Here is a 56329-nt window from a genome sequence, read left to right as displayed (position 1 = left end):
ACGAGCAGAAGCAGCAGCTGCTGACCGGCATGCTCTCCGGCGAGCAGCTCGGCGCCTACTGCCTGTCCGAGCCGCAGGCCGGGTCCGACGTGGCGTCGATGACGACCCGAGCGACCCGCGAGGGCGACGGCGGCCCCTACACGCTGCGCGGCACGAAGGCCTGGATCTCCCACGCCGGCCACGCCGACTTCTACACCACCTTCGCCCGCACGAGCGACGAGGGCGCCAAGGGCATCTCGTGCTTCGTGGTCCCCTCGGACGCGCCGGGCCTGGCCTTCGCCGAGCCGGAGCGCAAGATGGGCCTGCACTGCGACACCGTGCGGCAGGTCTACCTCGAGGGCGTCCAGGTCGACCAGGCCCGCCGCATCGGTCGGGAGGGGCAGGGCATGTCGATCGCGCTGGCCGCCCTGGACGCCGGCCGTCTCGGCATCGCCGCGTGCGCGACGGGTCTGGCCCAGGCGGCCCTGGACTGCGCGGTGCGGTACGCCAAGGAGCGCGTGCAGTTCGGCAGGACCATCGGCGAGTTCCAGGGCCTGGCCTTCCTGCTCGCCGACATGGAGGCCAAGGTCCAGCAGGCCCGCGCGACCTACCTCATGGCCGCCCGGATGAAGGACGCCGGCCGCGACGTCGGCAAGCAGGCCTCCGTCGCCAAGCTCACCGCCACCGACAACGCCATGCAGGTCACCACCGACGCCGTCCAGGTCCTCGGCGGCGCGGGCTACACCATGGACTTCCCCGCCGAGCGCTACCTGCGCGAGGCCAAGGTCACCCAGATCTTCGAGGGCACCAACCAGATCCAGCGCCTCGTCATCTCCCGCGCCCTGCTGCGCGGATGACCCGTCGCGCGCCGGCCGGCCCCCCACCCGGGGCCGGCCGGCGCGCGCCCAGACCCAACCAGATCGTCAAACTCCCACAAGGACAGGACATCTCGTGAAGATCACCGACAAGACCGTCGCCCTCGTCACCGGGGGCGGATCCGGCCTCGGGGAGGCCACCACCCGCGCCCTGCACGCCGCCGGCGCCGCGGTCGTCATCATCGACCTGGAGGGTTCGGGCGGACCGGCCGTCGCCGAGGAGCTCGGCGACCGGGTGCGCTTCTGCGCCGCGGACGTGCGCGACGAGGACCAGGTGCAGGCCGCGATCGACACCGCCAAGGAGCTCGGTGAGCTGCGCGTCGTGGTCTCCTGCGCGGGGGTCGCCACCCCCGGCCGCGTCGTGGGCCGCGGTGGCCCGCTCGCCCTCCCGACGTTCCAGACCGTCATCGACATCAACCTCGTCGGCACCTTCAACGTCATGCGTCTGGCCGCCGCCGCGATGGTCGACAACGAGCCCGTCGACGGCGACCGGGGCGTCATCATCAGCACCGCGTCGATCGCGGCCTACGACGGCCAGGTCGGTCAGGCGGCGTACGCCGCGTCCAAGGGCGGCATCGTCGGACTGACCCTGTCGGCCGCGCGCGACCTGGCGGACAAGGCGATCCGTGTCATGACGATCGCGCCAGGCACGATGGAGACACCGATGATGGCCGGTATGCCGGAGGAGACCAAGGCCTCTCTCGGCGCCATGGTCCCGCACCCCTCGCGCCTCGGTCGTCCCGAGGAGTTCGCCTCTCTCGCACTGCACGTCGTGGACAACCCGATGCTCAACGGCGAGGTCGTCCGCCTGGACGGCGCCCTGCGGATGCCGCCTCGCTGACCGCCGCCCGCGGTCGGCGTCCCCGTCGTCCCCGCTCCCTGCGGGTGCCGAGGACGGGGACGGTCGCCATACTGGACGCGCACCGGTGGGGGTCTCCTGCAGGAGGCCCCCACCTCGCACCCGCCCCCAGACCGTCGGGCCGCTCACCCGACGAGGAGTCCCATGTCGCCTTCCCCGCTGCGCGGGCCGACGCTGCTGACCGCCGGTGTCGCCACGCTCGCCCTCGTGCCCGTGGTGGCCCTCGCCACCCAGCACCACCCCTCGACGGGCATCCCGCTCGCCGCCCCCATGACGTCACCCGCCCCGGTGACCCCGTCCGGGCCGGTCCCCGCCTCGGTCGTCCCGGCCGCGACCGACCCGGCGGCGGTCCCCGTCCTGCCTGCCGCCGGGGTGCCCGTGACGCCTGCTCCCCCGCTGCGCCCGGTCGCGGCGCGGGTGCCGGCCCGTCGGCCGGCCGCAGCCCCCGGCCCGACCCGGGTCCCGACCGGCGCCACCCGCACGGGAAGGGCCGCGGCCGCTCCCCGGAGGACCACCGCGGCCAGGGCCGTCACGAGGGTCCCGGCCACGCCCCGTGATGCGGCGAGGGCCCGCGTCGAGCCGCAGGTCGTGGCGAAGCCCCACGACAGGCGCAAGGATCCGGCGAAGGACCGCCGCCGCGCCGCCATGGACCCGGCGCCCCTCGCACGCCCCCGCGCCACGCTGCTGCGCTACGGCCAGGGCGGGACCTACGGCTCGCTCGGCTATCCCTACGGCGGGACCTTCTGGACCACTCGCGTGGACACCCTGCCCGCGAGCGCCGTGGACCCTGCCAGCGACCGGATGGCGGCCCGCCTGGCCGACCAGGTCAGCCACGCCGGCGCCCGCGTCTGGTGGCTCAACTCCGCGGACTACAACGCCCGGGTCTACGTCGGCGAGCCCGGCACCCGCCGCGGCCGGATCACCTTCGGCGGTGACTGCGGTGGCCGCGCGATGCCGGCCGGCTGGCACTCCTGGGCGGACGACGTGCCGCTGGATCCCTCGTGGGTCGGCAGCGAAGGCACCGACTCCAGCATCGTCATCGTCGACGTCGCCCGCCGTCGGGCCTACAGCCTGTGGCTGTTCCGCGGGGGCGACCGGCCGACGGCCTGCCACGGCGGCTGGCTGAGCCTGACCGCCGACCGGCCGGCCAACGCCGGCCAGCTGCCCGGCACCTATCCCGACCACGGTGGCGCGACGGCGTCCAGCCTGCCGCACGACGCGGGCTCGATCAGCCGCGAGGACATCGCCTACGCGCGCCGCCACGGCTACTTCCCGCACGCGTTGTTCGTCGGGTTGCCGGTGGCGCGGGCGGGCCGCTGGTCGTGCCCTGCCTCGCGGACCGACGGCTCGGACGGTCACCCCGACGCGATCATGGAGGGCCAGCGGCTGCGGCTGCGCATGTCGGAGCGGGAGATCGCCGCGCTGCCCACCTCGCTGCAGCAGTGGGTGGCCCGCACGGGCGTGCGTCACGGCTTCCTGCCGGGCGACCAGACGGGTGACACCGCGATCCTCTCGACGGTGCAGGACCCTGGGTTCTGGTCGTCCTTCCTGCCCTCCCAGCGCGGCGGGACGCTCGCCGACATCCCCTTCGCCAGCCGGCTGCAGGTGCTGCGGCCGGACACGGACTGCCGCTGATCAGCAGCGGTATGGCGGGGCCTGCGCACCCCGCCGGCGGCCGCCTGGCCACGGCGACGACGGGACCTCTCACGAGCACGGAGAGGTCCCGTCGACATACCCGCCGTGATCTTTACCGCGGGTAGTGCTCCCCGCACGCAGAAGCACGTCCTCTGACGTCGCTTTACAGGCTCGGGTGCGCCTCGGAAGATGTCACCCGTACGGTCGTATCCCCGACCTCATCGCGGCGCGTCTCGCGCCGTCGTCCCACGCCATCCCACCGAGGAGATCTTGATGACTTCCCGCTCCGCGCGTCGCTCCGCCGCGCTCGGCGTCTCTGCCCTGCTGCTGGTCGGCCTGGCCCCCCAGGTCGCCCACGCCGACGACTACACCAGCCCTGGCGGACAGCACGCCACCATCGTCGGTGGGGAGCAGGCCCAGGAGGGCGCCTGGCCCATGCAGGCCAAGGTGCGCATGAAGACCAGCGAGGGCACCTTCGGCTGCGGCGGCACGCTGATCAGCCCCGACATCCTGCTCACTGCCCAGCACTGCCTCGACAAGTCGCCGAGCGCCATGACCGTCACGATCAACGTGGGCAAGGTCGACTGGAAGCAGGGCACCGAGTACAAGATCAAGGACTGGCGCACCGGCGCGGGCCCCAAGAAGGGTGACTGGGCCGTGGCGAGGCTGGACAAGCCGGTCACCGGGGTGACGTCCTTCGCGCAGCTGCCCGCCGACTCCTCCCACGACGCGGCGCAGGAGTTCACCGCGATCGGCTGGGGCAAGCTGTCCGAGACCGGCTCCTCCTCGCAGAACCTCATGCAGGTCGACCTGCCGCTGCACACCGGCAACCAGTGCAGCGCCACCTCCTCCTCGGAGATCTGCGCCTCCGGCAACGGCACCGCCGGCAAGGACACCTGCAACGGCGACTCCGGCGGCCCGCTGTTCGTCAAGGGCACCACCACCCAGGTCGGCATCACCTCCTGGGGCGTCGGATGCGCCCGCGCCACGCAGGCCGGCCACTACACCAAGGTCTCGGCCTTCCGCACCCAGATCCTCGAGGCGATCACCGCCCTCGGCGGGACCCAGCCCGGACCGGCCCCTGCCCCCACCTCGACGCCCGCCCCGGTCCCTACCGAGACCAGCACTCCCGCCCCGGTCCCCACCGAGACCAGCACTCCCGCCCCGGTCCCCACCGAGACCAGCACTCCCGCCCCGGTCCCCACCGAGACGGCCACCACCGCCCCCGCCCCGGTCCCCACCGAGACGGCCACCACCGCCCCCGCCCCGGTCCCCACCGAGACCAGCGCCCCGGCCCCGGCCCCGGGCACCAACGCCGTCAAGAACGGCGACTTCGAGTCCGCCCAGACCGGCTGGAGCGCCACCCCCGGCGTCATCAACACCAACCCCGCCCGCCCCGCCCACTCCGGCTCCGGCAAGCTCTGGCTCGCCGGCACCGGCCACATGAACTGGCAGCGCGCCCAGCAGACCGTCAAGGTCCCCGCCGGCAACCCCAAGCTCACCTACTGGGTCGCCATCGACACCGCCGAGACCAGCTCCTACGCCCGCTTCGACAACGCCCGCGTCCTGATCAACGGCACCACCGTCGCCACCTACACCCCCCAGGACAAGACCAGCGGCTACGTCAGCAAGACCGTCGACCTGACCAAGTACGCCGGCCAGACCGTCACCCTGCGCCTCGAGGCCACCGAGGACTACACCCGCCAGACCTCCTTCGTCTTCGACGACATCACCATCGGCTGACCCACCCCCGCCACCACCTCAGGGCGTCCCAGGCCACCGGCCCGGGACGCCCTGATCGGCGTCGGCCGCGGCGGCGGTCCCAGGACGAGTCGCTGGACCCGCTCGACGACTGGTCATGAACGATGCGCGGGGAGAGAAGTTTCGGGGAAGTCTTTACATATTCGGGATGCGGGCTGAGGATGGTCCCCCATACGGCCCTGTCGGTCGTCCGTCAATCGCGTCATCCCCGAGGAGATCCCATGCCCGCTCACTTCCTGCGCCGTCCGGCCGTCCTCGGCCTCGGCGCCACCGCGCTGATGCTGGCGGGCCTGGCCCCCCAGGTCGCCCACGCCGACGACGACACCAGCCCGGACGGCCAGCACGCCACCATCGTCGGTGGGGACCAGGCCCAGGAGGGTGTCTGGCCGATGGCGGCGAAGGTGCGGATGAAGACGAGCGACGGGACGTACGGCTGCGGCGGCACGCTGATCAGCCCTGACATCCTGCTCACCGCTCAGCACTGCCTGGACTCCACCCCGACGAACATGACCGTCACGATCAACGTGGGCAAGGTCGACTGGAAGCAGGGCACCGAGTACAAGGTGACCGACTGGCGCACCGGCGCGGGCCCCAAGAAGGGTGACTGGGCCGTGGCGAGGCTGGACAAGCCGGTCACCGGGGTCACGAAGTTCGCGCAGCTGCCCGCCGACTCGTCCAAGGACGCCTCCCCCTGGTTCACCGCGATCGGCTGGGGCAAGCTGTCCGAGACCGGCTCCTCCTCGCAGTACCTCATGCAGGTCGACCTGCCGCTGCACACCGGCAGCGGCTGCAGCGCGACCTCCTCCTCGGAGATCTGCGCCTCCGGCAACGGCACCGCCGGCAAGGACACCTGCAACGGCGACTCCGGCGGCCCGCTGTTCGTCAAGGGCACCACCACCCAGGTCGGCATCACCTCCTGGGGCGTCGGATGCGCCCGCGCCAGCGAGCCGGGCCACTACACCAAGGTCTCGGCCTTCCGCACCCAGATCCTGAACGCGATCACCGCCCTCGGCGGGACCCAGCCCGGCTCCGACCCGGCGCCTGCGCCGAGCCCCACGCCGACGCCGACGCCGACGCCGACCAGCTCGCCGACCGGCACCCCCACGGCCACGCCCACCTCGACCCCCCAGCCCGGCGGCAACGCCGTGGTCAACGGCGGCTTCGAGTCCGGACAGACCGGCTGGACCGGCTCCACCGGACCCATCACCGACAACACCGGCCGCAAGGCCCGCACCGGCACCTGGAAGCTGTGGCTCGGCGGCAACGGCAAGACCACCAGCGAGTACGCCCAGCAGACCATCACCGTCCCCACCGGCACCCCCACGCTGACCTACTGGATCGCCATCGACACCGCCGAGACCAGCTCCTACAGCAAGTACGACAAGGCCACCGTCTCCATCGACGGCACCACCGTCGCGTCCTACTCCAACCTGGACAAGACCAACGGCTACGTCACCAAGACCGTCGACCTGACCGCCTACGCCGGCAAGACCGTCACCCTGAAGTTCGCCGCCACCGAGGACTCCGTCAACCAGACCTCCTTCGTCATCGACGACGTCACGGTCCAGTGACCCCGCCCTGACAGCACCCGCGCCAGGGGCGCCCCGGACCCGGCACAGGTCCGGGGCGCCCCGGCATATCACCGCAGGACCGACCCGGAGGGCTTCGGTCGGGGGCGGACGCCTCCTGCCCGGGGCCCCCGCCTAGGCTGGAGGCCTCTGCTGAACCGTTCTGAGGAGAACCTGCCGATGAGTTCCCGCGTCGCCAACGCCGCCCTCCGCTCCAAGATCATGTCCGCGGACGACGCGGCCGCCCTGATCCAGCACGGGGACAACGTCGGGATGAGCGGCTTCACGGGCGCGGGCTACCCCAAGGCCGTCCCGGCCGCCCTGGCCTCCCGGATGAGCGCTGCGCACCAGGCCGGTGACGACTTCAAGGTGGGCGTGTGGACCGGCGCCTCCACCGCGCCCGAGCTGGACGGCGCGCTCGCCGAGGCCGACGGTGTCGAGCTGCGCCTGCCCTACCAGTCCGACCCGATCAGCCGCGCCAAGATCAACGCCGGCACCATGGAGTACATCGACGTCCATCTGTCGCACGTCGCCCAGATGACCTGGGAGGGTTTCCTCGGCACGCTCGACTGCGCGGTCGTCGAGGTCACCGCCGTCAACGAGGACGGCACGCTGCTGCCGTCGGCCTCCGTGGGCAACAACAAGACCTGGATCGACCAGGCCGACAAGGTCATCCTCGAGGTCAACTCCTGGCAGCGCATGGAGCTGCAGGGCATGCACGACATCTACTACGGCACCGCGCTGCCGCCGCACCGCAAGCCGCTGCCCATCGTCGACGCCGCCGACCGCATCGGCGACCCCTTCTTCCGCGTGGACCCGGACAAGGTCATCGCGATCGTCGAGACCGACGCCCCCGACCGCAACACCCCCTTCAAGCCGCTGGACGAGGACTCCAAGGCCATCGCGGCACACCTGATGGACTTCCTGGAGCTGGAGGTCCGGTCCGGTCGTATGCCGAAGGGCCTGCTCCCGCTGCAGTCCGGTGTCGGCAACATCGCCAACGCCGTCCTCGCGGGCCTGTCCGAGTCGCCGTGGAAGGGGCTGAAGGCCTACACCGAGGTGCTGCAGGACGGCATGCTCGACCTGATCGAGAACGGCACCATCGACGTGGCCTCGGCCACCGCGTTCTCCCTGTCGCCGCAGGGCGTGCAGCGGTTCAACGACGACATCGACTTCTTCAACAAGAAGATCATCATGCGGCCGCAGGAGATCTCCAACCACCCGGAGGCCATCCGCCGCCTCGGCGTGATCGCCAGCAACGGCCTGATCGAGGCCGACATCTACGGCAACGTCAACTCCACCCACATCATGGGCTCGCGCATCCAGAACGGCATCGGCGGCTCCGGCGACTTCGCCCGCAACGCCTACCTGTCGACCTTCGTCACCCCCTCGACGGCCAAGGGCGGCGCGCTGTCCTGCATCGTCCCCATGGTCACCCACGTCGACCACACCGAGCACGACGTGCAGGTGCTGATCACCGAGCAGGGTCTGGCCGACCTGCGCGGCTGCTCGCCCCGCAAGCGGGCCCAGCGGATCATCGACAACTGCGCGCACCCGGACTTCAAGCCCATGCTGCAGGACTACGTCGACCGGGCCCAGCGTGGCGCGTGGGGTCTGCAGACCCCACACCTGCTCGGCGAGGCCTTCTCCTGGCACGAGCGGTTCATGAAGACCGGCACGATGCGCCAGGGCTGACGCCCGCCGACACAGGCCGGATCGACCACGGCCCCCGGGGATGTCCTCGGGGGCCGCGGCGTATGCTCGTGGGGTCCTCGCGGGAGCCCGGTGCACCGGGCTGAGAGGAGACCTGCCGCGGGTCTCGACCGCCATACCGGCTCGATCATGCGGGCCAGGGAGCACGGTGATCGCATGTCCCACCCCACCGACGTCGTCGTCCTCGGCGGCGGCGTGATCGGCCTGTCCTGCGCGCTCGAGATCCGGCGACGCGGTGCCTCGGTGCAGCTGTGGGACCCGGCCCCGGGCCAGGGCGCCTCGCACGCGGCAGGCGGCATGCTCGCGCCGGTCAGCGAGGCGTCCTACGACGAGCTGGACCTGCTCGGGCTGCTGCTCGAGTCCCACTCCCGCTGGCCGGGTTTCGCGCAGTGCCTCGCCGAGCTCTCGGGCGTGGACCCGGACCTGCAGACCCAGGGCTCGCTGCACGTGGGGCTGACCCTGGACGACGCCCGGGAGGTATGGCGCACGCAGGCGCTGCTGGAGTCCTACGACCTGCCGGTGACCCGGTTGTCGACGCGCGAGGTGCGCCGGCTGGCACCGGCTCTCGCGCCGGGGGCCCGCACCGCCCTGGTCGTCGAGAGCGATCTGGCGGTGGACAACCGGCGCGTGGTGCTGGGGCTGCTCGCGGCGTGCGAGCGGGCGGGCGTCGGCCTGGTGCGGCGGGCGGGCGAGCCGCTCGTGGCCGACGGCGCGGTCGTGGGCGTCGTCGCCGAGGACGGCACGCCGACCCGGTGCGACACGGTGGTGCTCGCGACGGGGGTGGCGGCGGGCCGGTGCGCGGCGCTGAGCGACCTGCTCCCCCTGCCGGTCCGTCCGGTCAAGGGCCAGATCCTGCGGATGGCGGGAGCCTCGGGCCTGCTCGACCGGACCGTGCGCGGCATGGTCCACGGCGAACACGTCTACCTGATCCCCCGGGGCCACGGCGAGCTGGTGATCGGGGCGACCTCGGAGGAGCTCACCGACACCCAGGTCACCGGCCGCGGGCTGCTGGAGCTGCTCCGCGCCGCGACCACGCTGCTGCCCGAGGTCGGCGAGCTCGCCCTCGTCGACGCGGTCGCCCGCCTGCGGCCGGGCACGCCGGACAACGGGCCGCTGCTCGGCGGGGACGTCCCCGGGCTCGTGGTGGCGGCGGGGCACTACCGGCACGGCGTGCTGCTGGCCCCGGTCACGGCCGACGTGGTCGCCGACCTCGCCCTCGACGGGCGGACCTCGATCACCGCGGCCGAGCCCTTCACCCCCGCCCGCTTCCGCGCCGGGGGCACGGCCGGACCGGCCGCCGAGCCGTCCGCGGCACCCACCGAGCCCTCCGCCGCGGACCCGGGTCGCGGCGGCCCTGGCACCCTTCCCGAGCAGGAGCCACCGATGACAGGAGCCCAGCCATGACCATCACCGTCAACGGCGAGCAGCGCGAGGTCCCCGAGGGCTGCGACGTCGCGGCCCTGGTCACCGAGCTCGCCCTGAGCCCCGACGGGATCGCCGTCGCCGTGGACCAGGCCGTCGTGCCCCGCGCCCGCTGGGCCGGGCGCACCCTCGAGGCGGGCTCCCGCGTCGAGGTCGTCACCGCCATGCAGGGAGGCTGAGCCGCCATGTCCGACACCACCACCCAGGCCACCGAGGGCGACGACGTGCTCGTGGTCGGCGAGCACCGGCTGTCCTCGCGGGTCTTCCTCGGGACGGGCGGGTCGCGCCGGCTCAGCGAGCTCGAGGCCGCCATCCGTGCCGCGCAGCCGAGCCTGGTCACCGTGGCCATGCGTCGCGTCTCGTCGTCCGGCGGGGACGACACCCTGGGGCTGCTGCGGCGGCTGGGCTGCACCCTGCTGCCCAACACCGCCGGCTGCTACACCGCCCGCGAGGCCGTGCTCACCGCCCGGCTCGCCCGCGAGGCCCTGCAGACCGACCTCGTCAAGGTCGAGGTCGTGGCCGACGACCGCACCCTGCTGCCCGACGCCGTCGAGCTCCTCGACGCCTGCGAGCAGCTGGTGGACGACGGGTTCACGGTCCTGCCCTACACCACCGACGACCCCGTGGTGGCCCGGCGCCTCGCCGACCTCGGGTGCGCGGCCGTGATGCCCCTCGGGTCGCCCATCGGCTCCGGCCTCGGCATCCGCAACCCGCACAACATCGAGCTGATCCGGGAGGCGGTCGACGTGCCGGTGGTCCTCGACGCGGGGATCGGGACGGCGTCCGAGGCCGCCCTTGCCATGGAGCTCGGCTGCGACGCGGTGCTCGTGGCCTCGGCCGTGACCCGCGCGGAGCACCCGGCCGCCATGGCCGCGGCGATCCGGCACGCGACCATCGCCGGTCGCCTCGCCTGGTCGGCGGGGCGGATCCCGGTGCGCCGCCACGCGCTCGCCTCCTCTCCGATGGACGGCCGGATCGACTGATGACCGGACCGCCCGGCGCGGCTGGCCCACTCGACGCACCAGGGCAGCCCGGCGGTCCCGCGCCCCGCAGCACCGCCGGGACCGACGGACCCGCGAGCCCCGGCACGTCCGGGCCGACCTGCCCCCGGCTGCTGGTGCTCGCCGACCGCGCCCAGCTGCCACCGGGCCGGACGCTGCGCGACCAGGTCGCCGCCGGCGTGGAAGCCGGGCTGCGCTGGGTGTGCCTGCGCGAGCGGGACCTGCCCGAGGCCGACCGGGCCGCCCTGGCGGCCGACCTCGCCGCGCTGCTGCACCCGGTCGGTGGCCTGCTCGTCATGGCCGCCCCGGCACCCGGGTCGGTCGCCGCCGGGACGGTCGACGGCGTCCACCTGCGCGCGCCCGATCCCGCCCCCGACAGCCACTCGCGCCGGCTCCTGCTGACGGGCCGGTCCTGCCACGACGCGGCCGAGCTGCGCCGGGCGGCGGCGGAGCGGCTGGACTACGTCACGCTCTCCCCGTATGCCGCGACGCGGTCCAAGCCGGGCTACGGTCCCGCCCTGGGGGTCGCCGGGGTGCGGGCGGCCCTCGCGGAGGCGCGGGTGCCCGCCGACGACGCGCCGCGACCCGCGGTCCTCGCCCTGGGCGGGATCTCGCCCGACAACGCCGCCGAGGCGGTCCGCGCCGGTGCGCACGGGGTCGCCGTGATGGGTGAGGTGATGCGGGCGGCGGACCCGGCGGACGTCGTCCGTCGGCTGCTCGCCGCGCTGCCGGGCTGAGCCCGCGCGCCCGCCGGTCCCCGTGCCCGCGGCGCCCGCCGTGGCCAGGTCGATCCGCCCGGTCAAGGCGTCGTCCAGGTCACGGCGCGGTCGGCAGGGCGCCCACCTGGAGCTCGCGCACCGCGGTCGCCACCTGCTCGGCGAACAGCCGCAGGAAGCGCTCCTGGTCGTGACCGGGCGCGTGGAACACCAGGTGGTCGAAGCCCAGGTCGGTGTAGGCCCGCACCTGCTCGACCACCTCCTCCGGGGTGGACGCGACGATCCAGCGACGGGCGACCTGCTCGATCGGCAGCGCGTCGGCGGCGCGCTCCATCTCGGTCGGGTCGTGCAGCGAGTGCTTCTGCTCGGGGGTCAGCGACAGCGGCGCCCAGAAGCGGCAGCTCTCCAGGGCCGCGGCGGGATCGGTGTCGTAGGACAGCTTGATCTCGATCATCCGGTCCAGGTCGGCCGCCGGCCGCCCGACCTTGGCGGCCCCCTCGACGAGCGCGGGGACCAGCTGGTCGGCATACAGCTCCGGGCCCTTGCCGGAGGTGCAGATCAGCCCGTCGCCCGTGCGCCCCGCGTAGCGCGCGACCCGGGGACCGCCCGCGGCGACGTAGACCGGGACGGGCTCGTCGGGGCGGTCGTAGATCGTCGCGTCGGTGGTGCGGTAGTAGGTGCCCTCGAAGGTCACCCGCTCCCCCGACCACAGCCTCCGCATCAGGTCGACGGCCTCGCGCAGCCGGGCGAAGCGCTCCGGGAACGCCGGCCACCCGTCGACGGACCCGACGGCGACCTCGTTGAGCGCCTCGCCGGAGCCGACGCCCATGACGATCCGGCCGGGGGCCAGGCACGCGAGGGTCGCGAAGGACTGGGCCAGCACCGCGGGGTTGTAGCGGAAGGACGGCGTCAGCACGGAGGTGCCCAGGACGATGCGCTCGGTGCGGGCGGCGACGTGGGCGAGCCACGGGATCGACGCGGGCGCGTGACCGCCGGTGTGCCGCCAGGGCTGCACGTGGTCGGCCACGAAAGCGCTGTCCAGGCCGAGCTGCTCGGCGAGCACCGCGAGGTCCGCGAGCTCCCGCGGGGCGAACTGCTCCGCCGAGGCCTTGTACCCGATCCGCAGCGCCATACCGTCTCCTGGTCCTCGTGATCCGTGTCGGCGCGGGACGACGTGCCTGGTCACCGGCCGGAGCGGGAAGCCTGGCGGATCCTGCCCGTGGCCCACCCTAGGCAGGTGGATACCCTCGACGCATGACAGAGCACGTGCAGCCCCGCGACGTCGACCACCACGACCCGCAGGTGCGCACCTGGGTCGCCGGCGCCATCAAGGCCGTGCAGGCCGACGGCAACCGCTCGGCCGACACCCACCTGCTGCCGGTGCGGCTGCCGCCGGAGTGGGGCATCGAGCTCTACCTCAAGGACGAGTCGACGCACCCCTCCGGGTCGCTCAAGCACCGGCTGGCGCGGTCGCTGTTCCTGTACTCCCTGTGCAACGGGTGGGTCGGGCCGCACACCCCGATCATCGAGGCGTCCAGCGGGTCGACGGCGGTGTCCGAGGCGTACTTCGCGCGGCTGCTGGGGCTGGAGTTCATCGCGGTGATGCCCCGGTCGACGAGTCACGCCAAGGTCGCGCTCATCGAGTCCAACGGCGGCCGGTGCGAGTACGTCGACGACCCGGCCGAGCTCTATCCGCGCGCCATCGAGCTCGCGCGACGGCTGGGCGGGCACTACATGGACCAGTTCACCTATGCCGAGCGGGCGACCGACTGGCGCGGCAACAACAACATCGCCGAGTCGATCTTCAGCCAGCTGGCCCTCGAGCCGCACCCGGACCCCACCTGGATCGTCACCGCCGCCGGCACGGGTGGCACCTCGGCGACCATCGGTCGGCACCTGCGGTACGGCGGCCACCTGACCCGGCTGTGCGTCACCGACCCGGAGAACTCCGCGTTCTTCGACGGCTGGTGCGCGTCCGACCCGCTGACCACCACCTGCGTCGGCTCCCGCATCGAGGGCATCGGCCGCCCGCGCGTGGAGCCGAGCTTCGTGCCCACCGTGGTCGACCGGATGATCTCGGTGCCCGACGCGGCCTCGATCGCGGGCATCCACGTGCTCCACGACCGGACCGGGCTGTATGCCGGAGGCTCCACCGGCACCAACCTGTTCGGCGCCCTCAAGCTCGTGTGCGAGATGCGCGGGCGCGGCGAGGAGGGGTCGGTGGTGACGCTGCTGTGCGACGGCGGCGGGCGCTACGCCGACACGTACTACTCCCGGGAGTGGCTGGCCGGCCGCGGGCTCGACGTCGACCGGTGGCGGCCGACCTTCGAGCGGGCGCTCGACGACGGGGTCTGGCGCGAGCCCTGACCTCCCCGACCTGGGCGGACGTGGCACCTACAGTGGTCGGAACCGTTGCCGACCCGGAGGCCGCCATGTCCCGCTGGACCCAGACGCCCTTCGCCGAGAACCCGACCCGCGCCGCCCTGCTGCTCGGCTGCCGAACGCTGCTCGCGCTGGTCCTCATCGCCCACGGGTGGGAGAAGTTCTCGGTGCTCGGGCTGGACGCCGTCACGGCCCAGCTCGCCCGGCTCGGCGTCCCGGCGCCGCCCGTGGCGGCCTTCCTCGCCGCCACCATCGAGCTGGTCGGCGGGGTCTGCATCCTCCTCGGGGCGTTCACCTGGGTGGCGTGCGTCGCCGTGGCGGTGGACATGCTCGGGGCCTACCTGCTCGTCCACCGCGGCCACGGCGTCCTGGTCGGACAGGGTGGTTGGGAGCTGGTGGCCGCGCTCGGGGTGGCCGCGGTGCTGCTGGCGCTGGCCAGCCCGGGCGCCATCTCGGTCGACCACGCGCTCGACGGCCCGGACCCCGGCCGCTCCCGCCGCCGCGGCTGACCCGGCTTCGCCGCCGTGGTCGACGCCGGGCGCGTGCGGCGTGGTTCTCCGGCCGGCGGGAAGCAGACCGCACCGCGCGGCGTTGGCGCCTGCGGACAACCAGGAGGAGACCCCGTGCACCCAGCAGCCGCGTCGCGCCCCCAGGAGGCCGGCGACGCCGGCACCCTCGCGAGCCTGATCAGGATCATCCGCTTCACCCGCGAGCTGCGGCCGTACTACGCCGTGGTGGCGCTGTGCGCCCTGGTGACCGCGGCGGCCGGCATCGCCACGCCCTTCCTCGTGGGGCGGGCGACGGACACCATCGTCGCGGCGGTGCGGGACCACCGGGGCCCCGAGGCCATGCCCACGCTGGTGTGGCTCGCGCTGGGGATCCTCGCCAGCGAGCTCGTCAGCACAGTGGTGTCCAACGTCGGCGGCTACCACGGCGACGTGCTGTCCAACCAGATCCGGGCGATCCTGTCGACGCGCTACCTCGCCAAGCTGCTGCGGCTGCCGCAGAGCTGGTTCGACGAGGAGATGACCGGCACGATCGTCAGCCGGCTCAACCGCTCGATCACCGAGATCAGCCAGTTCGCCAAGTCGCTGTCCAACACCTTCATCACCCTGCTGGTGCAGACCGGCGCGGTGCTGGTGATCAGCGCGATCTACTACTGGCCGCTCGCCCTGCTCCTGGTGGTCGTCTTTCCCACCTATGTCTGGCTCACCGGGCTCACGTCGCGGCGCTGGCAGGCTCACGAGGGCGACAAGAACGCCCACATCGACACCGCGGGCGGGCGCTTCGCGGAGGTCGTCGGCCAGATCCGGGTGGTGCGCTCGTTCACCCGCGAGCGCCACGAGCTGGCGACCTTCACCGACCACTTCGACCACACCCTCGCAGCGACGCGGGCCCAGGCGCGGCACTGGCACGCCATGGACGTGCTGCGGCGGGCGGTGCTCAACGTGACCTTCGCGGTGATGTACCTGCTGATCTTCTGGCAGACCGTCCGGGGGCGCTTCAGCGTCGGCGAGCTGGTGCTGCTCATCCAGCTGATCACCATGGCCCGGATGCCCGTCGAGATGATGAGCTGGGTCATCGACGCCGGGCAGCGGGCGGTGGCGGGGTCGCGGGACTACTTCCGGGTGATGGCGACCGAGGAGGTCCCGGCGCGGGTGCCGGCGCCGGTCGCGCCGCCCGCGCCGGTGGCCCACCCCACGGTCCTGGTGGACCTGCCCGAGGCGCCCGCGGTGATCGAGTTCGACGACGTGCGGTTCGGCTACGGCGACGGGCCGGACGTGCTGCGGGACGTGAGCTTCGACGTGCGCCGCGGCGAGCGGGTGGCGCTGGTCAGCGAGTCCGGGGGCGGCAAGACCACCCTGGTCAACCTGCTCCTCGGGCTCTACCCCCTGCGGGCCGGGCAGATCCGGGTCGACGGGGTGGACATCGCCACGCTCGACCCGGTCGAGCTGCGGCGCAAGGTGTCGATCGTCTTCCAGGACCCCTCGCTGTTCTCGGACACGGTGGGCGAGAACATCCGCTACGGCGCGGAGCACGCGACGGCCGCCGAGGTGGCGCTGGCCGCCGACCGGGCCAACGCGCGCGACTTCGTCGAGCGGCTCGACGGCGGCTACGACGCGCTGATCGGCGAGCGCGGACTCAAGCTGTCCGGCGGTCAGAAGCAGCGCATCGCCGTGGCGCGGGCCATGCTCAAGGACGCGTCGGTGCTGGTGCTCGACGAGGCCACGTCGGCGCTCGACACCCGCTCCGAGCGGCTGGTGCAGGCCGGGCTCGAGGAGCTGATGCGCGGCCGCACCTCGCTGGTGATCGCGCACCGGCTGTCCACCATCGCCGGTGTCGACCGGATCGTGACCATCAAGGACGGCCTCGTGGACGAGATCGGCTCGCCCGCGCAGCTCGCGACCACCGACGGGGTGTATGCCGAGCTGCTGCGGCTGCAGCGCCGCGGCGAGGACTCCTACCTCAACGCCTACGCCGAGCGGTGACCTACCGGCGGTCGTCGGATCCGCCGGGCTTGGTTGCCTAGGCGAGTCCGACGACCGCCGGTAGGTTCAGGCGGCGCGGCCGCGGACGGTGGCCTTGCCCGCCCGCTTCGCGGCATACATGCACTCGTCGGCCTGGTGTAGCAGGTCGAAGGGGTCCACCCGGGCCGTGTCGTCGGTCATGGCGTAGCCGACGCTCGCGGACACCAGGCCCGGGGGGACGACCTCCAGCGCGGAGCGCTCGACGGCGGCGACCAGCGCGCGGCCCAGCTCGGCGACGTCGACCTCGGAGCGCGGCTCCTCCAGGCGGATGACGAACTCGTCGCCGCCCCAGCGGGCGACGGTGGCACCCATCGGTGCGGTGAGGTGGATCGCGCGGGCCACGACGAGGAGCAGCTCGTCGCCTCGGGCATGGCCGTAGGCGTCGTTGACCCCCTTGAAGCCGTCCAGGTCGGCGACGACGACGGCGAGCGGCCCGCCCGCCCCGTCGTCGTGGTCTACCTGCCGCTGCCAGTAGCCATTGCGGTTGAGCAGCCCGGTGAGCGGGTCGTGCTCGGCCTCCCAGGCCATCTGCGCACGCTCTCGGATACGTCCGGCGGCCGCGCGCGCCACGGCGGCGAGCGACCGCAGCGCGCTGGCCTCGTCGTCGGGCAGGTAGACCTCGGCGGGCAGCAGGTCGGCGCGGATCCACCGGTCGTCGGTGCCGGGGTCGGTGCCGTCGCCGGTCCCGCCGATGGCGAACCACGTCGAGCGTCGCGCCCGGCTCGGCGGCTCGGTGGTCAGCTCGCAGACGACGGCGGGGGCCAGGCGGGGCACGGCGCTGTGCAGGATGGCATCGATGCCGTCCGCGTCGTCGCTGCGCGCGAGCTCGGTGAGCGCCTCCACCAGGATCCCGTCGCGGGCGAGGGCGGTACGTCGTTGGGCACGGGTGTGGACGAGGGTGACGAGGAGCAGCATGGGCACGGACAGCCCGAGCAGGGCCACCAGGGGATCCTCGGAGTAGGAGCACACCGCCGCCAGCGCCCCGGTGCCGGCGCCCAGCAGCAGGAGCGGGCCGCCGCGGCGGAGGCGGGTGGGCGTGGGCGCGTCGGCGACGTGGCGCACCGTGAGCTCGGTGAGCGCGAACTCGCTCAACGTGTGCACGGCCCCGACGACGGCTCCGGCGACGAGCAGCCCGCGCGGGTCGAAGCCGGTCCAGACCGGCCCCCACCCCAGGAGCCGGCCCGAGACCACCGCGGCGACGGCCGAGGCCAGCAGCGAGATCCCGACGTTGACCAGGGCGACCGCGACGAAGTGCTTGCGGGCCAGCTCGACGGCCACCGTGACCAGCAGCCAGAGACCCATGCCCGGCACCACGCCGTACGACGTCAGCAGCACGACCAGCACGCCGGAGTCGAGGACGGCGTGCGTGCGCACCCCCGCGGTGCGCAGCGGCAGCGGGTGCGCGACGGCCCACCACACCAGCCCGAAGGCCGCGGCGGCGGCGCGCAGGTCCGTGCCGATGACCGTGGTGAGCCAGGGGCCGAGCAGCCAGGTGCCGACCAGCAGCACGGCCAGCCCCAGCACCCCCAGCCGCCCGGCCCCGCGGGAGGGCGACCAGGACCGTCCGGGGAGGCCGAAGTGCCGTTGGAACCAGGTGGCGGCACGTCCTTGCGTCACGGTGTCTCTCGGATCGGGCGTCGGTCGGACCTTCATCGTGCCACGCGCGCCCCTGACCCGTCCTGGCCGGGCGTGGGCCGTCCGGGGGACCCTGACGGCTCGACGGGCCGGGCACCGCGCCGCAGCGGCCTGGACGGACCCCCGCCGCGAGGGGCACCATCGACGTCCGGATCCCGGCGAAGGAGAACGAGATGGTCGACGTGCCGGCGTTGCTCGCACGCGTGCCCCGCGACCTGCAGGTCGGTGGCGAGTGGCGGCCCGCCGCCGACGGGCGCACCCTGGAGGTCACCAATCCCGCCACCGGTCAGACGCTCGCCCGGGTCGCGGACGCCGGCCCGGTCGACGGGGACGCCGCGCTCGCGGCCGCGGCCGCGGCGCAGGAGTCGTGGGCGGCCACCGCCCCGCGGGCGCGGTCGGAGATCCTCCGCTCGGCCTACGAGCTGCTGATCGAGCGGACCGAGGACCTGGCGACCCTGATGACCCTGGAGATGGGCAAGCCGCTCGTGCAGGCGCGCGGCGAGGTGGCCTACGCCGCGGAGTTCTTCCGGTGGTTCGCGGAGGAGTCGGTGCGGATCCGCGGGTCGTTCACCGTGGCGCCCGCGGGTGGGAGTCGCCTGCTGACGATGCGGCAGCCGGTCGGGCCCTGCCTGCTGATCACGCCCTGGAACTTCCCGCTCGCCATGGGGACCCGCAAGCTCGGCCCGGCCCTGGCAGCCGGCTGCACGACGGTCGTCAAGCCCGCCGCGGAGACCCCGCTCACCATGCACGCGCTCGTCGGGCTGCTCGAGGAGGTCGGGGTGCCGGGAGGCGTGGTCAACCTGGTGACCACCTCGCGGGCGGGCGAGGTCATGGAGCCGCTGATCCGCGACCCGCGGGCGCGCAAGCTCACCTTCACCGGCTCGACGGCGGTGGGGCGCACGCTCGTCGAGCAGTCCGCCCGGCAGCTGCTGCGGGTGTCCATGGAGCTGGGCGGCAACGCGCCGTTCGTCGTCTTCGACGACGCCGACCTGGACGTCGCGGTCGAGAGCTGTCTGGCGGCCAAGATGCGCAACATCGGCGAGGCGTGCACCGCGGCCAACCGGATCTACGCCCACTCCTCGGTGGCCGCGCCGTTCGCGCAGCGACTGGCGCAGCGGATGCGCGCGCTGCGGGTGGGCGACGGGCTGGACGAGGGCGTCGAGGTGGGGCCGCTGATCACGGCGGCCGCCGCCGACCGGGTGCGGGGGCTGATCACCTCGGCCCTGTCCGGCGGCGCGCGGCTGCTCTGCGGCGACGAGCCGGTGCCCGAGGTCGGGCACTTCGTGGCGCCGACGGTGCTGGTGGACGTGCCTCGGGACGCGGCGCTGGTGCGCGAGGAGATCTTCGGGCCGGTGGCGGCGATCCAGTCCTTCGACGACGAGGACGAGGTGATCGGTCTCGCCAACGCCACCGAGCACGGCCTCGCGTCCTACGTCTGCACGCGCGACCTCGCGCGGGCGCTGCGGGTGGCCGAGCGGTTGGACCACGGCATGGTCGGCGTCAACACGGGCGTCGTGTCCGACCCCGCGGCGCCCTTCGGCGGGGTCAAGGCGTCCGGCTTCGGGCGCGAGGGTGGCGCCGAGGGCATCGAGGAGTACGTCGAGACCAAGTACGTCGCCATACCCTCCTGATCCTGTGCCTGCTCGTGCGGATCGCCCGGGACGCACGCCGGGCCGTCCCGGCCGGTGCGTTATCGTCTGGGCGCATGAGTGGAGTCGCCCTCGCGACGGACATCCACGTCGCCACCTCCCCCGAGGAGATTCATGCCGCGCGGGACCTGGTCTTCGCGGTCAACCGCCGTGACCTGGGTTACGGCTACGACCCGGTGTGGCACCGCGACCTGGACCTCGCCTACGAGACCTATGTGACCACCCCCCGTCAGCTGATGCTGGTCGCGGTCGAGGGGGCCGACGTGATCGCGTGCGGCGGTCTGCGGGTGGGGGTCCCGCAGTCGCCGCCCGCGCTGCGGGAGCGTTATCCCGATCCGTCGCGCGTCTGCCAGGTGGTGCGGGTCGCCACCCACTGGCAGGCCCGCCGGCGCGGGCTGGCGCGCCGGATCGTGGAGCGGCTGGTCGACCACGCGCGACAGGACCCCGCCACCGATCACGTCTACCTGCACACCAACGCCCGCCACCCGGGCGCGGTGGAGTTCTGGCAGGCCATGGGGGGCGAGGTGGTGCTCGACGAGCGCGGCAGCTCAGGCGATCCGCGCCTGGCGACGGTCCACCTGCAGATCCCGCTCCGGGGAGCGTGACGGCGTCCCCGACGCCGCGTGGGCGGTGCGCCGGAAGACGAGCACGGAGTTGACCACGTCGTCGTGGGGGTGCAGCTCGACGACCGGGGTCAGGGCGGTCCCGATCGCGGGGATACCCTCCTGGTGCAGGTCGAAGGGGCAGTAGAGCAGGGCTCGCATCCCGGCCGCCGAGCGGACGAGCAGGTGGCTGTCGTCGGCCATCGCCCGGGCGGTGGCCGCCATGATGTCGGCCTTGGCCGGCACGTCGACGCCCACGAGCGCCGCGAGGATCACCGCGTCGCTACCACCGACGGGCAGGTGTCCGTCGGTGGCGTCGCCCAGGTGCGAGGTGATCCGGCGGCCCAGGCCGAGGGCCCGGATCACGTCGTGGCCGTAGGCCAGGCTGTGCGGATCCCGGTCCACCACGGTCACGGTGATCCCGAGCTCCATGGCCAGCACGACCGCCGTCAGCGGGAGCGGGCCGGACCCGATCATCGTCACCGCGCCGACGTGGGCACCGGCGGCGTGCAGGGCGGACAGCTCCAGGCGCGTCAGCCGGCGGTAGTTGTCGAGGTAGGGAAACTCCTCCAGCGTCTCGAAGGGGTCGCTCGCCTCGAGCAGGCGCTGGGCCCAGGCGGTCTCCAGCCGGGTCTCCCCGCGCCCGCACAGCTCACGCAGGTCGTCCACGGCGGCCGGTCCCAGGCCCGCCCGCACCGCGGGGAAGAGTCCCGGTGGCGCGGTGAGGACGATGTCCACCAGCTCGGAGAAGAGGGCGTTGACGGTGGGACTGGGGCGCAGGTCCGTCCGATGCAGGTCATGACGAATCGCGTTGATACGGTTGATGAATCGCTCAGGGCTCATGTCATCGGACCGTACGGAGGACCGCCCCGGCGCTCCCGTCGAGAGGGGCGCTCTGTGACAGAGGTCATGCCTCTTGGGCCGACCGTGCACCAGTCTGTGCTCCTGCTGAGGGTCCGCCCGACGTATGCCGAAAATGCTGCTGCGGCCCTGCGGCAACGACACGCAAGATCACCGGTCACGGCCGCCTGGCACCGACCGCGGCGCGCTTCCTCCCAGCCTGGGCACGCGATGGGTGAACTCTGAGCCCTGGCATGACCCGCCCACTGCGGATCCGCTCTCGCGTCACGAAAGTCGTTGACGTCGTCCACAGCTCGTCGCAAGGGTCCCGAAACCCGTTGGGGTCGTCCACAGTTCAACGAGCCCGCTGGTGGGGCAGCATGGGGGGCGCCCTACGGTGGCCGCATGGTCGTCATACCGATCTCGGATCCCCCCGTCGACTCCGAGCGCCGCGTCGCCCAGGCTCTGCAGGATCGCCCGGGGGCCAAGCCGATCCAGGGCGTGCTGCTCGTCGGACCGCTCAAACCCGCCCACGTCGACCTGCTGGTGCTCACCCCGCACGGCTGCGTCGTGGTGGAGGTCAAGGGAGTTCTCGGCGACACCGGGGGTCTCGTCGAGGCTCCCCTGCAAGGGGACTGGACGGCGGGCGGGGCGTCCATGGACCTGTGTCTGAAGGACGGGGACGTCAACCCCATCGGCCAGGCGGAGGGATATGCCAAGCAGCTGGGCGGGATGCTCCGCGACCACCCGACCACGCCGCTCCCGTCCGCCTTCGTCCCCGCGCTCATCGTCGTGACCCAGCCCGGACGCTCGACGGCCCCCACCCTGCGCCTGCCCCCTCCGGGTTTCCTCGGCTTCGCCGACGACCGGCACCAGGTCACGGTCGTGGCCCATCGTCCGTATGTCGCCGGTGTCGGTGGCGACCGCAGCGCGAACGTCGGGCCCCTGCGCGGCTACTTCCACGGGCTCGGCGGCAACGGGCGCAGCCGGGACTGGGACCTGGAGTCGGTGGCCACCTTCTTCGACATCATCGACCTGCCGGCCGAGAAGCGCCCTGACGAGCAGGCGCTGCGGGCCGAAGGATTCAAGCCGCGCCCCTTCGTCCGGGCCTCGGTGGCAGAGGAACGTCCGAGCCGGACGCGGCCCCTCCCGGTGCAGCCGGTCGAGCCGACGCAGCCGGTGCAGCCGGTCGAGAAGGCGCAGCCGGCGCACCCGGTCGAGACGGCGCAGCCGGCGACCCAACCATTCGCTCCCCTGGCCCCGCACGTCCAGGAGTCGGCCGCATGGCCCTTCCCGCCTGCGGCGTCCCACCCGGATCCGGTCCCGACCTGGGAACCCGCATGGACCTACGCGCCTGTCCCACCGGCTCCCCCGGCCCACGCCGTCCGGGGCTGCCGAGGCTGTCTCGGCATCGGCCTGCTGGGACGGGGGTGCCTGCTCCTGGCCCTCCTCCTGGTGCTCACGGTCATGGTCCTCCCCCTCGGCGCCTGGCTCTGGCAGCACGCGAGCACGCTGGCCGGCAGCTCACTGCACCCGCCCGCATTGGCGCCCGCCGCTCTGACCATGCCCTCGGGCAACATCACCTGCTGGGACACGGGGTCGGGCGTGCGCTGCACCATCGTCGAGCACGACTACCGGGCGCCGGCGCCACCTGCGGCCTGCCGGGCTGCGAATGCCTGGGGTCGGACCGTCGAGCTGACCCACACCCGGGCGGCCGCCCTCACCTGCCCGCCCGCGACCCCGGCTCCGCGCGGAGCGGTGCTGCCGTACGGCCAGTCCCGCGTCCTGGGCACGGCCACCTGCCGGTCCACGACCTCGTACGTCGAGTGCACGGACGGCCCGCACGGGCTGCGCCTGGCGAGGGCGGACTACCGCGTCTGGTGACTCACCGGTCAGCGGATGCCCGGCGCTGAAGCAGATTGAGGGCGCGTAGCTGCCGGAGGGCCTCGAACCCGCAACCACCTGTCTCTGTTCAGAGTCCTTCGGTGGAGTTCGGTCGCATCGCTGAAACGGGACCCGAACTGCACAGACGCGCTACCGCCCCCTCGATCCGCTCAGGCGAGTCACGGTGGCTTCGGCATGAAAAGAGTGACGAAAGAGGTGACGCGGCACCGAGGCCGATGGCGTCTCGTTCCGGCGTGATCCGCCACGTGCTGGTGTTGGTGAGGTTGGCGCGGGCTGTGGCGGATCGCGTCGGGTCGCGGGTCCGGGCGGTGGAGCCCGGCAGGAGGAGGCGACGGCGGCGCTGAGGAGCGCTGCACGCACTGGCGGTCGTTCTTGGCATGGGGCGTCTCGGGCACTGGCTCGGGGCGCCCCTTCGTCATGCCTGGGCCCAGGATGCCTGCGGCGGCCGAGCGCGAGAACGGCCGCCAGGCCGCAGCGCAGCGCCGGCCGCCGCAGGCGGACGGGCCCGCGCGCCGAAGGCACGCCTTGAACCAGTACAGAAACTCCTCACCGGGTCGAGACAGGACACGCGCGGCGGGCGACGCCCCCTCGAGGGATATATCCTCAAAGTGTGGCACCGGTGCCCTGCCTGCCCGCACTTGCCGGTCAGCCACCTTGAGGAAGCGCTACCCATCCCATTGACCCTGCACCGCGTCGAACTCAGGCTGGGGCATCTCGGGGTCGTGGCAGATTTGGGCGAGGGCCTTGCAGAGTCGCCTGCCACCTCACACTGCCGAGGCAGGAGGCGATGCGATCGCCTGTTCCGTCTGTCATGAGGCAGCTCCGGACATCGAGGGGCGGATCCTTAAGGCGCGGCAGTCAGAACGCCCTTCCCCTCCGGGCCGGAAGCGTTGCTGCGTGCGACAACAGAAGTCGTCGCCCCTAGAATTGGAGAATGGCATACCCACGTGTTTCGGAGTACTACGGTCTTAACTCATCGCAGGGCGCTCTCGACTTCGTTGATGTTCGCATCAAGGGGGACACTCCTCTATTCATAGATCCGATCGCTATCGAGCGACTGGATTCGCCATGGACGAACGCCTGCACTTCAACTATTCAAAATTTCTTCCAACGCGTCCTTGACGCTATTTGTAGCGGTGACACTCTTGCCGCAAACAGCCTACTGAGCCACCTCCGGGAGGATAATTCCACAAGGCTTGGCTATTCGGGAACTTCGAGTGGAAGTGGCATGGGGGTCCATCTCGCATCGGAACTTTATGATGCGCTGGCTGGAAGTAGAGCAATTAGCACTGGTCTAATATCCGACCTCGAAGACACTGCTCTCCTGATAGACGACATTCGGGAGGATAGAATTTCGGACCTGGTTACGAACATTATTCGCGAACATCTGATTGAATACACGCAGCGGACTGCTGGCTACTACGGCATTGAGTTACAGCCAGGACTAACGGTGGGGCCGGTGTGGGACTGTGCGCGAGCCCAGTGGACACCCAGCCTTACGGAGCTCCCGGTGCCAAGTCATGGCGGACCGTTGCTGCTGGTCCCGAAGGCCATTGTGGGTAAGCTTTTGGCCTGCGATCCCGGCAAGTATTACCGCCACTACGTGCTCCCATATTTGCAGCAGGTTGAACTGCAGCGCAGATCTCCGCTGGTTCAGGTATTGAAGAGTGGAAAGATGCGGGTTACAAAGAAGGCAGTCGAGGAGAAGTACCTGGGATCCGGGCCGCGAGCAATGAAGTCCCTGAGCGTGCAGGTGACTACGGAGCACCCAGACCTGCTGAGCCATATCAAGAGAGCAGGATTGAGCAAGGCACCAGCTTCCGCCGAGGTCATTGCTGGTGCAACCGAGACCGACCTTCCCGATCTAGACGTCCTGGCAGAAAAGGTCACCGCCCTAGAGCCTGGCAATAGAGACGCCAATCTCTATGAACGAGCCGTGGAGTCACTACTCACCGCCCTCTTTCACCCACACCTGGTCAACCCAATTCGGCAGGAGCAAATTCACGAGGGGCGCAAGAGGATCGATATTTCGTACACCAACGCGTCCAAAGAGGGTTTTTTTGCATGGCTAGGAAACCACTACCCTGCCGCGAACATCGTGGTTGAATGCAAGAATTACACACGCCCTGTCGGAAACCCGGAATATGATCAGATTTCAGGAAGGTTCTCCCCTTCGCGCGGAAAGGTAGGCTTGCTTGTTTATCGGAACTACGAGGAGAAGAGTCAGGTAATACAGAGTTGCCGTGACACGGCGAAGGACGATCGCGGGTGGATCATCCCGCTGGATGATTGTGATTTACTGGAACTTATAGAGGAAGGGAAGGGCGGGTCCGTCGCCGCAGTTGATGGACTGCTGCGGGAGCGCTTCAGACTGCTAAGCGCTTAATTGTCGACATCGTTTGCGACTTGCCTGTTTCCGTGGGTAAGAGGAGGTCTGACTATGCCTCATAGTATTGCCTCCGGGAGGCGCCAGTCATGCCTGTGGCCACTCGCGCAGGGGATGCCTCCGCCCCATGGTGCTGAGAGTATGGAGCGTGACCATCTCGATGCCTTTCGCTCGCACCCTTGCAGCCGCCCTCACATCCGAACTGCATCCCCGGTGGGAGCACCTGCAGGCCGTGGGCCAGAGGGCCGAGGAGTTGTGCGAGCGGGTCGATCTGCCGGAAGTCGTGGCGGTGGCGGCGTGGCTGCATGACATCGGGTATGGGCCGGCGATCGCCCATTCTGGGTTTCATCCGTTGGATGGGGCGCGGTTCTTGCGGGATGAGGGGTGGCCGGCGGAGGTGACTCGGTTGGTGGCCTGGCATACAGGGGCTGGTTTCGAGGCGAACGAGCGTGGTCTGCTGGCGCAGCTTGAGGACGAGTTCGGGCAGCCTGACGCGGCGGACCTAGACGCGCTGACGATGGTGGACTTGGCGACCTCGCCCACGGGTGAGCCGATTCTGGACGTGCGGCGGATCGCCGAGATTCTGTCGCGGTATGACGAGGGTCACCCGGTGCATGAGGCGGTCACGGCATCGCGGCCGTCGTTGCTGGCGTCCTCGCGTCGGGCGAAGGAGAGACTCGGGCTACCGCAGGACTGGCCGGTCTGCTGTTAGCGCGTCCTCGATCCGCTGCCGCATGGACGGGTGCATATCGAGGGCGTGCAGCTCGTCGGGGTGGATCCACTCGACGCGGTCGCTCTCGCTGCTGGTCGCGGCTTCTCCTCCGGTCAGGCGGGCGCGGAAGGCTAGGGAGAACTGCTGGCGCACCTCGCCGTCGTCGTAGGCCATGACGTGCCCGGGACTGGTGTAGGTGCCGGTCAACGTCACTACCTCGACGTCGTAGCCGGTCTCCTCCTTTACCTCGCGGATGACGGTGTCCGTGATGGTCTCGCCGATGTCGTGGCCGCCGCCGGGGAGTGCCCACTTGCCGTTGTCGGTCTTGTGGATGAGCAGCACCCGCCCGGCCTCGTCCTGCACGATGGCGACCACGGACGGTACGACGCTGTTGGCCTGGGGTGCGTTGGGGTCGTCGATGTAGTCGATGCGCGTCATACCCGTTACCGTAGGGGGCGCGGGGCCGGTGAAGCCAGAGGTCAGGCCTCGACGGTGCGGGCCTCATCCCAGGTCTTGTCGTAGCTGGACAGGTAGTGGGAGAACAGGCGGCCTCCGGGCACGCGTTGGATGTGCAGGACTGGCGAGTGGGAGGCGGCGACGCCGTAGGCGTGCGTGTTGACCAGCACTGTCTCATCGAACCGGAACAGGGAGTTGTAGAGGGTCGCGTTGTGCTGGCGGGCCTCGATGCCGGGCACGCGCATAAGTGGCTGCAGGTACTTCCACGTCAGGGCGCATCGGCTGCCGAGTAGGTCTCCGATGCCTTCCTCGTCGCCGCGCAGTGCGACGGCTGGTGAGGTCGGGCCTCCGAAGAGGAGACGGACGCGCACGCCGGCTCGGGCGCGCTCGGCCAGGACGTCGGTGAAGCCGGGGATGCTGTCGTGCAAGAAGCTCGCGGCGAACGCGAGGAGGTCGACGGACTCGCGCGCGCTCGTCGCCAGCGACAGCCACTGGTCTGCCGGCACGGCGCCTCGGTTCGGGAACATGGTCACCAGCTCGGCCTGGGCGGCGCTCATGGCCTGCCGTGTGTTGGCGGTCGACGGCCACAGAAACACGTCGTCCTGCCCGAGCACCTGGGCTGTCTTGAGGCGGTGCGTTCGGTGCGGTGCCCGGCCCTGGGTGATCCACCGCTCAACGGTCTTGGGGTCGACGCCCACCTGGTCGGCCAGCGTCGCGGGGGTGTGCCCGGCCGACAGGATCGCGCCGCGCAGTCGCTCATTCGTGCTCATGAACCCACCTCACGTTTAGGGACGTTTCGATAGTACTCAGGACGTCCCTAAACATCCATCGGTGTGGTGATGACGTCCTGTGCTGACGCGGTCTCCTGGTGTCACCCCGAGGAGCGGGGCCGATCCCAAGGAGTTGAACCATGGCTATTCAGAAGCGTTTCCCCGTGTCGAATCAGGACGTGTTCCCTGCCGGGTGTTGGTTGGTGGCGGAGGTGTCGGCGGTGCTGGACTTCAACGCTCCGTCGCGCGCTGACGGTTCGAAGCCGCAGCAGCTGTGCAAGGACTCGGGGTTGCCCCTGTGGGCGGTGCAGGTGTTGGACGCGGATCCTGAGGCTCCGAAGGCGTCCAAGACGGTGACGGTGAAGGTCGCTGCCCCGCATCAGCCGGTGCCGCCGGTGAACGAGACGCCGTTCCCGTTCACGCCGGTGGAGTTCACCGACCTGACGGCGCTGCCGTGGGTGGACACCAGCGGTTCTCGTCCGCGGATCGCGTGGTCGTTCAAGGCCTCCGGGCTTGTCGCGCCCGGCAAGAGCGCGAAGGCGGCGTGAGCCATGACCGGGAGTCTCGGACGGCGTGAGGGGGTGCCGTCATGATCACCACCACCACGACCACTCGCCCGCTCGGGGCTACCCGGGTCGAGGTCGCGCGAGCTGAGGACCGGGAGCCGACCTGGGGTGTCGCGGGGCTGTTGGTCCTGGGGTGCCTGGACATCGTCACCGGCCTGGCCGTCACGGCGTGGCGGGCGCCCCTGCTCGTCCTCGGCCTCGCATGGGTTTTGGGGGATGCGTGGGCCTGGCACGAGCGCGCGTGGCTCCCGGCCGTCCTGCTCCTGGTCGTCCCCCTCGCCGTCCTCGCGCTGGTGTGGTGGCGCCGTTCGGCCTGGCTGGTCCGGCTGCGGTCGATGATCACTGGTCAGTGGTTCCGGGTGACTGTGTATAGGCCGCGGTGGCAGACCGCGTGCGACGGCGCCGGCCTCACCAAGCGGGTCGGGAACGAGGTCCACGCCCCGGGCCTGGCGCGGCATCGTCGTGTGGGGCACGTCGACCGACTCACGGTGCGCATGGCGCCCGGGCAGACCGTCGCCGACGTGACCAAGGCGTGCCCGGCTCTCGCGTCGACGCTGACCGCGCACTCGGTGACCGCCCACGCCGCGACCCGTCCCGGGTGGGTTGTCCTCGACGTCCTGCGCCGCGACCCCCTCACCGGCGAGCGGACCTCGACCGACCCCGCCCGGCTTGCGTCTTCGGGGCCGGTGGTGCTGGGGGTGGACGAGCACGGCGAAGACTTCACCCTCGACCCCTACTCGACGCCGCACGCCGCGATGCAGGGCGCCACCCGCTCCGGCAAGTCCAGCACCTGCTACACGCTGCTGGGTGCGTTCGCGCACCGCCCGGACGTGGTCGTGACCGGCGTGGACCCGTCCGGCATCCTGCTGGACCCGTTCACCACGGGGCGCGGCGCCGGCTACATCGCGACCGGCACCCGGCCCGAAGACCTCGACCATGCCGGCCGTGTGCTCGCCGACCTGGTCGCGCTCATGGACGACCGGGTCCGCGATCTGCGGGCAGCCCGCGTGGACAAGCTCGACGGCCACTCGCCGGCCGTCCCGGTCGTGTGGGTGGTCCTGGAGGAGTACCCCGGCCTGCTCGCCGCCGCCCGCGCCCTCGACAGCCAACGCGGCGCCAAGCCCGGCGACCGGCTCGCCCCCGCTCTGGAAGCCGCCGTGGGCCGGCTCGTGAAGGAAGGCGCGAAGGTCGGTGTGCTCGTGCTGGTCCTGGCGCAGCGGATGAGCGCCGAGGCGGTGAAGACCGACGACCGCGCCAACCTCGGCCTCCGGGTGACCCTGCGCGTCGACAACGCGGATGCGGTCGGGATGCTCCACGACGGCCTCGACCGCGCCCAGGTCGACACCGTCCGCTCCTTCGCCCCCGGCGTGGCGCTGGCCGAAGCCCCCGGGACGGGACTGCGGCGGGTGCGGATGCACTACACGGCGTACGCCACCTACCGGGCCCGGGTTGCCGCCGGCCTGGCGACCCAGGACGCGCCGGCCCTGGGGGCCGACCTCGTCGGCGAAGTCATCCCCCTCACCACCACCGACCCCGCACCCTCGACGGGAGACGCGGCATGACCACCACCTCGGCCGACTGGACGTCGCGGGCGGCGTGCGCGGGCCGGCTCGACCTCCCGTGGACTCGTGACCTGGCGGACGTGTCCGCGTGGGACGCCGAGTCCATGCGCGCCACCTGTGCGGCGTGCCCGGTCGTTCTGGACTGCGTCGCGGCGGTGGACGACCTGGACGTGACGGGTGGTTGGTGGGCCGGGCGCGACCGCGACCCCCACGCCCACACCGTCCACGCACTCGCGCCCTCCTGGGCCACCACCACTCCTGACGTGCCCGCGCGGGGTACGGCCTGGCAACCTGTCCGCACCCGCCACGGCCGCCTCGTCGCCGAGCAAGGCACCCTGTCTCTCGCGCTGCTGACCGGCGGTGCCGCGTGAGCGTTCTGGACAGCCACAGTGGCGCACCCACCCGCACCCTGGGAGGCGCCGACCCGGCGTCGTTTCCGGGGTTCGGGGAGGGTGCACCGCTGGACCTGCCCAGCCTCACCCCCACCCAGCACGCCGACATCCTCTCCCGCCTTCTCGACGGCACGGCGGACGCCTTCGCCGACGCCCTCGCCTCGGTCGGGAACTGCACCAGCCCCATCCGGTTGACCGGGTCCTCCCAGATCCTCGACGCCGCGACCGGCGAAGTCGTCTCGTCGTACTCCTCCACGTCGGCGCCGCTGGGTGAGGTGCTGATCCCCTGCGGGAACCGCCGCGCCCACATCTGCCCCGCCTGCTCCCGCACCTATGCCCGGGACACCTTCGAACTGATCCGCGCCGGCGTCGCCGGCGGCAAGACCATCCCCGCCACCGTCGCCGCCTCGCCCCTGCTGTTCGTGACCTTCACCGCCCCCTCCTTCGGCTACGTGCACGGCACCCGCCCCGGCGGCGGGAAGTGCCGGCCCCGAAGCAGCGACCGGGTCGAGACCTGCCCCCACGGCGTCCGCCTCGCCTGCAACACCGTGCACGACGACGAAGACCCGAAGGTGGGTGCCCCGCTCTGCGCGGATTGCTACGACTGGACCACCGCGATCGTGTGGCAGTGGCACGCCCCCGAGCTCTGGCGGCGCACCACCATCGCCGTACGCCGCCGCCTCGCCGCCGCCCTCGGCATCGCCCCGTCGCGGCTCAAGGACGTGGCGTCGCTGCAGTTCGCCAAGGTCGCCGAGTACCAAGCACGCGGCGCCGTCCACTTCCACGCCCTCATCCGCCTCGACGGACCCGACGGCCCCGGTAGCCCCGCGCCCATCACCGGCGACGTGCTCGCCGAAGTCGTCCGCGACGCCGCCGCCGGCGTGACCTGCCCCGCACCACCGGCCGCCACCTGGGACACCCCCAAGACGCTCGCGTGGGGGCAGCAGCTCGACGTCAAGACGGTGACCAACGGGCCGAGCCACCTACGCACCTCGGACGAGCTGAGCGCCGAACAGGTCGCCGGGTACCTCGCCAAGTACGCCACCAAAGACGCCACCGACCTCCGCACCCACGGCCACCGACCCCACCTCGCCCGGCTCGCCGAGCACGCCCGCCACCTCGCCCTCCTCGCCGCCATCCGCGACGGCCGCCGGCGACTCGGGAAGACACCCACCGCCGGCGCCCTCGACCCCAAGACCGACCGCGACACCTACGCGCTGCTCGGGAAGTGGGCGCACATGCTCGGATTCCGCGGCCACTTCGCCACCAAGTCCCGCCGCTACAGCGTGACCCTGGGCCGGCTGCGGCGGGCACGCCAGAGATTCCAACGCCTCACCGCCCAGGCGCAGCGCGAAGGCCGTCCCCTCGACACCCGCGACCTCGAACGCCGGCTACTCGCCGACGACGAGGACGAGACCACTCTCGTGGTCGGTTCGTGGACCTACGCCGGCACCGGCTGGCCACGCCCCGGAGACGCCACCCTCGCCACCGCCGCAGCCGCACGCGCCCGCGAGTACGACCAATGGCGCGCCCAGCACCGCACGCACTCCCCCACCCGATGAAAGGAAGCCGTCATGTGCCACCGACTCGACCCGTTGTGGACCCCCAAGCAGCTCGCCGAGTACCTGTGCATCCCTGTCCAGACGCTGTACGACTGGAACTGGAAGGGCGCCGGCCCGACGCCGATCAAGGTCGGCCGGCACCTTCGCTACCGCGAGAGCGACATCATGGCGTGGCTCGACGTGCAGACCGTGGCGGCCTGACGATGCCCCGTCGTGCTCTCGACCCCGGCACCTGGGGCAACATCACCACAACGAAGGAAGTCACCGACTCGGGCACCGTGTGGCGCTGCCGCGCGAAGTTCCGCGGCTTCGACGGGCGTTCACGCGTCATCCAGCGCAAGGCCACGACGCGCAAGGCTGCCCGTCAGGCCCTCGACGACGCTCTCTCGGAGGCCGCCGCCCAGGGTCAGAACGTCCTGACCTCGCAGGACACCTTCGACACCGCGGTCACCGCCTGGCTCGACGACCTGGCCGACCTCGTCGCCATGGGCGAGCGGTCGCCGTCCACCCTCGATCACTACCGACACACCTGGCGCAAGCACGTCTCCCCTGCTCTCGGCGGTCTGCGCCTGGCTCAGGTCACCGTGCCCGTGGTCGACCGGTTCGTGGTCGGGCTGCACGGCTCGGTGGGGCCGGCCACGGCGCGCACCTCCCGCGCCATCGTGTCGGGAGCGATGGGCCGGGCCGTTCGGGAAGGGGCCGTCGCCGCGAACCCGGCGCGAGAGGTGCGGCGCCTCAGCGGACGCCCGAAGAACCCGCCGCGCGCGCTGACCGATGACGAGCGCACCCGCTGGTTCATGGCCCTCGCGAACAACGAGGCCGCGGTCCGGCACGACCTGCCGCAGCTCTCGGCGTTCATGCTCGCCACGGGCGTTCGCATCGGCGAGGCGCTGGCCCTCGTCTGGCACGACGTCGACCTGGCTGCAGGCACGGTGCACGTCACCTCGACGCTGATCCGCGTCAAGGGCCGCGGCCTCGTGCGCAAGACGACCAAGACGCAGTCCGGCAACCGCCCCCTCGTGCTGCCGCTGTGGTGCGTCGCCATGCTGCGGGAGCGAGCCGCGGTCGGGGTCGCTCCGGACGAGCCGGTGTTCGGCACGATCGACGGTGCCTTCCGTGACCCGCGCAACGTCTCGCGCTTCTTCGCGCAGGCACGCAAGGACGCGGGCCTCGAATGGATGACGTCGCACTCGTGGCGCAAGACCACGGCGTCAGTGCTCGACGGGTCCGGCCTGTCTGCTCGCGTCATCGCTGACCAGCTCGGGCACTCGCGCGTCTCGATGACTCAGGACGTCTACCTCGGCCGCCGGATGGCCGACCCGCGCGTGGTCGAGGCGCTCGAACTCGTCGACCCGCGGCTCGCGCTCGGTCACGAAAAGAGTGACGAAAAGAGTGATCCACCGCTTTCAGGAAGGGTGCTGTGATGCATTTCCCCTGGTCACAGAGCTGGAGAAGGGACTCGAACCCTCAACCACCTGTTTACAAGACAGGTGCGCTACCGATTGCGCCACTCCAGCGGGTGACGGGGCGCCGTGCGGGCGGGCCGCCGTCATACGTGCCGTTGATCCTAGCCGCCGCCCGCTGCCCGGCACGAACGCGCGGCCTGCCGGGCGGCGCCGCGCGAGATGCCACCCGTAGCCGCGACAGGCCGTGGGAATGGCGCCACGTGCCCCGAGTGGCGCGACGAGGGGGGCGTGGCCGGGCGAGTGGGGGCATGGCGCGACGGGAGGGGACAGGGCGCGGAGGCTCCGCGGCGCCGCAGGTGGGCCGCGGGAAGGGACATGGCGCGAGGGCCGGGCTCCCTGCGGGAGTCCGGCCCTCGGTGGGCTGCTGGGTCAGGCGCCGGGGCGCCCGGGATCAGCGGCGGACGTAGACGCGCACGTAGTAGCGCTTGCCCGAGCGGGTGTAGCGCTTCTTGAGGATGTAGCGCTTCTTGTGGATGCGGTGGTGGCGCTTCTTGACGACGCGCTTCTTCTTGACGACCCGCTTGTGGGACTTCTTGACGACCTTGCGGGCCTTGGAGCGCGAGGCGGCCGCGCCGGCGCGGCGCGAGCAGACGGGCCAGGCGCCGGGGCCCTGGACGGCCATGACCTTCTCGGCGATGGCGATCTGCTGGGCGCGGGAGGCGCGGTTGGCGGTGGGGGCGTAGGCGCCGCCACCGAAGGCCAGCCACGTGGACCGGGTGAACTGCAGCCCGCCGTAGAAGCCGTTGCCGGTGTTGATGGACCAGTTGCCGCCGGACTCGCACGCGGCGATCGCGTCCCAGTTGGTGGCCGCGGAGGCGGAGGGGGCGGACGCGACGGCGCCGCCGACGGTCAGGGCGGCCGCGGTCAGACCGACGGTCGCGATGTTCTTGGGGGACCGCTTGGAGACCGCGCGGTGCTTCGGGGTGAAACGCATGAAGTTTCCTCTCCTGACGACGCCTGTGAAGTGAGCTGTCGGGTTCGGGCGGTCAGGTGCCCGGCCGCGGTTGCGGCTTCACCCCGAGACCGTGCCGGAGCGCGGTCGAAGTGGTTCCTCCATCGTCGTCCTGGCGCCCGGTCACGGTGACCGGCGAGATGCCCCCGGACGACGCTCGGCGTGGGGACATGCGCATGTGAAAGTTCCTGGTCTATGTAGTTGTCCCCCACCTGGACCGGGACGGCTGGGCCGACCGGTCCGGGTGGGGTTCCGTGCCGTTTGGGGGTCGGCGCGGCAGTGCGCGACCACACTAGGGGCCGTTATCGAGGCGAGACAAACGTCCGGGCGCGGGCGCGTCCGGGCGACGGGTGCAGGCTGTGACAGACACACCCGCACGACTCGCCATTCGTCCCCATCTAGCCGGTAAGTCCGGCTACGTTGTGTAGTTTTTGTGGCCTCGGTCACATCCGGCGACGAGCGGATGCCAGAGCGCGTCGCGGACGGAGCCGGGACGTCGTCGGGGGTCGACCCGCAGGCCGACCCCCGACGAGGCGCATCGCGTCACCGAGCTGCGGTGTGCCGCAGGCCCCGGCATCGCCGGGTGCCTCGGCTCACCGGCTCAGCGTGCGGAGAACAGCAGCGCCCAGGTGCGCGGGCCGGGGTAGCCGTCCGCGTCCGAGCCGGTCCAGCCCAGCGCGCGCTGGAAGTCCGCCACGGCGGCGCGGTCGGCCTCGGTGAAGACCGGGCCGGGCCCCACCTTGTAGTGGCTGCCGAAGCCGCGCTTCACGAGCTGCTTGCCCAGGAGGGTGACGGCCGGGTCACGGTGACCGAGCACGAAGGCGCCGCGGCCCGGGAACGCCAGGGCCGAGGCCGTGGCCCGACGGGCCGGAGCGGCCGGGCGGGTGGCCTCGGCAGCGCGGACCTTCGTGGCACCCTTGGTGGCCTCGTGGGAGCGGGTGACGCGCGGGGTGTGCTCGACGGCGCGACGCCCGGTCGAGCGCGAGGAGCGCGGGCTGTCCGCGGTGCCGGCGGAGGCGCCGCCGTTGCCGCGGGTCAGGCCGGCCTTGCGGGAGCACACGGGCCAGGCGCCCGGGCCCTGGCCGGCGAGGACGCGCTTGGCGACCGCGATCTGCTCGGCCTTGGAGGCGTTCTGGGCCGAGCCGGTGCCGCCGTACGCACGCCAGGTGCTGGCGGTGAACTGCAGGCCGCCGGAGAAGCCGTTGCCGGTGTTGATGTTCCAGTTGCCGCCGGACTCGCACGCGGCGACGCGGTCCCAGACGTCCCCGCCCGCGGCCTGGGCCGAGGTGGAGGTGGCGACCCCGCCGACGGCGAGGGTGGCGGTGGCCAGGCCGGTGGCCAGCCAACGGGTGGGCATGGTGGTGCTGAGCATGGAGCGTCCTTTCCTGACATCGCCTGTGAAGTGAGCTGTCGGGTTCGGGCCTGTCAGGTGCCCGGCCGCTGGGCGGCTTCACCCCGAGGCCGTGCGCGTCGGCACGGCCGGTGGTGGGTCCTCCACCAGCACCCTGCGGCCCGGACCAGGGTGGTCACGGCGTCTGGCGACCGCGGGTGCTACTCGGCGAACGGTCGCGCCAGGTCTAGCTGTTGGGACAGAGGTGCTGTCCCCCGAGACGAGGCGGGTGCCTCGCGAGGGCGGCCGGACCAGCGGGTCCTACCGACCGGTACGACGATAAGCACGGGCTCCGGCCCCACCTCAAACCCGAGACCGCCGCCGAGCACGGATCTCCGCCTGCCTGGGGCAACCCCGCCCCCCGACCCTGAGAGTCGTCTGCCGTGCCTGTGATCCGCCTGATTCCCGGCAGGTCCGCCCATCCGGGACAACCCGCAGGCCCACCCGGAGCCCTCGTCAGAGCTGCCAGGGCACCGGCCCGTCGACCGTCGGGTCGCTCGGCAGCGGCCACCACGTCGGCACCCCGTGGCGCAGCGCCGTCCAGATCGTCAGCGCAACCGCCAGCGCCACCAGCACGCCGGTCACCAGGTCCCCGGCGCGCCGGGCCGGCGTCAGCGTGCGCATCACGGCACGCGACCCTCGCCGCAGCCCCAGCCCCCGCGGCCCCCACCAGGCGGTCCAGCTGCCCGCGAGCGCTCCCACCGCGAGCGGGACGGCCCCGGTCGGCACCGTGTCACCGACGCCCCCGACGTGGAGCACCAGGGTCGCGGCGAACGCCGTGGCGGCCACGACCAGCAGCCCCAGCAGCCCGGTCACGAGCGTGGTGAGCGTCGCCGCGACCAGGTCGAAGGGGCCGCGCGCCACCGCCACCGCGAGGTCCGTGCCGCGAGCGCCGCCCGCCTCGTGCCGGCGCAGCACCGTGGCGGTGACCGAACGGTCCACGGTGCGGGCGAGCACGGACCAGGTGAGGGCGACGGCGAGGGCGACGAGGGGCCAGGCGGCGGCGAGGGCCGCGAGGGTGGCCACGAGCGCGGCGAGCTGGGAGGTGCGGGCCGGGGAGAGCGGACGTTCCTCGACCTCGTGCTGCTCGGGGTCGGGACGGGCGGCAGGGGGGTTCGCCGAGCCGGCGGCCGGGCGGGTGGGCTCGGCCGGGCGACCGGCCCCGGGGGTGTATGCCGCGGGGAAGGCCGGCTGCACCGCCGTCGACCCCGTCACCGAGGTCGGCGGGGTGGCCCCGGCCCCCGGTGCCGTCGTCTGCGAGGGGGACGACGCGGGCGCGGGAGTCGACCGGTCCGGCGTGGCCGTGGGCGACGGGACGCGCTCGGTCGGCGGGCCCACCGGGAGGGTGGGGCCGGCCACGGAGACGGTGGCCGCGGCGCCGTCGCCGGCATACCTGCTCCCGAGGTGCTGGGGCAGCAGCTCGGTCCGTCCGGACGTGCCGATCCCCAGCAGCGGGGTGTCGCCGCGCACGACCTGCTCCAGCGACGCCACGACGGTGCGGGCCGCGGGGCGCACGGCGGGGTCCGGTGCGAGGGCCGCCGCGAGCAGGGGCTGCAGGCGCACGTCCACGCTGCTCAGGTCGTGCCGCCCGTGCCGCACCCGGTCGAGGACCGCGTCGACCCGCCCGGACCCGAAGGGTGAGCGCCCCGTCGCCGCGAAGGCCAGCGTCGCCGCCCACCCCCACCAGTCGGTGGACTCGCTCACCGGCGCCCCGGCGAGGATCTCCGGTGCCAGGTAGCCGGGCGTCCCCATCACCAGCCCGGTCGAGGTGAGCCGCACGTCGTCGGCGACGTGGGCGATCCCGAAGTCGATGACCACCGGGTCCCCGTCCACGACGAGGACGTTGCCGGGCTTGAGGTCGCGGTGGATCACCCCCGCCGCGTGGATCGCCTCCAGCGCCTCCACCAGGGCGCCTGCGAAGCTCACCAGCTCGTCGCCCCGCAGCGGCCCGCGCTCCTCGACGTAGTCGTCGAGCGGGGGTCCGGGGACGTACTTCGTGACGACGTAGGGGCGTTCGCCGTCGGGGTCGGCGTCCAGCACCGGCGCCACCCGCGGATGCCGCACCCGCTCCAGGGTGGCGACCTCGCGCGCCAGCCGCGCCCGCGCCCGCGGGTCGGCGGCGACGTGGTCGCGCAGCACCTTGATCGCGACCGCCCGCCCCACCCGGTCCAGCCCGAGGTGCACGACCCCCATGCCGCCCTCCCCCAGCGTGCCCACGACGCGATAGGGCCCGATGGTGTCGTCGTCGCGCGGCGGTCCCTCGGGCTGCGTGCTCGACTCGCTCATGGTGACCACGGTAGGGGCCGGGCCTGGGCACGGGGAGAGGCCACGCCCCGCGGGACGGCCGAGGTGTCGACGGCAGCGTGGGTCGCGCAGCCGGCGGGGTGTCGGCGAGGGTGTCGGTCGCGGCCTGCACGGCGACCGCCCCCACGCGGCCAGGATCACCCAAGGCCCACCGCCCCCGGCCCGGCATACCGGCCGTGCCTAGGATGAACCGGACGCCACCACGGACGCCCGAGCTCACAGGAGAGGCCTCACATGGCTGACAGCACCCCGCGTTTCGACTTCGTCATCGCCGCCAACCGGCTGCCCGTGGACCGGGTGGTGGACGCGGACGGCAACGTCGAGTGGCACCGCTCCCCCGGCGGGCTCGTGACCGCGATGGAGTCGGTCATGTCCGAGCGCCACGGCGTGTGGGTCGGCTGGGCCGGTGAGGCCGGCGAGGCCCCGGAGCCCTTCGACGAGGGCGGGATGCGGCTGCACCCGGTGCCCCTGTCCGAGGAGGAGGTCGCCGGCTACTACGAGGGGTTCAGCAACGACACCCTGTGGCCCATCTACCACGACGTCATCGTCCCGGCGCAGTTCCACCGCAAGTGGTGGCAGCTCTACCGCGAGGTCAACGAGCGCTTCGCGCAGACCCTCGCCGACGTCGCCGCCGAGGGCGCGACGGTCTGGGTCCACGACTACCAGCTGCAGCTCGTGCCGGCCCTGCTGCGCCAGCTGCGCCCCGACGTGCGGATCGGCTGGTTCGACCACATCCCCTTCCCGCCCGTCGAGCTCTTCGGCCAGCTGCCCTGGCGGGCGGCGATCCTCGAGGGGCTGCTCGGCGCCGACTTCCTCGGCTTCCAGCGGCCCGGTGACGCCGAGAACTTCCTGCGCGCCTGCCGGCGTCATCTCGGCATGACGGTCAAGGGCGACGTGGTCCACGTCGGGAAGGCCACCGGCGGGCACGACGTCCGCGCCGCGTCGGTGCCGATCTCCGTGGACTTCACGTCGATGGACGAGCTCGCGCGCCGACCCGAGGTCCGCCGCCGGGCCAAGGAGATCCGCGCGTCCCTGGGCGACCCGAGCGTCCTGCTGCTCGGCATCGACCGCCTCGACTACACCAAGGGCATCCGGCACCGGCTCAAGGCCTACGAGGAGCTGCTGCGCGACGGCCACCTCGACGGGTCGGACACCACCTTCGTCCAGATCGCGACCCCCTCGCGCGAGCGGATCGACGCCTACATCGACCTGCGCGAGCACGTCGAGGGCGCGGTCGGGCGGATCAACGGCGAGTACTCCGACATCGGCTCCCCCGCGATGGAGTACCTCCACCAGTCCCACCCGCGCGAGGAGCTCGCCGCGCTCTACCTCGCCGCCGACATCATGCTCGTCACCCCGCTGCGCGACGGGATGAACCTCGTCGCCAAGGAGTACGTCTCCTGCCGCCACGACAGCGGCGGCGCCCTGGTGCTGTCCGAGTTCACCGGCGCCGCCGAGGAGCTCAAGGAGGCCTACCTCGTCAACCCGCACGACACGGTCGGCCTGAAGCGCACCATCATGGACGCCATCGGCGCCAGCCCCGCCGAGCGCTCCCGCCGGATGAAGGCGCTGCGCCGCCGGGTCCGCCGCAACGACGTGCAGCACTGGGCCGCCAGCTTCCTCGAGCAGCTCGAGGCCGCTCCGGGCCGCCCTGCGCGCGCCACCCGACCGGCGACCCTGGAGCGCGAGGAGCGGGAGGGCCGCGTCGACGCCCTCGAGCACCAGCGTCAGCTGGACGCCCAGGAGGACGAGGCCATCGCGAGCGACGAGGAGGCGTGATGCACGCCGACCTGCGGGCTGCCGTCGACGCCCTCGCCGCCACCGAGAACCTCCTCGTGGCGACGGACTTCGACGGGGTCCTCGCGCCCCTCGTCGACGACCCGACGACCTCCCGGCCCCTGCCGGGGACCGTCGAGGCGCTGCGCGCGCTGAGCCGTATGCCGGGCACCGCCGTCGCCGCCGTCTCCGGACGCGACCTCGGCACCCTCGGCCACCTCAGCGGCCTGGGCACCGTCGACGAGGACGAGCGCATCGTGCTCGTCGGCTCGCACGGCGCCCAGGTCTCCGACCCCGAGGTGGGCGGCGGGCACGTGCTGTCCGAGCCCCAGGCCGCCGCCCTGGCCGCCCTGGACGAGGCGCTCACCGCCATCGTCGAGGCCCACCCCGGCACCCGCGTCGAGCGCAAGCCCGCCGCCGTGGTGCTGCACACCCGGGGCGTGGACCAGCCGGTCGCCGACGCGGCCACCGCCGCCACCGTGGCCATGGCCGCCGGGCACTCCAAGGCCCACCTCATGCCGGGCAAGGCCGTGGTCGAGCTGTCCGTCGTGGACGCCGACAAGGGCTCGGCCCTCCGGGATCTCGCGCGCTGGTGCGGGGCGACCGCGGTCTACTACGCCGGCGACGACGTGACCGACGAGCGCGCCTTCACCGCCATGGCGACCGACGGGCGCGCGGACGACCTGACGCTCAAGGTCGGCCCCGGAGACACCGCCGCGCGGCACCGCGTGGACTCCCCCGAGGACGCCGCCGAGGTGCTGCTCGCCCTGGCCGAGGCACGTTCTCGGCATACCCGCGCCTGATCCGACCCGCGGCCCGGTGCGGCCCGCACCTTCCCGACATCTGTTGCATACTCGACGCAGCGACAACGACGTCGACCTGGCCGGGCCGCTCGGCGGCCGGCTCACCCGCCGGCCCTGGTCCCCGGCACGCCCGACCCACGGGCCGGCGTCACCGCCGCAGCGCCCCGTCCGGGGCGCGCTCCCTTTACGACGGATCGTCCGGCACGTTCCTGCCGGTGAAGGAAAGGCAACCCCATGGCAACAGTGCGTTTCGACGACGCGACGCGGCTCTACCCCGGCAACGACAAGCCTTCGGTGGACCGGCTCAACATCGACATCGAGGACGGGGAGTTCCTCGTGCTCGTCGGTCCCTCCGGCTGCGGCAAGTCCACCTCCCTGCGCATGCTCGCCGGCCTCGAGGAGGTCAACGGCGGCAAGATCTGGATCGGCGACCGCGACGTCACCCACCTGTCCCCCAAGGACCGTGACGTGGCCATGGTCTTCCAGAACTACGCGCTCTATCCCCACATGACGGTCGCCGACAACATGGGCTTCGCGCTCAAGATCGCCGGCGTCGACAAGGGCGAGATCCGTCGCCGCGTCGAGGAGGCCGCGGCGATCCTGGACCTCGAGGAGTACCTCGAGCGCAAGCCCAAGGCCCTCTCCGGCGGTCAGCGCCAACGAGTCGCCATGGGCCGCGCGATCGTCCGCAGCCCGCAGGTCTTCCTGATGGACGAACCGCTGTCCAACCTCGACGCCAAGCTGCGGGTGCAGACCCGCACCCAGATCGCCTCGCTGCAGCGCCGGCTGGGCGTCACCACGGTCTACGTCACCCACGACCAGGTCGAGGCCATGACCATGGGCGACCGGGTCGCGGTCCTCAAGGACGGCGTCCTGCAGCAGTGCGACTCCCCGCGCCGGATGTACGACCACCCCGACAACGTCTTCGTCGCCGGCTTCATCGGCTCCCCCGCGATGAACATCATGGAGGTCCCGGTCACCGACGGCGGGGTGCGCATCGGCGACCACGTCACCCCGGTCCCCCGCGACGCGCTGCACGAGGCCGGCCGCAAGGTCATCATGGGCGTCCGCCCCGAGGACCTCGAGCTCGCCCCCGACGGCCAGGGCCTGCCGGTCACCATCGACGTGGTCGAGGAGCTCGGCGCCGACGCCTACGTCTACGGCAGCACCGACGGCGCCCACGGCTCCGGCCAGATCATCGCCCGCGTCGACGGCCGTCGCCCCCCGACGAAGGGTGAGAAGGTCGCCTTCAAGCCCAAGGCCGCGCACGTCCACGTGTTCGACGCCGAGACCGGTCTGCGGCTCAACGACTGACCCGCAGCCCCGCACGGGAGCGCCCGCCGCTGCCCGCCCACCAGGGCGGCACGGCGGGCGCTCCCGTCGTCATACCCCGCTCTGCTCGCGGCCGTCTGGGACGATGGGCCGATGGCGCTCGAGATCACCGCAGCCCGTCCCGACCCGGCCCTGCTCGACCTGCCCTGGACCACCCCCCTGGAAGAGTGGCCCGAGTCGATCCTGGCCGCCCTCCCCCGCGGGATCTCCCGCCACACGGTGCGGTTCGTGCGCGTGCCCGCCGGGGTGGTCGCCATCAAGGAGATCAAGGACGACATCGCCTGGCGCGAGTACCACATGCTTCGCGCCCTCAACCGGCTGCAGATCCCCGCCGTCCGGCCGTATGGCGTCGTCGGCGGCCGGGTCGCCGCGGACGGCACCCCTCTGGACGCCTGCCTACTCACCCACCACCTGCAGTTCTCGCTCCCCTTCCGGGCGCTGTTCAGCCAGTCGCTGCGCCCGGACACCGCCACCCGCCTCATCGACGCGCTCGCGGTCCTGCTCGTGCGGCTGCACCTGCAAGGCTTCTGGTGGGGCGACGTGTCCTTGTCCAACGCGCTGTTCCGCCGGGACGCGGGCGCCTTCGCGGCCTACCTCGTGGACGCCGAGACCGGCGAGCTGCGCGACGAGCTCAGCAACGGCCAGCGCGAGCACGACCTGGACATCGCCCGGATCAACATCGCCGGCGAGCTGATGGACCTGGAGGCGGGCGGCGTCCTGCCCGAGGGCAACGACCCGGTCGAGGTGTCCGACCAGATCATGCAGCGCTACCGCGCGCTCTGGCAGGAGCTGACCGCGGCGGAGACCTTCACCGTGGGCGAGCGCTGGCGGGTCGACGAGCGGATCCGGCGGCTCAACGAGATCGGTTTCGACGTCGACGAGCTCGCGATCTCCACCGACATCGACGGCACGACCCTGCGGATCCAGCCCAAGGTCGTCGACGCCGGCCATCACTCCCGCCGGCTGCTGCGCCTGACCGGCCTGGACGTGGAGGAGAACCAGGCCCGCCGCCTGCTCAACGACCTGGACGCCTATCGCGCCGCCACCGACGTGCAGGGCGAGGACGAGGCGATCACGGCGACGCGCTGGCTCAACGACATCTACCTGCCCGTGACGCGCGCCATCCCCGACGACCTGCGCGGCAAGCTGGAGCCCGCCGAGATGTTCCACGAGATCCTCGAGCACCGGTGGTACCTCAGCGAGCACAACGGTCACGACGTGCCGATCGGCCAGGCGATGGCGGACTACATCATGCGGATCCTGCCGACCAAGCCGCGCGAGGAGACCGTCGTCGGCGTGGACACCGTCGAGATGCCGGTCGTCGCCTGGGCGGACTGAACCCGGCGCCGACCGGACCGCGCCGCGCAGACCTACCGGGGGCGGTCGGGTCCGCCGCCTCTGGTCGCCCAGGCGGATCCGACCGCCGCCGGTCGTCGGACCCGCCTGCGACGACGAAGCCCGGCAGAGCCGACTACCGGCGGTAGGTCAGGAGCGGCGGCCGGTGCCCCGCTGGCGCGCGATCTCGTAGAGCGTCACGCCCGTCGCGATGCCGGCGTTGAGCGACTCGTTGCCGCTCGCCATCGGGATCGACACGATCTGGTCGCACTGCTCCCCGACGAGCCGCGACAGGCCCTTGCCCTCGGAGCCGACCACGACCACGAGGGGCTGGTCTGCCAGGTCCAGGTCGGGCAGCTCGACGTCGCCGTCCATGTCCAGCCCGATCACGAAGTACCCGTCCTTGCGGAACTCCTGCAGCGTGCGGGTGAGGTTGGTGGCCTGGGCGACAGGGACGCGAGAGGCCGCGCCGGCGCTGGTCTTCCACGCCGCGGCGGTCATGCCTGCGCTGCGCCGCTCGGGCACAACGACCCCGTGCCCGCCGAAGGCGCCGACCGAGCGGATGATCGCCCCGAGGTTGCGCGGGTCGGTGATGCCGTCGAGCGCCACGACGAGCGGGATGCCCGGCGTCTGCGGGTCGACCAGCTCGCCGGGATGGGCATAGTCGTAGGGCGGCACCTGCAGCGCCAGGCCCTGGTGGACGGCGCCGTCGGTCAGCCGGTCGAGCTCCCCGCGCGGGGTCTCGAGCAGGGCGATCCCGCGCTCGGTCGCGATCTTGAGCGCCTCGCGGACCCGGTCGTCGGAGTCGATCCGGTTGGCGACGTACAGCGTCGTGGCGGGTATGTCGGCGCGCAGCGCCTCGAGCACGGAGTTGCGGCCCGCGACCATCTCGGTGGACTGGCGGGCCCGACGCCGGTCCCCGCCCGGGCGCGAACCCGCGACCCGACCGCCGCCCGCGCCACCGGGGACCCGACCGTCGGCGGCCTTGGCGGCGCGCTTCGCGGCCTTGTGGGCCTTGTGGTAGGGCCGGTCCTCGGCCTTGGGCGTGGGGCCCTTGCCCTCGAGGCCGCGCCGCCGCTGACCGCCGCTGCCGACGACCGATCCCTTGCGGGACGATCCCTTGCGGGTGGCGCCTCGGCGCTGGGAGTTGCCGGGCATCTGTCAGTCCTCGCTGCCGGGGGTGGGGTGGGCCAGGCTCCAGCGAGCACCGGACGGGGAGTCCTCGACGGTGATGCCCGCCGCGGCCAGGTCGTCCCGGATGGCGTCGGCCGTGGCGAAGTCGCGCTCCTTGCGCGCCGCCGCGCGCCGCTCCAGCTGTGCCTGCACGAGCGCGTCCAGCGCCTCGCGAGCGGGGTCGCCGTCGCCGCCCGTGCTCCCCCAGCGGGGGTCGAGCGGGTTGACGCCGAGCACGTCGGTCATGGCGATGACCTGACCGGCCAGGGTGCGGGCGAGCCTTCGGCCGCCGTCGTCGAGGGCGGTGTTGCCGGCCCGCACGGTGTCGTGGATCACGGCGAGGGCGCCGGAGACGCCCAGGTCGTCGTCCATCGCCGTACGGAAGGCCTCGGGGAAGTCGACACCCGGCACCGTCTCCGGCCCGCCGTGCTCTACGGCGCGCCGCAGGAAGCCCTCGATCCGGTCGACCGCCGCCTCGGCCTCGCGCAGCGAGCCCTCGTGGAACTCGATGGTCGAGCGGTAGTGCGCCGACCCGAGGTAGTAGCGCAGCGCGAGCGGCCTGCTGTGGCGGGCGATCTCGGTGACGACCAGGGAGTTGCCGAGGGACTTGGACATCTTCTCGCCCTGCACGGTCACCCAGGCGTTGTGCATCCAGTAGCGCGCGAAGCCGAGCCCGGCGGCGCGGGACTGGGCCTGCTCGTTCTCGTGGTGCGGGAAGCGCAGGTCGACGCCGCCGCCGTGGATGTCGAAGGTGTCGCCGAGGTACTTGCGGACCATCGCCGAGCACTCCAGGTGCCAGCCGGGGCGCCCGGGGCCGTACGGCGAGGGCCAGTGCGCGGTGGCCGGCTCCTGGGCCTTCGCGCCCTTCCACAGGGCGAAGTCGCGGGGGTCGCGTTTGCCTCGCGGGTCGGCGTCCTCGGCCGCCTCCATGTCGTCGATGGACTGCCGGGTCAGCTCGCCGTACGCCGGGAAGGACCGCACGTCGAAGTAGACGTCGCCCGAGCCGTCCGGGGCCGGGTAGGCGTGGCCGCGCTCCACGAGGGTGTCCATGAGCGAGACCATCTCGGGGATGTGCCCGGTGGCCCGCGGCTCGTAGGTCGCTGGCAGCACGCCCAGCAGGTCCAGCGCCTCGGCCGTCTGCCGCTCGTGCTCGTAGGACCAGGCCCACCACTGCGCGTCGTGCTCCGCGGACTTGCGCAGGATCTTGTCGTCGATGTCGGTGACGTTGCGGATCAGGGTGACGTCGTAGCCGTGCCCGGCGGTCAGCCACCGCCGCAGGACGTCGAAGGCGACGGCGAAGCGCACGTGCCCGATGTGCGGCAGGCCCTGGGTGGTGAGCCCGCAGATGTAGATGCCGACCTTCCCCTCGTGCAGGGGCTGGAACTCGCGCAGCTCGCGCGTCGCGCTGTCGAAGATGTGGAGGCTCACGCGGGGGATCCTACCGGGGCGAGGTGAGCGTCAACGCCCGAGATAGCGGCGTATGCCGGTGGCCAGCGCGACCGCCTCCCGCTGCCGGAAGGCCGGGGTGCCGAGGAGGGCGGCGTCGGTGGGGTGCCGCATGTTGCCCGCCTCGACCATGACGGCGGGCACCCGCGAGAGGTTCAGCCCCCCGATGTCCGTGCGCGGCGTCAGGGCGGTGCCCCGCCCGAGGTAGGTGGAGCGCGGCATGCCGGTGCCCCGCTGGAAGGCGTCCCGCACGGCGACCGCCAGCCGGGCCGAGCGCTGCTGGGCGACGGCGCCACCCGCCATCCGGGGCGAGTGGATGACGTGGAAGCCGCGGGCCTTGCGGGACCCGTTGCCGTCGTCGTGGATCGAGACCACGAGGGTGGCGCGGGCCCGGTTGCCGATGGCGGCGCGCTGGTCGATGCACGGGCCGAAGCCGCGGTCGCCGGCCCGGGTCAGGACCACGGTGGCGCCCTGGGCCCGCAGCACCGCGGCCAGCCGGGTCGCGACGTCCCACACCTGGGCGTGCTCGGGGTAGCCGCGGACGGTGCGGGTCCCGGTGGTGTTGCAGGCCTTCCAGATCCCGTTCCCGGCATAGACCTTGCGGTTGAGGGCGCGCGGGTGGGCGGCGTTGCCGCCGTTGTGCCCGGGATCGACGACGATCGTGGTCCCCGCCAGCGGATGGGCCCGGGTGGCGGCGACCGGCGCCACCGCCAGAGGGGTCGTCGCCACCGGAACCGCGGCTGTCCGGGCCGGAGCCACCTGAGCAGCAGCCGCCACCGCAGCGGCCGCCGGGGCCGCAGCGGCCGCCGGGGCCGCGGCGGCCGCATCCGGGCCGGTGGCGGCGTCCTCGACGGTGCACCCCGCGAGGCCGGCCCCCGTCACGGCGAGAGCCGCCGTGAGAACCAGGCGTGACGTCAGGTGACGGTTCGTAGAGATCGTCATACCTGCAGTGTGCCGGTGATCCAGGGTTCACCTCGGCGTCGTCCACCGTTCGTCACTCTCTGGGGCACCTCTGGTCACCCAGAGGCACGATGCCAGGAGCACCCGGCCATGCCGGCGGCTGGGACGACGCGGTGTCCGGCAAGCCCGGCCCGTTGTTCCAGTTCCACCACCAGCCGTTCGCGTACTTCGCGAACACCGCCCCCGGCGGCAAGGACCGCGCCAGGCTGCAGGACGAGAAGAAGTTCTTCGCGGCGGCCAGGGCGGGCACCCTGCCGACGGTCTCCTTCGTCGAGCCGTACGGCGCGGAGAACGAGCACCCCGGCTACGCCTCGGAGCACGACGGCTCGGACCACCTGGTCAACCTGGTCAAGGCCGCCACCACCGGGCCCGCCGCCAAGGACACCCTGGTCCTGGTGACGTATGACGAGTTCGGCGCGCAGTGGGACCACGTGGCGCCTCCCGGCACGGGCTCGCCGACGCCCGGCGTGCACGACGCCTGGGGCCCCGGCACCCGCATCCCGGCGCTGGCCATCTCCGCGGCCAGGCACCGCTCGACCGTGGACCACACGGTCCACGACACCACGTCGATCCTTGCGACCATCGAGCGGTCCTTCCGGCTGGTCCCGGTGGGCACGCGCGACGGTCGGGTCGACGACCTGGGCGCCGCCATCATCGCCGGGCACGGCCGCCCCGGCCGCGACCAGCACTGACGAGATCGGCAGCGCCTGCGGCGTCGCCCGCCGGAGCCGGCCTCAGGCCCGGTGGACCAGGGCCGTCGCGATGCCGACCAGGCCCTCCTCGCGCCCGGGGAAGCCGAGCCCGTCGCTCGTCGCCCCGCTCAGCGACACGGGCGCACCGACGACCTCGCTCAGCAGCGCCTCCGCCTCCGCGCGGCGTCGCCCGACCTTGGGACGCGGGCCGATCACCTGGACCGCGACGTTGCCGATCTCCCAGCCCGCGTCGCGCACGATCCGGCAGGCCTCGGTCAGCAGGGCCACGCCGCTGGCCCCGGCCCACTGCGGGCGGCCGGTGCCGAAGTGCTGCCCCAGGTCCCCCATCCCCGCCGCCGAGAAGATCGCGTTGCACGCGGCGTGGGCGACGACGTCGGCGTCCGAGTGCCCCTCGAGCCCGACCTCGCCCTCCCACAGCAGCCCGGCCAACCACAGCGGGCGCCCGCTGCCCGGCTCGGCATACGCATGGACGTCGGTGCCGATCCCCACGCGCGGCACGACCGGACGCGCGCTCATCGCGGCTCCCCCTCGCTCGCTCCGGCAGGTATGGCGAACCGGGCGGCCCGCTCCAGGTCGGCCGGCACCGTGACCTTGAGGGCCGCGGGGTCGCCCTCGACGACGAGCACCTGGTGCCCGAGCGCCTCGAGGAGGGCGGCGTCGTCGGTGGCGGAGGTGCCGCTCGCGTGGGCGGCCTCCAGCTCCGTGCGCAGGAAGCCCTGCGGCGTCTGCACCGCCCGCAGGCTCGCGCGGTCCGGGGTCGCGGTGACCACGCCCCGCTCGTCCACCACCTTGACGGTGTCGACCACGGGCAGGGCCGGGACCACGGCCACCCACCCGTCCCGCACCGCGGCCGCCACCCGGTCGTGGACCGCGACGGGGGTGAAGCAGCGGGCGGCGTCGTGGACCAGGACGACCTGCTCGCCCGGGTCGGCGCCTGCCAGGTCGTCGTCCCCCAGGTCACCGGCCGTCCCGGGCGCCTCGGTCAGCGCGGCCAGCCCCGCGGCGACGCTCGCGGTCCGGTCCGCACCCCCCGCCACCACGGTCACCGCGACCGACGGCTGCACCCGCTCGACCAGCTCGCCCACCTCTGCCAGGTGGCCGGCCGGTGCGACCACGACGACCTGGGCGAGCCCGGTGGTCCGCAGCGCGGTGCGCAGGCTGTGCTCGAGGATGCTGCGGCCGGCGACCTGCACGAGGGCCTTGGGCCGGTCCGCTCCCAGACGGGTGCCGCTCCCGGCGGCTACGATGATGACGGCGACGCTCACGCGGCCACCCTAGCGACCGGGAGCCGCGTCGTCGGGCGGGACGCGGCGAGGCCCGCACCGACCGGTGCGGGCCTCGAGGACGGGGTGAGCCGGGCTCAGCAGGGCGGGGGCTCAGGAGGCCAGGACCTCGTCGAGGATGGACTCGGCCTTGGTCTCGTCGGTCTTCTCCGCCAGGGCGAGCTCGGAGACCAGGATCTGGCGGGCCTTGGCCAGCATGCGCTTCTCGCCCGCAGACAGGCCTCGGTCCTTGTCGCGACGCCACAGGTCGCGGACGACCTCGGCGACCTTGATCACGTCACCGGAGGCGAGCTTCTCCAGATTGGCCTTGTAGCGCCGGGACCAATTGGTCGGCTCCTCGGCCTGCTGCGCACGAAGCACCTCGAACACGCGGTCCAGGCCCTCCTGCCCCACGACGTCGCGGACGCCCACGAGGTCGCAGTTCTCGGCGGGGACCTCGATGGTCAGGTCACCTTGGGACACCTTCAGCTTCAGGTAGATCTTGTCCACGCCCTTGATGGTGCGGGTGTTGATCTCCTCGATGAGCGCCGCCCCGTGATGCGGGTAGACGACGGTCTCTCCAACCTTGAACGCCATGTAGTCAAGCCCCTTTCGCGGTCTTCATCCTATCACGTCCCGGGGGCGCAAAGAAGTCGAGGCGGCGCCGTTTCCGCAGGTCAGAGGCCTTGACGAGAGCCGGAATTCCAAGGTGGGAACGATCAAGGGGCCTTGACGACAGCCGTGGCGGGCGCTAGGGAGCGGGCCTCGGGTCGCCCACGGCAGGTGGCCTGCCGACTCCGACGTGGTGCGACCAGCCGCCACCACCCCGCCACCCCCCGGTGCGACGCCGGACCGGGTGCGCGCGCCCCGAGCCGGCTCCTGCAAGGCGGTCGTCGACCGGCGCCGGGGCCGCGGCTGCGCGCGCGCCCGCGAGCCGACCCTGGCGCCAGAGGATATGGTGACCTCGTGATCCGCGACGACTCGACCCCCACGGCGACGCCCAAGCCTCGCACCACCTCGGTCCCCCGCGCCGCCCTGGCCATCGCCGCCGCCGCGCTGACCGCCGTGAGCCTGACGGCCTGCAACAAGATGTCGCCCCAGACGACCGATCGTTCTTACGCCCCTGCCGACGGGATCGACATGTCCGTCGGGCAGGTCCAGGTGCGCAACCTGGCCGTGGTGGCCTCGGCCAAGGACGCGACGGGCTACCTGAACGGGCTCGTCGTCAACGAGGGCCAGCAGGCCGCTGCGGTGAGCTTCTCCTTCCCCCAGGCGTCGACGCCGGTGTCGATCACGGTGGACCCGGGCTCCTCGGTGACCCTGACCGAGCGCAAGGTCGCGCTGCCCAAGGTCCCGGTGGCGCCCGGCGCCATGACCAACGTCGTGGTGTCCTCCCGGGGCGGCGGCGACGCCCAGCCCCTGGTCCCCGTGCTGGCTCCCATCGGCCCCTACGCCTCGATGACCGGCACGGCGACGGCCTCCGGCACCGCCACGGCCACGGACTCCGGCACCCCCACGCCCTCCGGTGCCGCGCCCACCACGGCCGTCGTGCCCGACACCACCTCCCCGACCGCGAGCGCCACCACCACCCCCTGACGGGACGGGTGCCCCGGCCGGTCCGGTCGGCGGCAGGCACGACGGGAGGGGGTCCTGGCCGATGCCAGGGCCCCCTCCCGTCGTGGCGCGGGCGTCAGACCTCGAACTTGTAGCCCAGCCCGCGCACCGTGACGATGTGCACCGGCTGGCTCGGGTCCGGCTCGATCTTGGCGCGCAGCCGCTTGATGTGGACGTCGAGAGTCTTGGTGTCCCCGACGTAGTCGCTGCCCCAGACCCGGTCGATGAGCTGCATCCGGGTCAGGACCCGGCCGGCGTTGCGCAGCAGCATCTCCAGCAGCTCGAACTCCTTGAGCGGCAGCGCGGTCGGCTCGCCACCGACGGCCACGGTGTGCCGTTCCACGTCCATCCGTACCGGCCCCACCTCCAGGCTGGCGGGCACCAGCTCGTCGGTCTCCGTCATGCGCCGCAGGACGGCCTTGATGCGGGCCAGCAGCTCCCGGCTGGAGTAGGGCTTGGTCACGTAGTCGTCGGCGCCGAGCTCGAGCCCGACGACCTTGTCGATCTCGCTGTCCTTGGCGGTCAGCATGATGATCGGCACCGTGGACTTCTGGCGGATCGTGCGGCAGACGTCCACGCCGGAGACCCCCGGGAGCATCAGGTCCAGCAGCACCAGGTCGGTGCCGACCCGGTCGAAGTGGGACAGCGCCTCGGGCCCCGTCGCGGCGACGGCCACGTCGTAGCCCTCCCTGCGCAGGAGATAGGACAGGGGGTCGGAGATCGACTCCTCGTCCTCGACGACCAGGATGCGGGTCATGGTGTGCCTTCCTCGCTCGCCTGACGGCGCTCTCGATCCTAGGGTCCGACCGGTCCGGGCACGTGGGGCGAGGACTCGGTCAGGTCGGACAGGCCGGCGGAGGGCAGGGCGAGGGTGAACGTCGACCCCTGCCCCTCCTGGCTCCACAGCCGCACCTCGCCGCCGTGGTTGGCCGCCACGTGCTTGACGATGGACAGGCCGAGACCGGTGCCGCCCGTGGAGCGCGAGCGGGCCGGGTCCACGCGGTAGAACCGCTCGAAGACCCGGTCCTGCTCGTCGGCGGGGATGCCGGCACCGAGATCGCTGACGACCACCTCGACGAGCTCGCGGTGGCGCTCGACGACGACGCGCACCGGGCTGCCCTCGGCGGAGTAGGCCACGGCGTTGTCCACCAGGTTGCGGATGGCCGTGACGATGAGCTCGCGGTCGCCGAAGACCATGGCCGGGCGCGGGGCCGTGACCTCGATGCCGATGTCCTTGCCCTCGGCCACCAGCCGGCACCGGTCCGCCGCGTCCTGGGCGGCACCGCTGACGTCGACGAGCACCGGCTCGGTGAGGGTGTCGGCCACCTGGAGCCGGGACAGGTCCACGATCTCCTTGACCAGCTGGGTGAGCCGCTCGGCCTCGACCTTCATCCGGCTGGCGAAGCGATGCACCGCCGGCGGATCGTCGCAGGCGTCCTGCACGGCCTCGGCCAGGAGCACCAGCCCGCCGACCGGTGTCTTGAGCTCGTGGGAGACGTTCGCCACGAAGTCGCGGCGCACCTCGTCCACGCGGTTGGCGTGCGTGCGGTCCTCGACCAGCAGCAGCACGTGCCCCGTCGCCAGGCGGGCGGCGCGGACCAGCACCACCATGCGGCCGCGGCCGAGGGGACCTCGGGGCAGGTCGAGCTCGGACTCGTGGATCCGCCCGCTCACCCGGACCTCGCGGGCGATCTCCAGCAGCGCGCGGTGGACCAGCTCCCCCTCACGGACCAGACCGTGCTGCACGGCCGCCTGCGTGGAGCGAACCACCGCGTCCGAGTCGTCCAGCACGATGCCGATGGAGCGCAGCACCGCCAGGACGTTCTCCACACCGGGCTGCAGCTCGTCGCCGTCGGCAGCGGTGCTGCGGCGGGGGGTCATGTCCTCGGGTGCCTTCCATGGGTCGCTGCGGAGCGCGCGCGAGACGATCCGGTGCAGCACCGCCCCCCAGGGGCTGGTGCCGGACGTGACGGGATCCACGCGGTCGAGAATACGCAGACCGGACGCCTGGGCGAGCCGGTCCCGGACGAGCATGCCTCCCCGCGGGGTCCTGCAGGCGCCCGGAACGGCCTTCCTCGTCGCTGATCGCCAAGAGTTCACGTGCGATCCTCGGCTCGTTCACGCGCCGCTGGGGGTGGCGCGTGGACGGGGGTGGCACCGTCGGGCCTGGACCGCCGCGGCGGTCTGACGTGCGCGGACCCCCGCGGACTACGATCGGTCCCCCAGCCCCCCCGTCACGCAGCCGGACCTCGGCCGTGGGCACACACCAGCAGCATCGAGAGGAACCCATGCGCGACCAGTTCCACGAGGAGCTCGACAGGATCTCCGACCGCCTCGTCGAGATGTCCCGCCTCACCGGATCGGCCATCAGCCGCGCCACCACCGCTCTGCTCGACGGCGACCTCACGCTCGCCGAGTCCGTCATCGAGGCCGACGAGGCCATCGACGCGATCCGCCGCGAGCTCGACGACACCGCGGTCGACCTCCTCGCCCGCCAGCAGCCGGTGGCCACCGACCTGCGCATGGTCGTGACCGCGATGCGCATGAGCGCGGACCTCGAGCGGATGGGTGACCTCGCCCGCCACGTCGCCAAGGTCGCGCGCCTGCGCTACCCCGAGTCCGCCGTGCCGGCCGAGCTGCGCGGCACCATCACGCAGATGGGCCACGCCGCCGAGAAGATCGTCGCCCAGACCGGCTCGATCATCGCCGGCAAGGACGTCCAGGCGGCCCTGTCACTGGAGACCGCGGACGACGAGATGGACGCCCTGCACCGCCAGGTCTTCGAGCACCTGCTGGGCGGCCAGTGGAACGCCGGCGTCCAGGCCGCCGTCGACATCACCCTCATCGGCCGCTACTACGAGCGGTTCGCCGACCACGCCGTCTCGGTGTCCCGGCGCGTGGTCTACCTCGTCACCGGCGAGTGGCACTCCAGCACCGACCTGCTCGGCGTCGACGCCGGCGACGACGACCAGTGATGCCGACCGGCTGCTGACGCCCGCCCGCGGCGTCCCCCGCGCGCAGCCGCAGGTATGACGAGAGCCGCGCACCTCACCGGGAGGTGCGCGGCTCTCGTCGTACCGGGATCACCGGCCCTGGTTGGCCACCGCCTCGGCCGCAGCCCTGGCGGCCTCCGGGTCGAGGTACTCACCACCGGGGACGGTGGGCCTCATCGACTCGTCGAGGCGGTAGACCAGCGGCATGCCGGTCGGGATGTTCAGCCCTGCGATGTCCTCGTCGGAGATGCCGTCGAGGTGCTTGACCAGTGCGCGCAGCGAGTTGCCGTGGGCGGCCACGAGGACGGTCCTGCCGGCCTCGAGGTCGGGGACGATGTCGGACTCCCAGTAGGGCACCATGCGGGCGACGACGTCCTTGAGGCACTCGGTCCGGGGCATCGCGTCGCCGAGCCCGGCGTAGCGTGCGTCGCCGGCCTGCGACCACTCGTTGTCGTCGGCGATCTGCGGCGGCGGGGTGTCGTAGGAGCGACGCCACAGCATGAACTGCTCCTCGCCGTACTGCTCCTTGGTCTGCTTCTTGTCCTTGCCCTGCAGGTCGCCGTAGTGGCGCTCGTTGAGGCGCCAGTCGCGCCTGACCGGGATCCAGTGGCGGTCGCACGCGTCGAGCGCGGTGTGCGCGGTGTTGATCGCGCGACGCAGCAGCGAGGTGTGGACGACGTCCGGGAGCAGGTCGGCGTCGCGCATCTGCTCGCCGCCGCGGACGGCCTCGGCGCGACCCTTGTCGGACAGCTCGACGTCGACCCAGCCGGTGAAGAGGTTCTTGGCGTTCCACTCGCTCTCGCCGTGGCGGAGCAGGATCAGCGTGTAGGTCATGCCCCCGACCCTATCGGGTGGGGCCCGGCCGCTCACCCGGGGTGGCGTCGCCCCGACCGTCGGGGTCCGGCGCGTCCGCGGGTCGCAGGTGCGCGAAGGCCGCCAGGTTGTGCGTCGGCTCGCCGTGCTTGAGCCGCCACGCCCACTCCTTGCGGATGCTCGTGGCGAAGCCGATCTCCAGCAGCTCGTCGAAGGGCCGGTCGGCCGCCTCCAGCGCCGCGCCGAAGAGCTGGTCCAGGTAGCCGTCGTCCACGGCACCCAGCGGGACCTGGGAGGTGACGTAGACGTCGCCGCTCGCGTCGATCGCGTAGCCCAGCCCGCGCAGCCGCAGGTTGCGCCGCAGCAGGGCGCGGTAGAACTCCTCGTGGGCCTCGTCGGGGTTGCGGATGACGAAGGCGCTGCCCGTCATCCCCCGCGAGCCCACCAGCAGCGACACGACCGTCTGCAGCTTGCGCTCCCCCGGCAGGGTCACGACGAGCTCGCCCGCGCGGGCGCCCGGCTCGCACTCCAGCCCTTGCTCCTCGCAGAACCGCTCGACGACGGCGAGGACGGTGGCCGGGGAGCGCGGTGCGTCGGTCATGAGGCCAGGGTACGGCGGTGGTGGGACCCGACGGCGGTGGTGTAGACCTCCAGCAGCCGGTCCACGCTGCGCTCCCAGGAGAAGCCTCGGGCGTGAGCGGCGGCGCGGGTGCGCAGGCCCGGCAGGTCGGGGTGGTCCAGCAGCGCGGCGACGGCGTCGGCCCAGGCGGCCGGCTCGTGCCCGGGGACCAGCAGCCCCGCGTCGCCGACGGCGGTGGGCAGCCCCCCGACCCGGGTCGCCGCGACAGGGGCGCCGCACGCCAGCGCCTCGATCGCCACCAGCCCGAAGGACTCGTTGTGGCTCGGGACGGTGACCACGTCGGCGGCGCGGAACCAGTCGGCCAGCTCCGGACGCGTGGCCTGGTGGTGCCAGACCATCCGGTCGGCGATCCCCAGGTCGTCCGCGAGGCGCCGCAGGTGGTCGGGATCGCCATACCCCCCGGCGCTGTCCCCGCCGAGGACCGCCACCCTCAGGCGCGGCCGCAGCCCGGGCCGCCGGCGCAGCAGCTCCGCCGCGGCCCGCACGAGCACGTCCGGCGCCTTCAACGGCTGGATCCGGCCGACGAAGAGCAGCAGCACGGCGTCGTCGGGCAGGTCCTGACCCAGGCCGCGCAGCCGGGCCCGGGCCTCGGGCTGCGGCGCCGGGTGGAAGGTCTCCAGGTCGACGCCCGGTGGGACCACCGCGACCCGGTCGGGGTCGGCGTCGTAGAGCTCGACCAGCTCGCGCCGCTCGGTCTCGGTGTTGGCCACCAGCTCGTCCGCGACCGCGACGACCTGCTCCTCGCCGATCTCGCGACCCGGAGGCTCGGGCGAGTCCCCCTGCGCCAACGAGAGGTTCTTGACCTTGGCCATGGTGTGCATGGTGTGCACCAGCGGCACCTGCCACCGCTCGGCGGCCAGCCAGCCCACCTGCCCGGACAGCCAGTAGTGGGAGTGGACGAGGTCGTAGTGCCCCTCCGGGGCCATCGCCTCGGCGCGCATCACGCCCGCCGTGACGGCGCACAGCTGACCGGGCAGGTCGAGCTTGCCCAGCCCCTCGAAGGGCCCCGCCGTCACGTGGCGCACGGTCACGCCGTCCTCGAGGGGGACGCAGACCGGGATCCGGCCGCTGGTGGCGCGGGTGAAGATGTCGACCTCGACGCCGCGGCGGGCGATGCGGCGGGCGGTCTCGGCGACGTAGACGTTCATCCCGCCCGCGTCCCCGCTGCCGGGCGTCGCCAGGGGCGAGGTGTGAACGCTCAGCATCGCGATCCGGTGCAGCTGCGACATGGGTCCTCCGTGGGTCGACGCACCGACGGAAACCCCCGACCTACCCCCCGGTATTCCCGGTGGGACCACCCGTCCAGGTCGCCCGCCTAGTCTGGTGCGGTGGTCAGGCACTCCCCCATCGGCACCGTCACCCGGGGGACCACCAACCCCAACCGCCTGCGGCGCAACGACCGCTGGCTGGCCGGACCGGCGGCGTGGCGGCTGCGGGCGGCGTCGGCACCGGTGGCGGTCGACCTGGGGTACGGCGCCTCCCCCGTCACGGCGGTCGAGCTGCACGCGCGGCTGGTGCGGGTGCGGGCGGACGTGCGCGTCGTGGGGATCGAGATCGACCCGGCGCGCGTGGCGCAGGCCCTCCCGCTGGAGCGGCCGGGCCTGAGCTTCCGGCTCGGCGGCTTCGAGGTGCCGTTGGACGGCGAGTCCGCCACCGTCATCCGGGCCTTCAACGTGCTGCGGCAGTACGACGAGCCCGCGGTGCCCGCGGCCTGGGCGCGGCTGCGCGCGCGGCTCGCGCCCGAGGGCGTGCTCGTGGACGGAACCTGCGACGAGATCGGGCGGCTCGCGTCCTGGGTCGCCCTGGACCGGTCCGGCCCGCTCTCCCTGACCTGCTCCTGGCGCCTGCGGGGCCTGGAACGACCCGGTGTCGTGGCCGAGC

At 72.6% G+C, this 56329-nt stretch carries 51 protein-coding genes, 1 tRNA gene and 2 riboswitches (2 of these 54 only partly in view); of the genes, 32 read left to right on the top strand and 20 right to left on the bottom strand.

The features are described from left to right. The 10 genes from ACK2IS_RS03800 to ACK2IS_RS03755 all read left to right on the top strand — a co-directional run. Window positions 1-836, top strand: the 3' portion of a protein-coding gene (locus ACK2IS_RS03800) for an acyl-CoA dehydrogenase family protein (RefSeq protein ID WP_409484824.1). Its footprint begins 316 nt before the window's first position; only the last 836 of its 1152 coding nucleotides appear in the window; its start codon lies beyond the left edge, outside the window; it ends in the stop codon at window positions 834-836. 94 nt (window positions 837-930) lie between these two features. After that, window positions 931-1695, top strand: coding sequence for an SDR family NAD(P)-dependent oxidoreductase (locus tag ACK2IS_RS03795; protein WP_409484823.1), 765 nt, complete (start codon window positions 931-933; stop codon window positions 1693-1695). Between the two features lie 162 nt (window positions 1696-1857). After that, on the top strand, window positions 1858-3348 hold the full coding sequence (locus ACK2IS_RS03790; RefSeq protein WP_409484822.1) for a hypothetical protein: 1491 nt from the start codon (window positions 1858-1860) through the stop codon (window positions 3346-3348). A gap of 273 nt (window positions 3349-3621) precedes the next feature. Beyond that, window positions 3622-5091 carry a trypsin-like serine protease gene (locus tag ACK2IS_RS03785; protein ID WP_409484821.1) on the top strand — a complete coding sequence of 490 codons (1470 nt, stop codon included), beginning with the start codon at window positions 3622-3624 and terminating at the stop codon, window positions 5089-5091. Window positions 5092-5330: 239 nt separating this feature from the next. Further along, window positions 5331-6680, top strand: coding sequence for a trypsin-like serine protease (locus tag ACK2IS_RS03780; protein ID WP_409484820.1), 1350 nt, complete (start codon window positions 5331-5333; stop codon window positions 6678-6680). A gap of 177 nt (window positions 6681-6857) precedes the next feature. Further along, on the top strand, window positions 6858-8372 hold the full coding sequence (locus ACK2IS_RS03775; protein ID WP_409484819.1) for an acetyl-CoA hydrolase/transferase family protein: 1515 nt from the start codon (window positions 6858-6860) through the stop codon (window positions 8370-8372). A gap of 174 nt (window positions 8373-8546) precedes the next feature. Further along, on the top strand, window positions 8547-9794 hold the full coding sequence (thiO, locus tag ACK2IS_RS03770; RefSeq protein WP_409484818.1) for a glycine oxidase ThiO: 1248 nt from the start codon (window positions 8547-8549) through the stop codon (window positions 9792-9794). Further along, window positions 9791-9991: a sulfur carrier protein ThiS gene (gene thiS, locus ACK2IS_RS03765; protein ID WP_409484817.1), complete on the top strand. Its 201-nt coding sequence runs from the start codon at window positions 9791-9793 to the stop codon at window positions 9989-9991. The genes thiO and thiS overlap by 4 nt, the downstream gene beginning before the upstream one ends. A gap of 6 nt (window positions 9992-9997) precedes the next feature. Continuing rightward, complete coding sequence (locus ACK2IS_RS03760; RefSeq protein WP_409484816.1) at window positions 9998-10795, top strand: thiazole synthase; 798 nt, start codon at window positions 9998-10000, stop codon at window positions 10793-10795. Beyond that, entirely contained in the window at window positions 10795-11550 is a 756-nt protein-coding gene (locus tag ACK2IS_RS03755) for a thiamine phosphate synthase (protein WP_409484815.1), read from the top strand. The genes ACK2IS_RS03760 and ACK2IS_RS03755 overlap by 1 nt, the downstream gene beginning before the upstream one ends. Before the next feature lie 79 nt (window positions 11551-11629). On the opposite strand, the gene fgd is transcribed toward ACK2IS_RS03755, so the two are convergent. Next, entirely contained in the window at window positions 11630-12661 is a 1032-nt protein-coding gene (gene fgd, locus ACK2IS_RS03750; protein WP_409484814.1) for a glucose-6-phosphate dehydrogenase (coenzyme-F420), read from the bottom strand. Between the two features lie 122 nt (window positions 12662-12783). Here fgd and ACK2IS_RS03745 point away from each other — a divergent pair, with 122 nt between their 5' ends. The 3 genes from ACK2IS_RS03745 (at window position 12784) to ACK2IS_RS03735 (ending at window position 16400) form a co-directional block, all read left to right on the top strand. Next, window positions 12784-13896, top strand: coding sequence for a PLP-dependent cysteine synthase family protein (locus ACK2IS_RS03745; RefSeq protein ID WP_409484813.1), 1113 nt, complete (start codon window positions 12784-12786; stop codon window positions 13894-13896). Between the two features lie 65 nt (window positions 13897-13961). After that, window positions 13962-14420, top strand: coding sequence for a DoxX family protein (locus ACK2IS_RS03740; RefSeq protein ID WP_409484812.1), 459 nt, complete (start codon window positions 13962-13964; stop codon window positions 14418-14420). A gap of 114 nt (window positions 14421-14534) precedes the next feature. Further along, window positions 14535-16400 (top strand): ABC transporter ATP-binding protein, encoded by a 1866-nt coding sequence (locus ACK2IS_RS03735; RefSeq protein WP_409484811.1) that lies wholly within the window; start codon window positions 14535-14537, stop codon window positions 16398-16400. 66 nt (window positions 16401-16466) lie between these two features. On the opposite strand, the gene ACK2IS_RS03730 is transcribed toward ACK2IS_RS03735, so the two are convergent. Continuing rightward, a complete protein-coding gene (locus tag ACK2IS_RS03730; protein ID WP_409484810.1) occupies window positions 16467-18056 on the bottom strand; it encodes a diguanylate cyclase domain-containing protein in 1590 nt (529 codons plus the stop codon). A gap of 191 nt (window positions 18057-18247) precedes the next feature. On the opposite strand from ACK2IS_RS03730, the gene ACK2IS_RS03725 reads away from it, so the two are divergent. Both ACK2IS_RS03725 and ACK2IS_RS03720 read left to right on the top strand, forming a co-directional pair. Beyond that, window positions 18248-19705 (top strand): NAD-dependent succinate-semialdehyde dehydrogenase, encoded by a 1458-nt coding sequence (locus ACK2IS_RS03725; protein WP_409484809.1) that lies wholly within the window; start codon window positions 18248-18250, stop codon window positions 19703-19705. 74 nt (window positions 19706-19779) lie between these two features. Continuing rightward, complete coding sequence (locus tag ACK2IS_RS03720; RefSeq protein ID WP_409484808.1) at window positions 19780-20328, top strand: GNAT family N-acetyltransferase; 549 nt, start codon at window positions 19780-19782, stop codon at window positions 20326-20328. Here ACK2IS_RS03720 and ACK2IS_RS03715 read toward each other — a convergent pair. After that, window positions 20272-21168: a nicotianamine synthase family protein gene (locus tag ACK2IS_RS03715; protein ID WP_409484807.1), complete on the bottom strand. Its 897-nt coding sequence runs from the start codon at window positions 21166-21168 to the stop codon at window positions 20272-20274. The two genes, ACK2IS_RS03720 and ACK2IS_RS03715, sit on opposite strands and share 57 nt — an antisense overlap. Before the next feature lie 402 nt (window positions 21169-21570). Here ACK2IS_RS03715 and ACK2IS_RS03710 point away from each other — a divergent pair, with 402 nt between their 5' ends. The 3 genes from ACK2IS_RS03710 (at window position 21571) to ACK2IS_RS03700 (ending at window position 26168) form a co-directional block, all read left to right on the top strand. Continuing rightward, the gene (locus ACK2IS_RS03710; protein WP_409484806.1) at window positions 21571-23049 is read left to right on the top strand and encodes an NERD domain-containing protein; all 1479 of its coding nucleotides are present in this window, start codon (window positions 21571-21573) and stop codon (window positions 23047-23049) included. 955 nt (window positions 23050-24004) lie between these two features. Beyond that, on the top strand, window positions 24005-25456 hold the full coding sequence (locus ACK2IS_RS03705; RefSeq protein ID WP_407568264.1) for a hypothetical protein: 1452 nt from the start codon (window positions 24005-24007) through the stop codon (window positions 25454-25456). A 148-nt stretch (window positions 25457-25604) separates the two neighbouring features. After that, entirely contained in the window at window positions 25605-26168 is a 564-nt protein-coding gene (locus ACK2IS_RS03700) for an HD domain-containing protein (RefSeq protein ID WP_407568263.1), read from the top strand. Here the strand turns inward: ACK2IS_RS03700 and ACK2IS_RS03695 are convergent. Together ACK2IS_RS03695 and ACK2IS_RS03690 are read right to left on the bottom strand one after the other, a co-directional pair. Then, window positions 26139-26606 (bottom strand): NUDIX hydrolase, encoded by a 468-nt coding sequence (locus tag ACK2IS_RS03695; RefSeq protein ID WP_407568262.1) that lies wholly within the window; start codon window positions 26604-26606, stop codon window positions 26139-26141. The two genes, ACK2IS_RS03700 and ACK2IS_RS03695, sit on opposite strands and share 30 nt — an antisense overlap. 41 nt (window positions 26607-26647) lie before the next feature. Next, window positions 26648-27394 carry an XRE family transcriptional regulator gene (locus ACK2IS_RS03690; RefSeq protein WP_407568261.1) on the bottom strand — a complete coding sequence of 249 codons (747 nt, stop codon included), beginning with the start codon at window positions 27392-27394 and terminating at the stop codon, window positions 26648-26650. 140 nt (window positions 27395-27534) lie between these two features. Between ACK2IS_RS03690 and ACK2IS_RS03685 the strand changes: the two genes are divergently transcribed. The 6 genes from ACK2IS_RS03685 to xerC are packed head-to-tail and all read left to right on the top strand — an operon-like array spanning window position 27535 to window position 32900. Then, on the top strand, window positions 27535-27942 hold the full coding sequence (locus ACK2IS_RS03685) for a plasmid replication, integration and excision activator (protein ID WP_407568260.1): 408 nt from the start codon (window positions 27535-27537) through the stop codon (window positions 27940-27942). A 41-nt stretch (window positions 27943-27983) separates the two neighbouring features. Further along, complete coding sequence (locus tag ACK2IS_RS03680; RefSeq protein WP_407568259.1) at window positions 27984-29522, top strand: FtsK/SpoIIIE domain-containing protein; 1539 nt, start codon at window positions 27984-27986, stop codon at window positions 29520-29522. Further along, window positions 29519-29893 carry a hypothetical protein gene (locus tag ACK2IS_RS03675; RefSeq protein WP_407568258.1) on the top strand — a complete coding sequence of 125 codons (375 nt, stop codon included), beginning with the start codon at window positions 29519-29521 and terminating at the stop codon, window positions 29891-29893. The genes ACK2IS_RS03680 and ACK2IS_RS03675 overlap by 4 nt, the downstream gene beginning before the upstream one ends. After that, entirely contained in the window at window positions 29890-31476 is a 1587-nt protein-coding gene (locus ACK2IS_RS03670; protein WP_407568257.1) for a replication initiator, read from the top strand. The genes ACK2IS_RS03675 and ACK2IS_RS03670 overlap by 4 nt, the downstream gene beginning before the upstream one ends. A gap of 12 nt (window positions 31477-31488) precedes the next feature. Beyond that, window positions 31489-31677, top strand: a complete 189-nt coding sequence (locus tag ACK2IS_RS03665) for a helix-turn-helix transcriptional regulator (RefSeq protein WP_407568256.1) — start codon at window positions 31489-31491, stop codon at window positions 31675-31677. A gap of 2 nt (window positions 31678-31679) precedes the next feature. Continuing rightward, entirely contained in the window at window positions 31680-32900 is a 1221-nt protein-coding gene (xerC, locus tag ACK2IS_RS03660) for a tyrosine recombinase XerC (RefSeq protein ID WP_407568255.1), read from the top strand. 20 nt (window positions 32901-32920) lie between these two features. Here xerC and ACK2IS_RS03655 read toward each other — a convergent pair. From ACK2IS_RS03655 to ACK2IS_RS03640, 4 genes are all read right to left on the bottom strand, one after another. After that, window positions 32921-32993: transfer RNA gene (locus ACK2IS_RS03655), tRNA-Thr, on the bottom strand. A 340-nt stretch (window positions 32994-33333) separates the two neighbouring features. Further along, complete coding sequence (locus tag ACK2IS_RS03650; protein ID WP_409484805.1) at window positions 33334-33876, bottom strand: transglycosylase family protein; 543 nt, start codon at window positions 33874-33876, stop codon at window positions 33334-33336. 3 nt (window positions 33877-33879) lie between these two features. Then, window positions 33880-34022: riboswitch (cyclic di-AMP (ydaO/yuaA leader) on the bottom strand. A 473-nt stretch (window positions 34023-34495) separates the two neighbouring features. Continuing rightward, complete coding sequence (locus ACK2IS_RS03645) at window positions 34496-35266, bottom strand: transglycosylase family protein (RefSeq protein WP_409484804.1); 771 nt, start codon at window positions 35264-35266, stop codon at window positions 34496-34498. A 6-nt stretch (window positions 35267-35272) separates the two neighbouring features. Continuing rightward, window positions 35273-35417, bottom strand: a riboswitch (cyclic di-AMP (ydaO/yuaA leader). A 323-nt stretch (window positions 35418-35740) separates the two neighbouring features. Continuing rightward, window positions 35741-37570: a protein kinase domain-containing protein gene (locus ACK2IS_RS03640; RefSeq protein ID WP_409484803.1), complete on the bottom strand. Its 1830-nt coding sequence runs from the start codon at window positions 37568-37570 to the stop codon at window positions 35741-35743. Window positions 37571-37822: 252 nt separating this feature from the next. Between ACK2IS_RS03640 and ACK2IS_RS03635 the strand changes: the two genes are divergently transcribed. The 4 genes from ACK2IS_RS03635 (at window position 37823) to ACK2IS_RS03620 (ending at window position 42837) form a co-directional block, all read left to right on the top strand. Beyond that, entirely contained in the window at window positions 37823-39367 is a 1545-nt protein-coding gene (locus ACK2IS_RS03635; RefSeq protein ID WP_409484802.1) for a trehalose-6-phosphate synthase, read from the top strand. Then, a complete protein-coding gene (gene otsB / locus ACK2IS_RS03630) occupies window positions 39367-40167 on the top strand; it encodes a trehalose-phosphatase (protein ID WP_409484801.1) in 801 nt (266 codons plus the stop codon). The genes ACK2IS_RS03635 and otsB overlap by 1 nt, the downstream gene beginning before the upstream one ends. A 234-nt stretch (window positions 40168-40401) precedes the next feature. Continuing rightward, window positions 40402-41481: an ABC transporter ATP-binding protein gene (locus ACK2IS_RS03625; RefSeq protein ID WP_409484800.1), complete on the top strand. Its 1080-nt coding sequence runs from the start codon at window positions 40402-40404 to the stop codon at window positions 41479-41481. A 111-nt stretch (window positions 41482-41592) separates the two neighbouring features. Further along, window positions 41593-42837 carry a DUF4032 domain-containing protein gene (locus ACK2IS_RS03620; RefSeq protein WP_409484799.1) on the top strand — a complete coding sequence of 415 codons (1245 nt, stop codon included), beginning with the start codon at window positions 41593-41595 and terminating at the stop codon, window positions 42835-42837. A 147-nt stretch (window positions 42838-42984) separates the two neighbouring features. Here ACK2IS_RS03620 and rlmB read toward each other — a convergent pair whose 3' ends face one another. From rlmB to ACK2IS_RS03605, 3 genes are read right to left on the bottom strand one after another with little or no spacing between them, the layout of a single operon-like run. Next, window positions 42985-43992: a 23S rRNA (guanosine(2251)-2'-O)-methyltransferase RlmB gene (gene rlmB / locus ACK2IS_RS03615; protein ID WP_409484798.1), complete on the bottom strand. Its 1008-nt coding sequence runs from the start codon at window positions 43990-43992 to the stop codon at window positions 42985-42987. Between the two features lie 3 nt (window positions 43993-43995). Next, entirely contained in the window at window positions 43996-45435 is a 1440-nt protein-coding gene (gene cysS / locus ACK2IS_RS03610) for a cysteine--tRNA ligase (protein ID WP_409484797.1), read from the bottom strand. 30 nt (window positions 45436-45465) lie between these two features. After that, window positions 45466-46395, bottom strand: a complete 930-nt coding sequence (locus tag ACK2IS_RS03605; RefSeq protein ID WP_409484796.1) for an N-acetylmuramoyl-L-alanine amidase — start codon at window positions 46393-46395, stop codon at window positions 45466-45468. An 89-nt stretch (window positions 46396-46484) separates the two neighbouring features. Here ACK2IS_RS03605 and ACK2IS_RS03600 point away from each other — a divergent pair, with 89 nt between their 5' ends. Next, window positions 46485-47105, top strand: coding sequence for an alkaline phosphatase family protein (locus ACK2IS_RS03600; RefSeq protein WP_409484795.1), 621 nt, complete (start codon window positions 46485-46487; stop codon window positions 47103-47105). A 42-nt stretch (window positions 47106-47147) separates the two neighbouring features. Here the strand turns inward: ACK2IS_RS03600 and ispF are convergent, their stop codons facing one another. From ispF to ACK2IS_RS03585, 3 genes are all read right to left on the bottom strand, one after another. After that, the gene (ispF, locus tag ACK2IS_RS03595; protein WP_409484794.1) at window positions 47148-47642 is read right to left on the bottom strand and encodes a 2-C-methyl-D-erythritol 2,4-cyclodiphosphate synthase; all 495 of its coding nucleotides are present in this window, start codon (window positions 47640-47642) and stop codon (window positions 47148-47150) included. Further along, the gene (gene ispD, locus ACK2IS_RS03590; protein WP_409484793.1) at window positions 47639-48391 is read right to left on the bottom strand and encodes a 2-C-methyl-D-erythritol 4-phosphate cytidylyltransferase; all 753 of its coding nucleotides are present in this window, start codon (window positions 48389-48391) and stop codon (window positions 47639-47641) included. The genes ispF and ispD overlap by 4 nt, the downstream gene beginning before the upstream one ends. A gap of 111 nt (window positions 48392-48502) precedes the next feature. Continuing rightward, complete coding sequence (locus tag ACK2IS_RS03585; protein ID WP_409484792.1) at window positions 48503-48985, bottom strand: CarD family transcriptional regulator; 483 nt, start codon at window positions 48983-48985, stop codon at window positions 48503-48505. Between the two features lie 369 nt (window positions 48986-49354). Here ACK2IS_RS03585 and ACK2IS_RS03580 point away from each other — a divergent pair, with 369 nt between their 5' ends. Continuing rightward, complete coding sequence (locus tag ACK2IS_RS03580) at window positions 49355-49984, top strand: hypothetical protein (protein ID WP_409484791.1); 630 nt, start codon at window positions 49355-49357, stop codon at window positions 49982-49984. Window positions 49985-50078: 94 nt separating this feature from the next. Here ACK2IS_RS03580 and ACK2IS_RS03575 read toward each other — a convergent pair whose 3' ends face one another. Then, window positions 50079-50759, bottom strand: a complete 681-nt coding sequence (locus ACK2IS_RS03575; RefSeq protein ID WP_409484790.1) for a response regulator — start codon at window positions 50757-50759, stop codon at window positions 50079-50081. A gap of 38 nt (window positions 50760-50797) precedes the next feature. Further along, complete coding sequence (locus ACK2IS_RS03570) at window positions 50798-51982, bottom strand: sensor histidine kinase (protein WP_409484789.1); 1185 nt, start codon at window positions 51980-51982, stop codon at window positions 50798-50800. Between the two features lie 308 nt (window positions 51983-52290). Between ACK2IS_RS03570 and phoU the strand changes: the two genes are divergently transcribed. Next, window positions 52291-52977: a phosphate signaling complex protein PhoU gene (gene phoU / locus ACK2IS_RS03565; RefSeq protein ID WP_409484788.1), complete on the top strand. Its 687-nt coding sequence runs from the start codon at window positions 52291-52293 to the stop codon at window positions 52975-52977. Between the two features lie 108 nt (window positions 52978-53085). Here the strand turns inward: phoU and ACK2IS_RS03560 are convergent, their stop codons facing one another. Genes ACK2IS_RS03560 through mshA form a run of 3 tightly spaced genes read right to left on the bottom strand, consistent with a single transcriptional unit; the run spans window position 53086 to window position 55677 of the window. Next, a complete protein-coding gene (locus ACK2IS_RS03560) occupies window positions 53086-53829 on the bottom strand; it encodes a phosphoglyceromutase (protein ID WP_409484787.1) in 744 nt (247 codons plus the stop codon). A gap of 10 nt (window positions 53830-53839) precedes the next feature. Continuing rightward, entirely contained in the window at window positions 53840-54409 is a 570-nt protein-coding gene (locus ACK2IS_RS03555; RefSeq protein WP_409484786.1) for a YbjN domain-containing protein, read from the bottom strand. After that, window positions 54406-55677 carry a D-inositol-3-phosphate glycosyltransferase gene (gene mshA, locus ACK2IS_RS03550; RefSeq protein WP_409484785.1) on the bottom strand — a complete coding sequence of 424 codons (1272 nt, stop codon included), beginning with the start codon at window positions 55675-55677 and terminating at the stop codon, window positions 54406-54408. The genes ACK2IS_RS03555 and mshA overlap by 4 nt, the downstream gene beginning before the upstream one ends. Window positions 55678-55776: 99 nt before the next feature. Here mshA and ACK2IS_RS03545 point away from each other — a divergent pair, with 99 nt between their 5' ends. Beyond that, window positions 55777-56329 carry the 5' portion of a class I SAM-dependent methyltransferase gene (locus ACK2IS_RS03545; protein ID WP_409484784.1) on the top strand. The gene runs 236 nt beyond the window's last position, so 553 of the gene's 789 nt are visible here — the first part of the coding sequence; the start codon lies at window positions 55777-55779; the stop codon falls past the right edge of the window.

It is taken from the genome of Arsenicicoccus dermatophilus (genome assembly GCF_046267915.1).
Classification (GTDB): domain Bacteria; phylum Actinomycetota; class Actinomycetes; order Actinomycetales; family Dermatophilaceae; genus Arsenicicoccus; species Arsenicicoccus dermatophilus_A.
This window is presented reverse-complemented; position numbering and strand designations above follow the sequence as displayed.

Coding starts and splice junctions, on each gene's coding strand:
- ACK2IS_RS03790 (WP_409484822.1), top strand. CDS start 1,858: ATGTCGCCTTCCCCGCTGCGCGGGCCGACGCTGCTGACCGCCGGTGTC.
- ACK2IS_RS03785 (WP_409484821.1), top strand. CDS start 3,622: ATGACTTCCCGCTCCGCGCGTCGCTCCGCCGCGCTCGGCGTCTCTGCC.
- ACK2IS_RS03780 (WP_409484820.1), top strand. CDS start 5,331: ATGCCCGCTCACTTCCTGCGCCGTCCGGCCGTCCTCGGCCTCGGCGCC.
- ACK2IS_RS03775 (WP_409484819.1), top strand. CDS start 6,858: ATGAGTTCCCGCGTCGCCAACGCCGCCCTCCGCTCCAAGATCATGTCC.
- thiO (WP_409484818.1), top strand. CDS start 8,547: ATGTCCCACCCCACCGACGTCGTCGTCCTCGGCGGCGGCGTGATCGGC.
- thiS (WP_409484817.1), top strand. CDS start 9,791: ATGACCATCACCGTCAACGGCGAGCAGCGCGAGGTCCCCGAGGGCTGC.
- ACK2IS_RS03760 (WP_409484816.1), top strand. CDS start 9,998: ATGTCCGACACCACCACCCAGGCCACCGAGGGCGACGACGTGCTCGTG.
- ACK2IS_RS03755 (WP_409484815.1), top strand. CDS start 10,795: ATGACCGGACCGCCCGGCGCGGCTGGCCCACTCGACGCACCAGGGCAG.
- fgd (WP_409484814.1), bottom strand. CDS start 12,661: ATGGCGCTGCGGATCGGGTACAAGGCCTCGGCGGAGCAGTTCGCCCCG.
- ACK2IS_RS03745 (WP_409484813.1), top strand. CDS start 12,784: ATGACAGAGCACGTGCAGCCCCGCGACGTCGACCACCACGACCCGCAG.
- ACK2IS_RS03740 (WP_409484812.1), top strand. CDS start 13,962: ATGTCCCGCTGGACCCAGACGCCCTTCGCCGAGAACCCGACCCGCGCC.
- ACK2IS_RS03725 (WP_409484809.1), top strand. CDS start 18,248: ATGGTCGACGTGCCGGCGTTGCTCGCACGCGTGCCCCGCGACCTGCAG.
- ACK2IS_RS03720 (WP_409484808.1), top strand. CDS start 19,780: ATGAGTGGAGTCGCCCTCGCGACGGACATCCACGTCGCCACCTCCCCC.
- ACK2IS_RS03715 (WP_409484807.1), bottom strand. CDS start 21,168: ATGAGCCCTGAGCGATTCATCAACCGTATCAACGCGATTCGTCATGAC.
- ACK2IS_RS03710 (WP_409484806.1), top strand. CDS start 21,571: ATGGTCGTCATACCGATCTCGGATCCCCCCGTCGACTCCGAGCGCCGC.
- ACK2IS_RS03705 (WP_407568264.1), top strand. CDS start 24,005: ATGGCATACCCACGTGTTTCGGAGTACTACGGTCTTAACTCATCGCAG.
- ACK2IS_RS03695 (WP_407568262.1), bottom strand. CDS start 26,606: ATGACGCGCATCGACTACATCGACGACCCCAACGCACCCCAGGCCAAC.
- ACK2IS_RS03690 (WP_407568261.1), bottom strand. CDS start 27,394: ATGAGCACGAATGAGCGACTGCGCGGCGCGATCCTGTCGGCCGGGCAC.
- ACK2IS_RS03685 (WP_407568260.1), top strand. CDS start 27,535: ATGGCTATTCAGAAGCGTTTCCCCGTGTCGAATCAGGACGTGTTCCCT.
- ACK2IS_RS03680 (WP_407568259.1), top strand. CDS start 27,984: ATGATCACCACCACCACGACCACTCGCCCGCTCGGGGCTACCCGGGTC.
- ACK2IS_RS03675 (WP_407568258.1), top strand. CDS start 29,519: ATGACCACCACCTCGGCCGACTGGACGTCGCGGGCGGCGTGCGCGGGC.
- ACK2IS_RS03665 (WP_407568256.1), top strand. CDS start 31,489: ATGTGCCACCGACTCGACCCGTTGTGGACCCCCAAGCAGCTCGCCGAG.
- xerC (WP_407568255.1), top strand. CDS start 31,680: ATGCCCCGTCGTGCTCTCGACCCCGGCACCTGGGGCAACATCACCACA.
- ACK2IS_RS03650 (WP_409484805.1), bottom strand. CDS start 33,876: ATGCGTTTCACCCCGAAGCACCGCGCGGTCTCCAAGCGGTCCCCCAAG.
- ACK2IS_RS03645 (WP_409484804.1), bottom strand. CDS start 35,266: ATGCTCAGCACCACCATGCCCACCCGTTGGCTGGCCACCGGCCTGGCC.
- ACK2IS_RS03640 (WP_409484803.1), bottom strand. CDS start 37,570: ATGAGCGAGTCGAGCACGCAGCCCGAGGGACCGCCGCGCGACGACGAC.
- ACK2IS_RS03635 (WP_409484802.1), top strand. CDS start 37,823: ATGGCTGACAGCACCCCGCGTTTCGACTTCGTCATCGCCGCCAACCGG.
- otsB (WP_409484801.1), top strand. CDS start 39,367: ATGCACGCCGACCTGCGGGCTGCCGTCGACGCCCTCGCCGCCACCGAG.
- ACK2IS_RS03625 (WP_409484800.1), top strand. CDS start 40,402: ATGGCAACAGTGCGTTTCGACGACGCGACGCGGCTCTACCCCGGCAAC.
- ACK2IS_RS03620 (WP_409484799.1), top strand. CDS start 41,593: ATGGCGCTCGAGATCACCGCAGCCCGTCCCGACCCGGCCCTGCTCGAC.
- rlmB (WP_409484798.1), bottom strand. CDS start 43,992: ATGCCCGGCAACTCCCAGCGCCGAGGCGCCACCCGCAAGGGATCGTCC.
- ACK2IS_RS03605 (WP_409484796.1), bottom strand. CDS start 46,395: ATGACGATCTCTACGAACCGTCACCTGACGTCACGCCTGGTTCTCACG.
- ACK2IS_RS03600 (WP_409484795.1), top strand. CDS start 46,485: ATGCCAGGAGCACCCGGCCATGCCGGCGGCTGGGACGACGCGGTGTCC.
- ispF (WP_409484794.1), bottom strand. CDS start 47,642: ATGAGCGCGCGTCCGGTCGTGCCGCGCGTGGGGATCGGCACCGACGTC.
- ACK2IS_RS03585 (WP_409484792.1), bottom strand. CDS start 48,985: ATGGCGTTCAAGGTTGGAGAGACCGTCGTCTACCCGCATCACGGGGCG.
- ACK2IS_RS03575 (WP_409484790.1), bottom strand. CDS start 50,759: ATGACCCGCATCCTGGTCGTCGAGGACGAGGAGTCGATCTCCGACCCC.
- phoU (WP_409484788.1), top strand. CDS start 52,291: ATGCGCGACCAGTTCCACGAGGAGCTCGACAGGATCTCCGACCGCCTC.
- ACK2IS_RS03560 (WP_409484787.1), bottom strand. CDS start 53,829: ATGACCTACACGCTGATCCTGCTCCGCCACGGCGAGAGCGAGTGGAAC.
- ACK2IS_RS03555 (WP_409484786.1), bottom strand. CDS start 54,409: ATGACCGACGCACCGCGCTCCCCGGCCACCGTCCTCGCCGTCGTCGAG.
- mshA (WP_409484785.1), bottom strand. CDS start 55,677: ATGTCGCAGCTGCACCGGATCGCGATGCTGAGCGTTCACACCTCGCCC.